The 46,071-nt window shown below is 70.7% G+C and carries 51 protein-coding genes, 2 tRNA genes and 5 pseudogenes; 27 read left to right on the forward strand and 31 right to left on the reverse strand.

The window, feature by feature from the left end; all coding sequences use genetic code 11:
• Positions 1-345: 345 nt before the first annotated feature.
• From BJF83_RS27930 to BJF83_RS14945, 4 genes and pseudogenes are all read right to left on the reverse strand, one after another.
• Complete coding sequence (locus tag BJF83_RS27930; protein ID WP_075926769.1) at positions 346-603, reverse strand: hypothetical protein; 258 nt, start codon at positions 601-603, stop codon at positions 346-348.
• A gap of 186 nt (positions 604-789) precedes the next feature.
• Positions 790-1,271: pseudogene (locus BJF83_RS31135) on the reverse strand (transposase); the annotation flags it as partial.
• 744 nt (positions 1,272-2,015) lie between these two features.
• Entirely contained in the window at positions 2,016-3,056 is a 1,041-nt protein-coding gene (locus tag BJF83_RS14940) for a hypothetical protein (protein WP_143831898.1), read from the reverse strand.
• Positions 3,057-3,297: 241 nt separating this feature from the next.
• Positions 3,298-4,020, reverse strand: coding sequence for a transposase family protein (locus tag BJF83_RS14945; RefSeq protein ID WP_262391568.1), 723 nt, complete (start codon positions 4,018-4,020; stop codon positions 3,298-3,300).
• Positions 4,021-4,246: 226 nt separating this feature from the next.
• Between BJF83_RS14945 and BJF83_RS29265 the strand changes: the two genes are divergently transcribed.
• The 3 genes from BJF83_RS29265 to BJF83_RS14955 all read left to right on the forward strand — a co-directional run bounded on the left by BJF83_RS29265 (position 4,247) and on the right by BJF83_RS14955 (position 6,323).
• Positions 4,247-4,573, forward strand: a complete 327-nt coding sequence (locus BJF83_RS29265; protein ID WP_262391560.1) for a hypothetical protein — start codon at positions 4,247-4,249, stop codon at positions 4,571-4,573.
• Complete coding sequence (locus BJF83_RS14950; protein WP_262391561.1) at positions 4,570-5,136, forward strand: transposase; 567 nt, start codon at positions 4,570-4,572, stop codon at positions 5,134-5,136. The genes BJF83_RS29265 and BJF83_RS14950 overlap by 4 nt, the downstream gene beginning before the upstream one ends.
• 509 nt (positions 5,137-5,645) lie before the next feature.
• Positions 5,646-6,323 (forward strand): transposase family protein, encoded by a 678-nt coding sequence (locus tag BJF83_RS14955; protein WP_262391562.1) that lies wholly within the window; start codon positions 5,646-5,648, stop codon positions 6,321-6,323.
• A gap of 260 nt (positions 6,324-6,583) precedes the next feature.
• On the opposite strand, the gene tsaD is transcribed toward BJF83_RS14955, so the two are convergent.
• From tsaD to alr, 5 genes are all read right to left on the reverse strand, one after another.
• Positions 6,584-7,618 carry a tRNA (adenosine(37)-N6)-threonylcarbamoyltransferase complex transferase subunit TsaD gene (tsaD, locus tag BJF83_RS14960; RefSeq protein ID WP_075926773.1) on the reverse strand — a complete coding sequence of 345 codons (1,035 nt, stop codon included), beginning with the start codon at positions 7,616-7,618 and terminating at the stop codon, positions 6,584-6,586.
• The gene (gene rimI / locus BJF83_RS14965) at positions 7,615-8,067 is read right to left on the reverse strand and encodes a ribosomal protein S18-alanine N-acetyltransferase (RefSeq protein ID WP_075926807.1); all 453 of its coding nucleotides are present in this window, start codon (positions 8,065-8,067) and stop codon (positions 7,615-7,617) included. Before rimI ends, tsaD begins: the two co-directional genes overlap by 4 nt.
• A 20-nt stretch (positions 8,068-8,087) precedes the next feature.
• Entirely contained in the window at positions 8,088-8,765 is a 678-nt protein-coding gene (tsaB, locus tag BJF83_RS14970) for a tRNA (adenosine(37)-N6)-threonylcarbamoyltransferase complex dimerization subunit type 1 TsaB (protein WP_075926774.1), read from the reverse strand.
• A 12-nt stretch (positions 8,766-8,777) separates the two neighbouring features.
• Positions 8,778-9,290, reverse strand: coding sequence for a tRNA (adenosine(37)-N6)-threonylcarbamoyltransferase complex ATPase subunit type 1 TsaE (gene tsaE / locus BJF83_RS14975; protein WP_075926775.1), 513 nt, complete (start codon positions 9,288-9,290; stop codon positions 8,778-8,780).
• A 129-nt stretch (positions 9,291-9,419) separates the two neighbouring features.
• Positions 9,420-10,547, reverse strand: a complete 1,128-nt coding sequence (gene alr, locus BJF83_RS14980; RefSeq protein WP_075926776.1) for an alanine racemase — start codon at positions 10,545-10,547, stop codon at positions 9,420-9,422.
• 90 nt (positions 10,548-10,637) lie between these two features.
• On the opposite strand from alr, the gene BJF83_RS14985 reads away from it, so the two are divergent.
• The gene (locus BJF83_RS14985; protein ID WP_075926808.1) at positions 10,638-11,162 is read left to right on the forward strand and encodes a DUF6069 family protein; all 525 of its coding nucleotides are present in this window, start codon (positions 10,638-10,640) and stop codon (positions 11,160-11,162) included.
• Between the two features lie 178 nt (positions 11,163-11,340).
• On the opposite strand, the gene BJF83_RS14990 is transcribed toward BJF83_RS14985, so the two are convergent.
• Positions 11,341-11,775, reverse strand: coding sequence for a nuclear transport factor 2 family protein (locus BJF83_RS14990; protein WP_075926777.1), 435 nt, complete (start codon positions 11,773-11,775; stop codon positions 11,341-11,343).
• Between the two features lie 180 nt (positions 11,776-11,955).
• Between BJF83_RS14990 and BJF83_RS29270 the strand changes: the two are divergent.
• Both BJF83_RS29270 and BJF83_RS15000 read left to right on the forward strand, forming a co-directional pair.
• Positions 11,956-12,123 (forward strand): annotated as a pseudogene (locus tag BJF83_RS29270) (MarR family transcriptional regulator); the annotation flags it as partial.
• 391 nt (positions 12,124-12,514) lie between these two features.
• A complete protein-coding gene (locus BJF83_RS15000) occupies positions 12,515-13,327 on the forward strand; it encodes a sporulation protein (RefSeq protein ID WP_075926778.1) in 813 nt (270 codons plus the stop codon).
• A gap of 70 nt (positions 13,328-13,397) precedes the next feature.
• On the opposite strand, the gene secD (BJF83_RS15005) is transcribed toward BJF83_RS15000, so the two are convergent.
• Both secD (BJF83_RS15005) and BJF83_RS15010 read right to left on the reverse strand, forming a co-directional pair.
• Positions 13,398-14,195 carry a preprotein translocase subunit SecD gene (gene secD / locus BJF83_RS15005; protein WP_075926779.1) on the reverse strand — a complete coding sequence of 266 codons (798 nt, stop codon included), beginning with the start codon at positions 14,193-14,195 and terminating at the stop codon, positions 13,398-13,400.
• A 69-nt stretch (positions 14,196-14,264) separates the two neighbouring features.
• On the reverse strand, positions 14,265-14,510 hold the full coding sequence (locus tag BJF83_RS15010; protein WP_075926780.1) for a hypothetical protein: 246 nt from the start codon (positions 14,508-14,510) through the stop codon (positions 14,265-14,267).
• Between the two features lie 415 nt (positions 14,511-14,925).
• Here BJF83_RS15010 and BJF83_RS15015 point away from each other — a divergent pair, with 415 nt between their 5' ends.
• The 3 genes and pseudogenes from BJF83_RS15015 to rsgA all read left to right on the forward strand — a co-directional run bounded on the left by BJF83_RS15015 (position 14,926) and on the right by rsgA (position 17,153).
• Positions 14,926-15,468: a TetR/AcrR family transcriptional regulator gene (locus tag BJF83_RS15015; RefSeq protein WP_075926809.1), complete on the forward strand. Its 543-nt coding sequence runs from the start codon at positions 14,926-14,928 to the stop codon at positions 15,466-15,468.
• A 79-nt stretch (positions 15,469-15,547) separates the two neighbouring features.
• Positions 15,548-15,754 (forward strand): hypothetical protein, encoded by a 207-nt coding sequence (locus tag BJF83_RS15020; RefSeq protein WP_075926781.1) that lies wholly within the window; start codon positions 15,548-15,550, stop codon positions 15,752-15,754.
• Between the two features lie 284 nt (positions 15,755-16,038).
• Positions 16,039-17,153: pseudogene (gene rsgA / locus BJF83_RS15025) on the forward strand (ribosome small subunit-dependent GTPase A).
• Between the two features lie 67 nt (positions 17,154-17,220).
• Here rsgA and BJF83_RS15030 read toward each other — a convergent pair.
• On the reverse strand, positions 17,221-18,144 hold the full coding sequence (locus BJF83_RS15030) for a TatD family hydrolase (protein ID WP_075926783.1): 924 nt from the start codon (positions 18,142-18,144) through the stop codon (positions 17,221-17,223).
• A pseudogene (gene metG, locus BJF83_RS15035) lies at positions 18,137-19,956 on the reverse strand (methionine--tRNA ligase). Before metG ends, BJF83_RS15030 begins: the two are co-directional and overlap by 8 nt.
• Before the next feature lie 798 nt (positions 19,957-20,754).
• On the opposite strand from metG, the gene secD (BJF83_RS15045) reads away from it, so the two are divergent.
• Positions 20,755-23,397 carry a protein translocase subunit SecD gene (secD, locus tag BJF83_RS15045; RefSeq protein ID WP_075926784.1) on the forward strand — a complete coding sequence of 881 codons (2,643 nt, stop codon included), beginning with the start codon at positions 20,755-20,757 and terminating at the stop codon, positions 23,395-23,397.
• 198 nt (positions 23,398-23,595) lie between these two features.
• Here secD (BJF83_RS15045) and rsmI read toward each other — a convergent pair whose 3' ends face one another.
• Positions 23,596-24,480 carry a 16S rRNA (cytidine(1402)-2'-O)-methyltransferase gene (gene rsmI / locus BJF83_RS15050; RefSeq protein ID WP_075926785.1) on the reverse strand — a complete coding sequence of 295 codons (885 nt, stop codon included), beginning with the start codon at positions 24,478-24,480 and terminating at the stop codon, positions 23,596-23,598.
• 102 nt (positions 24,481-24,582) lie between these two features.
• On the opposite strand from rsmI, the gene BJF83_RS15055 reads away from it, so the two are divergent.
• The 3 genes from BJF83_RS15055 (at position 24,583) to BJF83_RS15065 (ending at position 27,431) form a co-directional block, all read left to right on the forward strand.
• Positions 24,583-26,220 (forward strand): dolichyl-phosphate-mannose--protein mannosyltransferase, encoded by a 1,638-nt coding sequence (locus BJF83_RS15055; RefSeq protein WP_075926786.1) that lies wholly within the window; start codon positions 24,583-24,585, stop codon positions 26,218-26,220.
• A gap of 540 nt (positions 26,221-26,760) precedes the next feature.
• Positions 26,761-26,964 (forward strand): cold-shock protein, encoded by a 204-nt coding sequence (locus BJF83_RS15060; RefSeq protein WP_075926787.1) that lies wholly within the window; start codon positions 26,761-26,763, stop codon positions 26,962-26,964.
• A 155-nt stretch (positions 26,965-27,119) separates the two neighbouring features.
• Positions 27,120-27,431, forward strand: coding sequence for a sec-independent translocase (locus tag BJF83_RS15065; protein ID WP_075926788.1), 312 nt, complete (start codon positions 27,120-27,122; stop codon positions 27,429-27,431).
• A gap of 2 nt (positions 27,432-27,433) precedes the next feature.
• Here BJF83_RS15065 and BJF83_RS15070 read toward each other — a convergent pair whose 3' ends face one another.
• The 8 genes and pseudogenes from BJF83_RS15070 to BJF83_RS30575 form a co-directional block, all read right to left on the reverse strand.
• Positions 27,434-28,033, reverse strand: a complete 600-nt coding sequence (locus BJF83_RS15070; protein WP_262391563.1) for a hypothetical protein — start codon at positions 28,031-28,033, stop codon at positions 27,434-27,436.
• A 974-nt stretch (positions 28,034-29,007) separates the two neighbouring features.
• Positions 29,008-29,253 carry a hypothetical protein gene (locus BJF83_RS29275; protein ID WP_262391564.1) on the reverse strand — a complete coding sequence of 82 codons (246 nt, stop codon included), beginning with the start codon at positions 29,251-29,253 and terminating at the stop codon, positions 29,008-29,010.
• Positions 29,253-29,417: a hypothetical protein gene (locus BJF83_RS29280; protein ID WP_262391565.1), complete on the reverse strand. Its 165-nt coding sequence runs from the start codon at positions 29,415-29,417 to the stop codon at positions 29,253-29,255. The genes BJF83_RS29275 and BJF83_RS29280 overlap by 1 nt, the downstream gene beginning before the upstream one ends.
• A 2-nt stretch (positions 29,418-29,419) precedes the next feature.
• Positions 29,420-30,013 (reverse strand): TetR/AcrR family transcriptional regulator, encoded by a 594-nt coding sequence (locus tag BJF83_RS15080; RefSeq protein ID WP_075926790.1) that lies wholly within the window; start codon positions 30,011-30,013, stop codon positions 29,420-29,422.
• 439 nt (positions 30,014-30,452) lie between these two features.
• Positions 30,453-30,752 (reverse strand): hypothetical protein, encoded by a 300-nt coding sequence (locus BJF83_RS15085; RefSeq protein ID WP_075926791.1) that lies wholly within the window; start codon positions 30,750-30,752, stop codon positions 30,453-30,455.
• Positions 30,753-30,962: 210 nt separating this feature from the next.
• Entirely contained in the window at positions 30,963-31,160 is a 198-nt protein-coding gene (locus BJF83_RS15090) for a DUF397 domain-containing protein (protein WP_075926792.1), read from the reverse strand.
• A gap of 11 nt (positions 31,161-31,171) precedes the next feature.
• Positions 31,172-31,744 carry a DUF5753 domain-containing protein gene (locus BJF83_RS15095; protein ID WP_316042286.1) on the reverse strand — a complete coding sequence of 191 codons (573 nt, stop codon included), beginning with the start codon at positions 31,742-31,744 and terminating at the stop codon, positions 31,172-31,174.
• A gap of 119 nt (positions 31,745-31,863) precedes the next feature.
• A pseudogene (locus BJF83_RS30575) lies at positions 31,864-32,163 on the reverse strand (helix-turn-helix domain-containing protein); the annotation flags it as partial.
• Here BJF83_RS30575 and BJF83_RS15100 point away from each other — a divergent pair.
• The 5 genes from BJF83_RS15100 to BJF83_RS15120 all read left to right on the forward strand — a co-directional run bounded on the left by BJF83_RS15100 (position 32,152) and on the right by BJF83_RS15120 (position 34,690).
• Entirely contained in the window at positions 32,152-32,316 is a 165-nt protein-coding gene (locus tag BJF83_RS15100; RefSeq protein ID WP_262391566.1) for a hypothetical protein, read from the forward strand. The pseudogene BJF83_RS30575 and the gene BJF83_RS15100 overlap by 12 nt on opposite strands.
• A 70-nt stretch (positions 32,317-32,386) precedes the next feature.
• The gene (locus BJF83_RS15105; protein WP_075926793.1) at positions 32,387-32,638 is read left to right on the forward strand and encodes a hypothetical protein; all 252 of its coding nucleotides are present in this window, start codon (positions 32,387-32,389) and stop codon (positions 32,636-32,638) included.
• Entirely contained in the window at positions 32,635-32,883 is a 249-nt protein-coding gene (locus BJF83_RS15110; protein WP_075926794.1) for a hypothetical protein, read from the forward strand. Before BJF83_RS15105 ends, BJF83_RS15110 begins: the two co-directional genes overlap by 4 nt.
• Positions 32,884-33,089: 206 nt before the next feature.
• Entirely contained in the window at positions 33,090-33,287 is a 198-nt protein-coding gene (locus BJF83_RS26815) for a hypothetical protein (protein WP_143831899.1), read from the forward strand.
• Positions 33,284-34,690, forward strand: a complete 1,407-nt coding sequence (locus tag BJF83_RS15120) for a methyltransferase domain-containing protein (protein ID WP_262391567.1) — start codon at positions 33,284-33,286, stop codon at positions 34,688-34,690. The genes BJF83_RS26815 and BJF83_RS15120 overlap by 4 nt, the downstream gene beginning before the upstream one ends.
• 7 nt (positions 34,691-34,697) lie before the next feature.
• On the opposite strand, the gene BJF83_RS15125 is transcribed toward BJF83_RS15120, so the two are convergent.
• The 7 genes from BJF83_RS15125 to galU all read right to left on the reverse strand — a co-directional run bounded on the left by BJF83_RS15125 (position 34,698) and on the right by galU (position 40,291).
• Positions 34,698-34,771: transfer RNA gene (locus tag BJF83_RS15125), tRNA-Ala, on the reverse strand.
• 68 nt (positions 34,772-34,839) lie between these two features.
• A complete protein-coding gene (locus BJF83_RS15130; protein ID WP_075926796.1) occupies positions 34,840-35,514 on the reverse strand; it encodes a hypothetical protein in 675 nt (224 codons plus the stop codon).
• 388 nt (positions 35,515-35,902) lie between these two features.
• On the reverse strand, positions 35,903-36,622 hold the full coding sequence (locus BJF83_RS15135) for a GNAT family N-acetyltransferase (protein ID WP_075926810.1): 720 nt from the start codon (positions 36,620-36,622) through the stop codon (positions 35,903-35,905).
• A gap of 249 nt (positions 36,623-36,871) precedes the next feature.
• Complete coding sequence (locus tag BJF83_RS15140) at positions 36,872-37,390, reverse strand: molybdenum cofactor biosynthesis protein B (protein ID WP_075926797.1); 519 nt, start codon at positions 37,388-37,390, stop codon at positions 36,872-36,874.
• Positions 37,383-37,892 carry a cyclic pyranopterin monophosphate synthase MoaC gene (moaC, locus tag BJF83_RS15145; protein ID WP_075926798.1) on the reverse strand — a complete coding sequence of 170 codons (510 nt, stop codon included), beginning with the start codon at positions 37,890-37,892 and terminating at the stop codon, positions 37,383-37,385. The genes BJF83_RS15140 and moaC overlap by 8 nt, the downstream gene beginning before the upstream one ends.
• A 125-nt stretch (positions 37,893-38,017) precedes the next feature.
• Positions 38,018-39,247 carry a gephyrin-like molybdotransferase Glp gene (gene glp, locus BJF83_RS15150; RefSeq protein ID WP_075926799.1) on the reverse strand — a complete coding sequence of 410 codons (1,230 nt, stop codon included), beginning with the start codon at positions 39,245-39,247 and terminating at the stop codon, positions 38,018-38,020.
• 102 nt (positions 39,248-39,349) lie between these two features.
• Positions 39,350-40,291: a UTP--glucose-1-phosphate uridylyltransferase GalU gene (gene galU, locus BJF83_RS15155; RefSeq protein ID WP_075926800.1), complete on the reverse strand. Its 942-nt coding sequence runs from the start codon at positions 40,289-40,291 to the stop codon at positions 39,350-39,352.
• Positions 40,292-40,456: 165 nt separating this feature from the next.
• Here galU and BJF83_RS15160 point away from each other — a divergent pair, with 165 nt between their 5' ends.
• From BJF83_RS15160 to BJF83_RS15175, 4 genes are all read left to right on the forward strand, one after another.
• Positions 40,457-41,113 carry a 5-formyltetrahydrofolate cyclo-ligase gene (locus BJF83_RS15160; RefSeq protein ID WP_075926801.1) on the forward strand — a complete coding sequence of 219 codons (657 nt, stop codon included), beginning with the start codon at positions 40,457-40,459 and terminating at the stop codon, positions 41,111-41,113.
• Positions 41,114-41,285: 172 nt separating this feature from the next.
• Positions 41,286-41,645 carry an FmdB family zinc ribbon protein gene (locus BJF83_RS15165; protein ID WP_075926802.1) on the forward strand — a complete coding sequence of 120 codons (360 nt, stop codon included), beginning with the start codon at positions 41,286-41,288 and terminating at the stop codon, positions 41,643-41,645.
• Positions 41,646-41,763: 118 nt separating this feature from the next.
• Positions 41,764-42,417 carry a Flp pilus assembly protein CpaB gene (locus BJF83_RS15170; protein ID WP_075926803.1) on the forward strand — a complete coding sequence of 218 codons (654 nt, stop codon included), beginning with the start codon at positions 41,764-41,766 and terminating at the stop codon, positions 42,415-42,417.
• A gap of 98 nt (positions 42,418-42,515) precedes the next feature.
• Positions 42,516-42,920 (forward strand): MscL family protein, encoded by a 405-nt coding sequence (locus BJF83_RS15175; RefSeq protein WP_075926804.1) that lies wholly within the window; start codon positions 42,516-42,518, stop codon positions 42,918-42,920.
• 94 nt (positions 42,921-43,014) lie between these two features.
• Here the strand turns inward: BJF83_RS15175 and BJF83_RS15180 are convergent, their stop codons facing one another.
• Positions 43,015-44,136, reverse strand: coding sequence for a D-alanyl-D-alanine carboxypeptidase family protein (locus BJF83_RS15180; RefSeq protein WP_075926805.1), 1,122 nt, complete (start codon positions 44,134-44,136; stop codon positions 43,015-43,017).
• A gap of 419 nt (positions 44,137-44,555) precedes the next feature.
• Between BJF83_RS15180 and BJF83_RS15185 the strand changes: the two genes are divergently transcribed.
• The 5 genes from BJF83_RS15185 to BJF83_RS15195 all read left to right on the forward strand — a co-directional run bounded on the left by BJF83_RS15185 (position 44,556) and on the right by BJF83_RS15195 (position 46,055).
• Positions 44,556-44,631: transfer RNA gene (locus BJF83_RS15185), tRNA-Arg, on the forward strand.
• A 356-nt stretch (positions 44,632-44,987) separates the two neighbouring features.
• A complete protein-coding gene (locus BJF83_RS15190) occupies positions 44,988-45,212 on the forward strand; it encodes a hypothetical protein (RefSeq protein ID WP_075926806.1) in 225 nt (74 codons plus the stop codon).
• A gap of 139 nt (positions 45,213-45,351) precedes the next feature.
• Positions 45,352-45,498, forward strand: coding sequence for a hypothetical protein (locus BJF83_RS27490; RefSeq protein ID WP_158070374.1), 147 nt, complete (start codon positions 45,352-45,354; stop codon positions 45,496-45,498).
• Positions 45,499-45,507: 9 nt separating this feature from the next.
• A complete protein-coding gene (locus BJF83_RS27495; RefSeq protein ID WP_158070375.1) occupies positions 45,508-45,684 on the forward strand; it encodes a hypothetical protein in 177 nt (58 codons plus the stop codon).
• Between the two features lie 14 nt (positions 45,685-45,698).
• On the forward strand, positions 45,699-46,055 hold the full coding sequence (locus BJF83_RS15195; protein WP_187347160.1) for a hypothetical protein: 357 nt from the start codon (positions 45,699-45,701) through the stop codon (positions 46,053-46,055).
• The last annotated feature ends 16 nt before the right edge of the window (positions 46,056-46,071 follow it).

Raw genomic sequence — 46,071 nt, forward strand, 5'->3', positions numbered from 1 at the left:
GACCAGGGCGGCAGAGGGGCCCCAGCGAGATCGGTCCCGGGTCACATCCCGGGGGTTAGTGCGGTTGTGAAGTTACACCACTCCAAGGGACATGACCGGACCACCGGGCCGACCGGTCCGGAGATCTCCCCGGATCGCCGGCCGCCTCCGCGGTCCCGGAGCCGTGCGCCTCCTCGGCACGCGGGTCCACCACAGCCCACACGGTGAGCGGGCCGCCCGACCTCCCGAACCACCCCCAGGCCTGCGACAGCTCCTCCACCAGGCGCAGCCCGTATCCCCCGCCCAGGCACGGTACGGTCGGCGCCACTCCCCCACGGGCCCCGTCGTCGGTCACCGCGACCTGGATCAGGGCCCCGTGCCGCTCCATCCGCAACCGCACTCGACCGAACCGCCCCCGGACGCCGTGTGCCGCAGGGCGTTCGTGTGCAGCTCCGACGCCACCGTGAGCAACGGGTACGCGCGGTCGAAGCTCAGGCCCGAGCCGTGCCAGCACCACTGCCGCGAAGTCGTCACCTGACCCGGCAGTGATCCGAAACTCGCCATCCGCACGCCCGGAATCACGGACGGGATCCGCTTCGGCAGCGCTTCCCTCTGTTCGCCCATCGCCTACTCCCCTAACCTCGATCTTTCATGAGGGCTGGGCTGTCCGCTGACGAGACGCTCGATACTGGCCAAACAGCGAAAACCTGGATATGGGCATGCTGGTGTCCCGATGCGCTCGGGTGAGCGCCAGGATCCACAGACCCCCAAAGACGCTTCCTCATACTCGTCGGTGCAGGTAACAGCAGGTCATCCTGGGGCGGGCAGCACCCGCAACCGGGTGAGGGCTCCGACCAGCAGCCCGCCCCAAGGCCAGGAACGGTTGAACCGCAGCAGTTGTCTTCGCCCGGTCCTGACCAACCGGGCTGCGGTCGAGAACTAGCGCAGCCGCAGGCGTTTTGGCTCCCACCGGCGGGCGTCGTGTCCGGTCAGGGCAAGCATCTGCGCCCAGGCGATGAGGTCCAAGCCGAGCATGACCAGCTCGATCCAGATCTGGTTGGCGGCGAAGCCGTGCAGGGGCAGGTTGGCCAGCCCGGTGTCCTTGGCCGCGCGGATACGGTCCTCGGCTCTGGCCCGGCGGCGGTGACGCAGCTCCAGATCGGCGAGCTGGCCTCGGGGGGTGTTGGTCGCGAACGCGGTGAGGCGGTTTCCGTCTGAATCGGTGATGCGTAGCCGTGCTCCGGGGTGGGGGCGCTCGGCGCGCACGATCAGCGTATCCCGGTGGGCCAGCCTGGTGGGGGCGGCTTCGTCTTTCTGGAATGGGCGGTGAGGGTGCGGGCGACGGTGGGGTCGGAGGCCACGGGCCCGTGCAGGTCGGGCTGGTCACGCAGCAGTGCGGCATCGGCCAGGCAGTCGCCGCCCAAGGCCAGAGCCAGGGCCAGGTGGGCGCTGATCGTGTGGTCCAGGCCGGTGGCGCGGACGGTCTCGGTGAGGAGTGGGCCCGCGGCGTGGGAGAGGGCTCCGGTGCCGTCGGTCGCGGGCTGTGGTCGGGGGTAAGGGTGGATAGGCTCCACTTGGAAGGTGCTTCTGTTCGTTGTGGGCCAAAGGCTTCGACACCCTTGATTATCCCAGTTCAGATGCACCTTCCGTGTGTTCAGGGGCCTTGATGGTCACGCCCTCGTGAAAGCCCGAGGCTAACCTCTCTTCCGACAACCGCGCCCGAGCAGGGGCGCGCACCCGCGACGAGTCGGACTGGTCGGAGGGCCAGCGCGGCCCGCTGCTCGTCGAGAACTCGTCCACAGCCTGGGGATACTTCCCGCTCGGCCCCCGGGGCGACCTGGGCGCCAACGTGTGGGCCGAGTTCCGGGTGGACCCCGTGACCGTTCCGGCGGGCCTGCTCCCGTTCGTCTTCACCGCCGACTGACGCCAACGTCCGGCATGGATGGCGGACACCGCGGACTCAGGCCGATGACGAGGCCGCCCGCGCCCCCGCCGGGGAAGGACGGGGCGGCCCGTGTCGCGCGGCGCGCTACGCGCTACGCACACAGCTTGTCGTCGAGATTCCTCTGTCGCTTCGAGATGATCAGGTCCGGCGTGCTGTCGAACAGCAGGCGATCGGCCGTGCCGTCGATGTGGAACCCGGGAGCGAAGATGAAGGGGTTTCCCGGTCCGGCCAACCGCCAACCGTCCTCGGCCCTGCGCTCCTCCTCCGCCTCGTCCACCTCCTCGACGTCGAAGCCGTGGTCGAAGATCTCGAACACCGGTTGGACGCGGAACGTCCTCTCGATGGGCGTCGCGTCCAGCCAGACCTCGGTGCAGGGTTCGATGAGCATCGCTCGCAGCCTGGAGACCTCGAAGGCCCGGCCCCAGGCCCACGTGAAGTTGGTGTCCCTGCTCTTCGTGGTACTGAAGATCTCGTCGGTCACCGTCTTGGAGAAACTGAAACCCGTACTGGTCGTCGCGTCGAAGCCGGTGAACCAGGTGACGGTCAGTTCGTAGTAGTCGTCGCCGGTTCCCAGGTTCTGCTGCACGCCGGTGATGCGCCGGGCCGCGCCGGGCTCGTCCCAGCCGCCGAGCACCGGGAAGTGGCACTGCCCCCGGAGGACCTCCCAGGGCCCCTGCGGGGCGAAGTTCCCGTGCTCGCGCACGAAGGCGGGTCTGGTCAGGAAGTCACCGGTCTCGTTGTTGAACGCCCCCTGGATCGGCTTGCCCGGACCTCTCTGGCAGAGCTCCCCCATCAGAGCGGCCGAGTCGAACGGCTCCTCGGCCCCGAAGTCGATCGCCCCCGGAAACGGCACGTCCTCCTGCTTGGGCGGCGCCTCCCCGATATTCACCATCGCTGGATGCTCCGGCATCCCCGCGAGCGGCGGCATGTTGGTCTGGTGGGCGGGGTGCTGCGGCGTCGCGCCGCTCACCGGTCTCGGCGGCTGCCCGCCGTGTCCGGGGGTCCACTCGGGGTCCTGCGCGTGCGCCGCAGGGCCCATGAACACCTGGCCGCCCAGGGCCACGACCGCGGACAAGGTGAGCGCCGCCACTCTCGTGGCGAGCGCCCGCCGTCTCCGTTGTTCCCGTCTCATCGGTCCCTCCGCATCATCGACCCGGTTTCGCCTCCGATCCGCAGGGCGCGACGTGCGGGAAACGCCAGAAGGCGACATTTCACTAAAAGAACATCGCGCGGAACCCTGAGGTTTTCGAGGCGGTCAACGGCAGATTAACTCCCTACCGACCGGAAGGGCCCGCGACGCGCCCACCGGAAACGTACGCGGCACTTCTCCCGAAAGGCGTTGTTATCTGCGACGGGGAGACACTGAGCCTTTTTCATCCTGCTTCGCGGAGTTGAAGCACCAGCACCGCGCGGGTGATCTGGCCGACCCGGTGCGGGCAGCAGCGTAGGCGGCGTAGGACATCCCAGTTCTTGAGTTGGGCGATCGCGCGCTCGCCGGGTGCGCGGAGCTTGGCGTGGGCAGAGTTGGCGTCCTTCTTCCACTGGGGCTTGCCGCGGCCCTTGAACGGGCAGAACACCACCTCGGACAAGCCGACGTAGCCCTTGTCGCCCAGCCCGATGAGCCCTGCGGCCTGGAGCCGTTCGGTGATCTTCCATACCCGGGCGGCCTTGGTGTCGTGCACCGCGCCGGGCAGCGACCACGACGTCCAGAGGGGTTCGCCGTCGGGTGCGGACACGACCTGGATGTTCATGCCGTGCTGTTCGTGTTTGCCCGAATAGAAGGGCCGGTCGGCGGCGAGGCGGTCGCAGGCGATGAGGGTGCCGTCCACGATCACGTATCCGTGGCCGTCTCCACGAGCGCGGCGCAACCCCTGTTCGAGGGTGGGTGCTTGTTCGGCGAGCAGGCGGGTGGTCTCGCGCACGTACCTCCAGGCGGTGGTGGTGCCGACATCGAAACCGGCCGCGACCTGGATGAGCGGCTCCCCTTTGTGCAGGTGGACCAGTACGAGCAGGGCTTGCTGTGCGGGGTTCAGGCGTCGCCATCGGGAGCCGGTGGCGGCCCGGCGGGCGCGGATGGCGCGGGCGGCCAGGTTCAGAGTGCGGCGTCACAACGGCAAGGCGGCGCGGTAGAACAGCATCAGAGCCCTTGGGATTCAGGTCTTCGCGGTTGTTGACCCGTTTACCAAGGGCTTCTTGCTGTCAGCCCCGACTATTCAGCTGAATTGGGATCCCTGACGACCCGAAAACACGAAAGGCGCCCTGAACTGCAAGGAGGCGAGTGTCGAAGTCGTATCCGGTACACAAGTCAGGAGCACCTTTCTGGTGAGCGACCCTACACCGTGGGACCGGCGCCTGTACGTGACCTCCGACGGCAAGAACCTCATCGGACACGCAGGAGCCGTGCTCCTGCGTAAGCTCGCCGACCGCACCGGACTCACCCGAGCCCTGTCCGGCACGCTGCCCTCCAGCACCGCCAACACCTGGCGGGACCGGGCCACGGTACTCGTCCACCTGGCGGTGGCGATCGCATCGGCGCGCGCAGCCTGCTGGAAGCCGAACAACTGGGTCTGCACCAACAGCCGTTGTCGGGCACCCCCGCCTCGGACTCGACCACCCGTCGGCTCCTGGCCGCCATGGACGAAGCGATGACAGCCAAGATCGCGAAAGTGCGGCGGCGGATCCGCCGCCACGTGTGGACACTGCTGCACCTGCGACCAGGCGGATTTCCGTACCTGACCGTGGCCGGACGGCACCTGAAGGGGTGGATCGTCGTCGACCTGGACGCCACCGTCATCACGAGCGCCTCCAAGAAGGAGAAAGCCGCACCCACGTTCAAGGGCACGTTCGGGTTCCACCCGCTGGGAGCCTGGTGCGCCAACACCGGCGAGAGCCTGGCGATGCACCTGCGGCCCGGCAACGCTGGAGCCAACACCGTGGATGACCACGTGCGTGTCCTGGCCGACGCCCTCGACCAGGTCCCCGGCTCGGCCCGCGCCAAGCTCCTCATCCGCATCGACGGTGCGGGCGCCACGCACGAGTTGTTGAAGCACCTAGAAGCGTTGAACACCACCCGGCGCACCGTCCGCTACACGGTGGGCTGGAAGATCACATCCGCCGACGAGGCCGCGATCGCTCGCCTGCCCGAGAGCGCGTGGGAAACAGCGCTGACCCGGACGGAAGTCTCCAGGAGGGCTACCAGATCGCGGAGCTGACGAGGCTGAACGTGCTTCCGGCCGTCACCTGACGGCTGTGTCCCGTCCTGACAAGGACCAGGAAGGAAGGGCCTGTTCCCGGGCCTGTGGAACCCGGCGCACTCCGCGGCGTCGCGCGACGGCCCGTCCTCCCCGGCGGACGACATTACGGGCAAACCGCTGGGCAGGTCAGCGGCCGATCCCCGCTGACGAACCGAGGCCAGTGCCGTGGCTCAAGGTTCCACCGCCGACGTCGACGGTGGCTGCGGAGGCGACGCCAACAGCTCCACCAGCAATTCCTGCAGCCAATAGCATCGCAACTGTGACGCGTTTCATCATTTTCTTCATGAGGCATTCCTGACTCGACTCGTGGGGACTTCACAGGCGGATTTCCTGCGAAGCTCGAACCAGGAATGAAGCTATCAGGACCACGGAGGACCCGTCTACTCTGAGCCTTTTTTATCCTGAAGGCGCAGATCACAGCCGCGTACCGGCCTCACGGAACCACCTCTGAAAGCAGGAAGCCCCTGGTGGACGGGTTTTCGACCAAGAAGAACCAGCACCAGAGGCTTCACATGCTGTTCTACCGTGCCGCGCTGCCCCTGTCACGCCGGACCCTGAACCTGGCCGCCCGCACCATCGGGGCCCACCGCAGGAACACCGGTTCCCGATGGCAGCGCCTGGATCCCGCACAGCAGGCCCTGCTCGTACTGGTCCACCTCTACAAGGGAGAGACGTTCGCCCAGGTCGCAGCCGGTTTCGAGGTGGGCACCACGACCGCCTGGCGGTACGTGCGCGAGACCACCGGCCTGCTCGCGAAGCAGGCACCCACCCTCGAACAGAGACTACGCCGCGCACGCCGCAAAGGGTGGGGGTACGTGATCGTGGACGGCACCCTGATCGCCTGCGACCGCGTCGCGGCCGACCGCCCGTTCTATTCCGGCAAGCACAAGCAGCACGGCATGAACGTCCAGGTGGTGGCCGCACCGGACGGGGAGCCCCTGTGGACGTCGTGGTCGCTCCTGGGATCGGTGCACGACACCAGGGCCGCACGGGTGTGGAGGATCGCCGAGCGCATCGCCTCCTCGGGTCTGCTCGGCCTGGGCGACAAGGGGTACGTGGGCCTGCCGGAGGCGGTGTTCTGCCCGTTCAAGGGCCGGGGCAAGCCGCAGCGGAAGAAGGACGCCAACTTCCGAGAAGCAGGATGAAAAAGGCTCACTCACTCGATGCGTTTTCTACACCTTTATCCGTTTTCCACCCATGAGGAAGAAATCGGGTGAATGGCCCCTTATGAGTCCACCATGACGGTTCTTTCCTCCTGGGTGCACCGAACCACGCCCCCACGCACAGGAGTGCGTCACCCGGTACGCCCGTCGTCGCTCCTCTCGGACCGACCCAGGACGCGACGACACGACGCCCCCACCGGACGGTTCCGGAAGAGGCGTCGTCGGGGATGCCCGGCGGTCGCTCACACGGCCAGCGGGGACCCCACCGGCAGGGAGGTGTCCGTACCCAGCTCAAGCGTGGATGGGGGCAGCCCGGCCGCGACCACCTCGGCGCCGAGGGCGGCGATCATCGCGCCGTTGTCGGTGCACAGGCGCGGGCGCGGGATTCGCAGCTCGATCCCCGCCTCCCGGCAGCGCACCTCCGCCAGGGCGCGCAGGGCCGAGTTGGCCGCCACGCCCCCGCTGATGACGAGGGTGCTCACCCCGTGTTCCACGCACGCGTCCACGGCCTTGCGGGTCAGCACGTCCACCACCGACTCCTGGAAGGCCGCGGCGATGTCGGCGACGACCAGGGGCTGACCGGCGCGCTCGGCGTCCTCCACGTGCCGTGCCACGGCGGTCTTCAGTCCGGAGAACGAGAAGTCGTAGGTACCGTCGCCCCACTTGCCGCGGGGGAAGCGGATGCCCCGCGGGTTGCCGGTCCGTGCGGCCCCGTCGATCGGCGGCCCGCCCGGATAGGGCAGGTCCAGCAGCCGCGCCACCTTGTCGTAGGCCTCGCCGGCGGCGTCGTCCACGGTGTCGCCGAGAGAGACCACGTCGGTGGCGAGGTCGTTGACGAGCAGCAGCGACGTGTGGCCACCGGACACCAGCAGCGCGACGGCGGGCTTGGGCAGCGGGCCGTGTTCCAGCTGGTCGACCGCCACGTGCCCGACCAGGTGGTTCACCCCGTACAGCGGCTTGTCCAGGGCCATCGCGTACGCCTTGGCCGCGGAGACGCCCACGAGTAGGGCGCCCGCCAGACCGGGACCGGCGGTGACCGCGATCGCGTCGACGTCCGCCAGCTTCACGCCCGCGGAGTCCAGCGCGCGCCGGACGGTCGGGGTCATCGCCTCCAGGTGGGCGCGGCTGGCCACCTCGGGCACGACGCCGCCGAAGCGCACGTGCTGGTCGACGCTGGAGGCCACCTGGTCGCCCAGCAGTTCACAGCCGCGCACGAGACCGACGCCGGTCTCGTCGCACGACGTCTCGATCCCCAGGATCAACGGATGGTCGCTCATGGGTTCCCCTCCCCGCCGGACACCTGTCCGGGCTGGGCCGTACGCCGCATGACGATCGCGTCGGCCCCGTTGTAGTAGCCGCGCCGCACACCGATCCGCGTGAAGCCGAAGTCGGTGTACAGCTTCTGGGCGCGCGGGTTGTCGTCGCGCACGTCCAGGAAGACGTGGACGACACCCTCGCGCGCGGCCCGGTCGAGCAGTTCGGTCAGCAGGGCCCGGCCGATCCCGCGCCCCCAGGCCGCCCGAGCCACGGCCATGGTCTGGACGTCGCCCTCCGGTGGGGCGGAGCGCAGGCCCGCGTAGCCGATGACCCGGTCGTCGGACTCGGCGACCACGTAGTACCGCGTCGGCTGGGACAGTTCGTCGCGGAACATCCCCTCGGTCCACGCGTCCTCGGGGAACAGCGCACGCTCCAGGTCCATGACCGCGGGCAGGTCGTCGCCGGACATGGAGCGCAGGCGCGCCCCGGTCACTTCACCCACTGCCGGACCTTCTTCGGCGCGCGGGGCACCACGGCGTCGGGGCGGCGCAGGTAGAGCGGGTTGGGCTCGGGCAGCTCCTCGCCCGCGTGCAGGCGGAGCAACGCGAGCTCGACCACGGCGGCGGCGTCCGGGAACAGCGGGTCCGGATCGGCGGCGGCGTCGCCGAACACCTCGGCGTACACGCGGGCGCCGTGTCCGACGACCGGCAGGCCCCCGGTGTCGATCTCGGCGGGTCGGTCGACGCGCACCTCGCCCACGCGCGTGAGGCGGTCGTCGTAGCGGGCCCAGAACACCTCCTTGCGGCGGGCGTCCGTCATCGCGACGAAGGGCTCCGTGCGCCGGGTGGCGAACGCGAGCGCGTCCAGCGTGGTGACGCCGTGGCAGGGGATGTCCAGGGCGTCGGCCAGGGCGTGACCGGTCGCCAGACCGACGCGCAGGCCGGTGTAGGGCCCGGGTCCGACACCGACGGCGACCCCGTCGAGGTCGCCGAGGGCGACGCCCGTCTCCTCGGTGAGGCGGCGGATGGTCGGGCTGAGCAGTTCACCGTGGCGACGGGCGTCCACGGAGGACGCGCTCGCGCGCAGCGTGAAGTCGCCGTCGGCGGAGGTCTCACCGATCGCGGCGGTGACCGCCGGAGTGGCGGTGTCGAAGGCCAGGAGCAGCACGGGTGACCTTCCTCATCCGCGCCCGGCGACGATGCCGGGCAGATCGACGTCGGCCCAACGGTCCCCGACGGGGCGCAGGCGGACGGTCCGGGAGTCGTCCGGGTGGCGTTCGAACCGGATCTCCAGCCGGTCGTCGCTCAGGCCCTCCGCGACGCCCTCGCCCCACTCGACGACGGTGACGGACTCGGGGAGGGTCATGTCAAGGTCGATGTCGTCGATCTCGTCCGGCCCGCCCAGGCGGTAGGCGTCCACGTGCACGAGGGCCGGTCCGCCCGTCAGGGACGGGTGGATCCGGGAGATGATGAAGGTCGGTGACGTGACCGACCCGCGCACGCGCAGGCCCTCACCCAGGCCCTGGGTGAACGTGGTCTTGCCCGCGCCGAGGGGACCGGTCAGGATCAGGAGGTCTCCGGGGCGGGTGAGGGCGGCCACGTCGCGCCCCAGGGCGCGCATGGCGCCGTCGGTGGCGGCGGTGACCGCATGGACGGTGGGCGCGCCGGCGGCGGTGGCTGTTACGTCTGTCATCTGACTCGCAGCTTGTGTCGGTAGTGGGTCGGTTGGCGACCGGGCACACGGCTCCTGGCACGCCGGAGGTGACCTCCCCACCCAGGCTAGACGGGCTGGGAGAGCGGGTGGTACGCGTCGGCGTCCAGCTCAGGCGCCGCCGACGTACTCGCGAGGCACCCGCGCGCCCACCCGCGTGACGATCTCGTACGGGATGGTGTCCAGGACCTCGGCCCAGTCCCCGGCGGTCGGAGTCGCGGGGTGGTCGGTCGGATCGCCGAACAGTACCGCGTACTCCCCCGCGTCCACCGGCTCATCGCCTACATCCACAACGAACTGGTCCATGCAGACTGTTCCCGAGATGACGTGGGTACGCCCCCCGAGCAGCACGGGACCCTTGTTGGTGGCGTGACGCGGGACGCCGTCCGCGTACCCGAGGGGCACCAGTGCCAGGGTGGTGTCGCGATCGGTGACGTAGCGGTGTCCGTAGGAGACGCCGTTGCCGGGACCGACGCGCTTGGTCAGGGCGACACGCGACCGGAGGGTCATCGCGGGGCGCAATCCGGGCACGTCGTAATGCGGGATGGGGACCAGACCGTAAGTGGCGATGCCGCCACGCACGAGGTCGAAGCGCGCCTCGGGGAGGGTGAGCAGGGCCGCCGAGTTGGCGATGTGGCGGACCTGCGGGGTGAGGCCGATCTTGTCGGCCACCTCCAGTGCCTCGTGGAAGTTCGAGAGCTGGAGCGGGATCGACGCGTGTCCGGGCTCGTCCGCGCAGGCGAAGTGCGACCACACGCCGCTGACCCTGAGGTGCCCGGCGTCCTCGGCACGGGCGGCGGCCTCCACGAGGGAAGGCCACTCGGAGGCGCTGACGCCGCCGCGGTTGAGCCCGGTGTCGATCTTCAACTGGACGCGGGCGGGGCGTGCGAGTTCGCGCGCGGCGGCGATCACGGTGTCGAGGACCGCGCGGTCGCTGACGCCGAGGTCGATCCCGGCCGCGACGGCCTCGCCGACGGGCTCGCCCGGGGGGATGATCCAGGCGAGGACGGGCGCGGTGATCCCGGCCGCCCGGAGCGCGAGGGCCTCGCGGATGAAGGCCGTGCCGAGCCACGCGGCGCCGCCCGCGAGGACGGCGCGGGCCGCCGGAAGCAGGCCGTGGCCGTAGCCGTCGGCCTTCACCACCCCCATGAAGGGCGTGCCGCCCGCGCGCTCGCGAAGGAGCCGGACGTTGTCGGCGATCGCGTCCAGGTCGACGCGGGCGTGCGCGAAGTGAGCCATGTTCCCAGTCTTCCACGTGTGGGTTACCGCTCGGGAGCTGCGGGTATGTGGGTTCCGACCGAGTTCGAGGCCGTTTCTGGAGGGATCGGCATGAGCGAGTTCGGAAGTGAGCGTCCGGTCGACGCGGTACGGCTGTGGTCCGGGGGACTGGCCACCGCCGTGGTCGCGGCGCTGGTCGTCCTGGTCGGCACGCTGATCATTCGGGGGGTACTGGGAATTCCCGTGCTCGCGCCGGAGGAGGCGGGCTACCTGGGTGACACGGGGACCGTGGCCTACGCGTTGATGGCGGCCGCGGCGGCGTTGCTGGCCACGGGCCTGCTGCACGTGCTGCTGCTGACCGCGCCGCGACCGCGCGCGTTCTTCGGGTGGATGATGGGGCTGATGACGGCGGTCGCCGCGGTCACGCCGTTCACCCAGGGAGCCGAACTGGCCAGCCAGATCGCCACTGCGGTCGTCAACCTCGTCGCCGGGGTGGCGATCGCGACGCTGTTGGGCGGCGTCGCGGGGACGGCCGCCGTCAGGTCGGGGAACAGGCCGCCCCCGGTGTTACGGCAGGAGGGGATCCTGCCGGACGTGGACGGGTCCGACTACCGAAGGGATCGGCGGAGACCGTGACCGGAGCGGACCCAGGGCGCGTGCGACGCCCGCGGAACGCGGACGGGCAGCACGGACCGGAGCGGACGCGGACGGAACGCGTGCCCGAAGCGGACGGGCGGCACGGACAGCCATGAGGGGCGGGGCCGAAGGGCCCGCCCCTTCGCCGTGCGCGGGCGCGATCCCGCTCTCCGGCGACCTACGAGGCCCGGTCGAGGGCTTCGGTCAGTGCGACCGGAACGACGTCGAGGCGGTCGAAGCGCCAACCGTCCTCGGTGCGGCGCGCCTCGTAGCGGTGGATCGCGGCAGCGATGGCCTCGGTTCTGTCGCCCATGACGTAGACGGCGAGGTCGTGGGCCCGCACCGTGGCGGTGTCGCCGTCGGTCTCGATGACGAGGTTGGACTTGTTGTGCAGGGTGCGGACGAAGGTGTCGTGGCCCGAACGGGCGAGCGCGACGAGCTCCTCGATGCCCCGGGCCCGTCCGCGGAGGGACGTGACGACGACGTCCTCGGTGAAGAGTTCGTCGGTCTCGTCGTACCGGCCCTCGTCGATCCACAGGCTGTGGCGGGCGACCAGGTCGGCCAGTTCCGCGCGGTCGGCGAGTCCGCGGATCAGGGTCTCGGTGCTGGTCATGACAACCTCCGAAAATTAATTAGAAATACTAACGTTTAAATCGCCAACGAACATACATCGTTAGTTTCGCTAATGCAAGAGGGATAGGGTGTCCGCATGGAGACGAGCGACGAACTGCGATTCGACCACGGCGAGCAGACCCCTGAGCGGCTCAGGCGCCAGCTCTCGCGCCTGGCCGGAATGACAGCCGTCCAGACACGGCGCGTCGCGGGGGAGGCGCTCCGCGCGGTGGGAGCCCACAAGGACCACTTCGTGGTGCTCGCCGCCCTGGCCGAGTTCGGCCCCGCCAGCCAGGCGACGCTCTCCGGCCGCACCAGGATCTACAAGAGCGATCTCGTGGCGGTCCTCAACGACCTCGCCGACGGCGGCTGGGTCCGCCGCGCCCCCGACCCGTACGACAGGCGCCGCAACGTCATCACCATCACCCACGACGGCGAACGCCGCCTGTCCGAGCTCGACCGGATCCTCGACGAGGTCAACGAGCGCGTCATGGCCCCGCTCAGCACCGACGAGCGCGCACAGCTGTTCGCGCTGCTCGGCCGCGTCAACGCCCACCTCGCCGACGCGCCGGGCCGTGCCTGGCCACCGCGCCCCGCGTCGAACCGCCCCGGCCCAGGGGAAACCCCAGCGACGTCACCGCGTCCTAGTACGGACAGCGCCGGAACCCCCATCCACCCGTGGACCGGCCCCTGCCCCCACCCCCGGCGCCCCGGGCAGCGGGCCCAGGAAAGAGACGGCCGTGATCTTCAAGCGCATGCTCGCCAGTGTCGGCATCGGAGGTGCCACCGTCGAGACCACTCTCGACACCGAGTCCGTGACGCCGGGCGGCACCGTCACCGGCACCCTCAAGGTCACCGGCGGCGACGTCGCCCAGACCGTAGAGGGCATCAGCGTCGGTCTGCGCGCCACCGTGGAGAAGGAGTACGAGTACGAGGACGACGAGGGGGAGGTGCACTCGGGCGAGTACACCATCGACCAGGTCGTCGCTGAGCACGTCGTCAGCGACGCGGTGTTCGAGCTGGAGGCGGAGCAGGAGATCGAGTTCCCCTTCGAGTTGCCCATCCCCATGGAGGCGCCCGTCACCGCACTCTGGGGCGAGCACATCCTGGAGGGCGTGGGCGTCAACACCCGACTGCACGTGGACAACGCCCTGGACCGCACGGACGTGGACCCGCTGCTCATCGAGCCCCTTCCCGCCCAGGCCGCGGTCCTCCAGGCCCTGCACGCGCTGGGCTTCGAGCTGAAGGGCGTCGACCTGGAGAAGGGCGAAATCGCGGGATCCCGCCAGAAACTGCCCTTCTACCAGGAGTTCGAGTACACCGGAGCCGGACAGTACGAGGGACTGGAGTCCCTGGAGCTGACCTTCCTCACCGACGATGAGGGCGTGGACGTGGTGCTGGAGCTGGACAAGAGGCCCGGCATCCTGTTCGGGGAGGGCGGCGACACCCTGCTGCGCCTGAGCGTCGGTCACGACGCCACCGACGCCGAGGAGATCGCCGGAGCGCTCCACGAGTGGATCCACGCGATCGCCGGCGAGCGCGGCCTGTTCTGAGCGCCGAGGGGAACCCCCGCCCCGGGACCCACCGGATCGCGCGGACCGCGACGCGGCGCCGCACCCCCGGTCACTCCACGACGGTGACCTCCAGGGGCAGGGGTTCCCCTCGTAGAAGGCTCGCCAGGACGCGTGCCTCCTCCTCGGTGAAACCGCCCTCGATCACCGCGATCCCGCCGCCCAAGCCGACCTGGCAGGCGACGTCGGAGCCGACCTCCGGCGCGGAGACCGCCTCGTCGTCGACGACCACCGCGATGCGGCGCTCGGCCGCGCCCAGGGGATGACACGCCGCCTCACCGGTCGCCCGGGACCAGGCGTCGGCGCCCTGCGCGGTGAAGCCGACGTGCACGTTCCACCGGCCGCTCGACGGGTCGTGCCCGGCCTCGGCGGACTCGAAGCCGTCGTCGTCCATCAGTGCCGGACCGAGGAGGAGGTCGCCGTTCCCCTGCGGATCGGGCAGGGTCAGCACGGCCTCACCGGGGTGCACCGGGTCGGTCTCCCCGGTCGCTCCCACCACCGGATGGACCGACAGGAGCCCGCGTCGTTCCAGGAGGACCTCCGCCTGGTCGCGGTCCGCGCCGCGGGGCAGTTCCACGGAGACGGTCCCCTCCCCCGTGGTCACCCGCGGCTCACCCGCTCCCATGGCCACGACCCGTCGTTCCACGATCTCGGCGACGCCGTCCACGTCCTCGGGCGCGGCGGCGGCTCCGGGTCCGCCGACCCTGAGAACGACGGTCTCGCCCCTTCCCGGCCACAGGACCCACACCGTGACCCCGGCCAGGACGAGCACGGCCAGAGCGGCGGAGACGAAGACGGGGATCAACCACAGCCGGGCGTGGTACGAGGACGACGGGGGGTGGGGGGCCACGGGGTTCCTCTCGGGGCCGAGGGGAGGCCGGCTCCCGCGCGCCACGGCGGGGCCCGCCCCCTGTCGGGCTCACATCATGGGGGCGATGACCACGCGGTAGCGGCCACCGTCGGCGGTGGAGACGTCGCGGCGGAAGTCGTTGACCCGGTTCACCGACCGTTGCACGACGCCTCCGTCGATCTCGCTCGTGTCAACCGTGGGCAGGTACTTCTCCACCGCGCGGAGCGCTTCGTCGACGGTCATGGCGGTCTCCCGCCGTTCCGGGACGATGCGCCACCCGTCGTCGGCGAGGCGGCTGATGGCGATCCGGAACATACCCGGTCTCCCTGCGGTCTCGGGGGGCTCTGACCGCATTCTCCCCCATCCCGTCCGACGCTGTGAAGTGCCCGGAAACGGACGACCCGCGATCGGGCGGCACGCGCCCGCCGCGTGGTCCACGGGCGCCACGAAAGCTACGTTCCGCGACGATCCGGCCACCGCCGCGCTCGACGGTTCCCGAACGAACGGTCGTCTACGCTGAACAAGCCACCGACCGTTCGACCAGCGGCCCCGACCGCACCCGCCGACCCGGGCCCCGGGCAGGCGCCACCCCCAGCACGCGGGGATCCGGCAGGAGGTAGATTCGACAAACGTGTCCCGAACTTCCCCAGTCGAACCAGCTCCCGCGCGCGGTGAGTCCGCCCGGCGCCGCTCCGGCCGCCCCGGCCACGACGCCGACTCCGTCCTGCGCGTGGCCGCACGCGTGTTCAACGAACGCGGGTACGACGGCACGAGCATGGAGGACCTGGCCCGCGCGCTCGGCGTGACCAAGTCCGCCATCTACCACCACGTCAGCGGCAAGACCGAGCTGCTGCGCCGGTCCCTGGACCTGGCGTTGGACGCGCTCTTCGCCGTCACCCGCGAGGAGGCGTCCACGGCCGGCCCGGCGATCGACCGTCTGGAGCACGTCCTCCACGGCAGTGTCCGCGTCCTGGTGGAGCAGTTGCCGCACGTCACGCTGCTGCTGCGGGTCCGGGGCAACACCGAGGTGGAGAAGCACGCGCTGGTCCGCCGCCGCGAGTTCGACCACCTGGTCGCCGACCTCGTGCGCGAGGGCATCGCCGCCGGTGAGATCCGCGACGACGTCGACCCCGCGGTCGCCTCCCGCCTGCTGTTCGGCATGGTCAACTCGATCGTCGAGTGGTACAAGCCCGACCGCGGCCTGGACGCCGCGGAGCTGGCGGACTCCCTGTGCCGCATCGCCTTCCAGGGGATGCGGACCGTGGACCGGTAGACGCCGGCCGCGTGGCCCACGGCCGTCTCCCGGCTCCGCCAGTCCTCCCGGCGCCGTCCGGCACACCCTCGGCGAACACGTGACGCACGTCACACCGCACACACGGGTCCCGTCGGCGCCCCGTAACTTCCGGTGGCGGCGGACCGACGGAGCCGCCGAGGGCATCCGGGGCTGGAACCCGTCCGGCTCCCACGTGGTCCACGCGACCTTCGCCCTGCTGTTCATTCCGTTCACCGTCCGCTTCGCGCCGCAGACCGAGGGCCGGTCGGCGCAGGACGCGGAATGAGGCGGCCAACCCGTGCACCCACGTGAGGGGGTCGACCGCACCGGTCCCCCTCGCGCGCCGACGCCGAGGCGGCGGAGCAGCCGGGCCCGCCGGAAAACCGCTGGCGCCCGAGGCCAGGTCACGCCTAGAATCACGGGGCCCGCGCACGGTGCGGCGGGCCGTCCGGCGACGGAGAGGACCACACCATGGCTGATCGCACGTTCACCCCCCAGCCCACCTCCCCGATCGTCCGCGAGCCCTGAGGACGCAGACTCCTTCCGGCTCGCCGTCACAGAGAGCCCGACGTGAGCACTCACGATTCCGACGCCCCTGCGTCGCATCCCCTCACCCCGTACGCTGGTCCTCCCGTGTCGAGGCGGCCTTTGACGCCGTCGCCCTGACCAGCGAACACGTACTCCTGCCCGCCCGCGTGTCCGCGGCGCGCCGAGGCGGCGCCGAAGTGCTGCTGCCCGAAGCCGAGACCGCCGAGCACGCCCCCGCCGTGCGCCGTTCCGCCCGGACCGACCCCGCGAGCGCCCCGACCAGCGGCGACTGGGTGGCCGTCCGGCGCTCCGGCGACACCTGGCTGGTCGAGGCCGTCCTGGAGCGTTCCTCGGCCCTCGTCCGTCAGGGCGTGGCCACCGACTCCCACGACCAGGTCCTGGCCGCCAACGTCGACGCCGTCCTCATCTGCGAGGCGGCGGACCAGGGGCCCAACGTGGGCCGTCTGGAACGCTTCCTGACCCTGGCGTGGGCAAGCGGGGCGACCCCCGTCGTCGCCGTCACCAAGGCCGACCTCGCCGGAGACCGCCTCCCGGAGGTGGTCGAGCTGGTCGAGTCGGTCGCGGGCGGCGCGGACGTGCACACCGTCAGCGCCCACACCGGGGACGGCCTGGACGAACTGGCCCGGCTACTGCTGCCCGGCAGCACGTGGGTACTTCTCGGCACGTCCGGCGCCGGGAAGTCCAGCCTGGTCAACGCGGTCGCCGGACGCACGCTGATGGACACCGGCGAAATCCGCGGCGACAAGCGCGGACGACACACGACCACCCGCCGCCAGCTCCTCACGCTGCCCGGAGGCGCGATGGTCCTGGACATCCCCGGAGTCCGCCGGATCGACGTCCCCGGTGACGCGGACGGCGTCGACCGGACCTTCGACGACATCCAGGAGTTCGCCGAGCGGTGCCGGTTCGCGGACTGCTCGCACGGCCCCGAACCGGGCTGCGCGGTCGTCGCCGCCGTCGACGAGGGCGACCTGGACGCCCGGCGGCTGGAGCGGTGGAACCGGCTCCGGCGCGAAGCCGAGCGGAACCGGTCCCGGGCCGACCACCGCCTGCGCGAGGAGGAGAAACGGCGCTGGAAGGCCAACGACAAGGTGGCCAGGGACGCGCGGCGGCGCAAACGCGGTCACATGTCCTGACGGTCGCGACGCACACGAGGGACGCCCGGCCCCTCCCTTCGGGGGAGCCGGGCGTCACCTGGGGTGCTCAGATGCCGAAGGCGCGCCGGGCGTTGTCGGCGACGGCGGTGGCGAGTTCGTCCTCGTCCATGCCCTTGGTCTCGGCCAGCGACCGCAGCGTGTGCGGGATCAGGTAGGGGGCGTTGGGCCGCCCCCGGTAGGGTTTGGGCGTCAGGAACGGCGCGTCGGTCTCCACGAGCACCAACTCCGGCGGGGCGACGCGGGCGGCCTCGCGCAGCGCCTCGGCGCTGGCGAAGGTCACGTTGCCCGCGAAACTCATGTAGTAGCCCTGCTCGGCGCAGACCTTGGCCATGTCGGCATCGCCGGAGAAGCAGTGGAAGACCACCTGTTCGGGCGCGCCCTCCTCCGCCAGGATCCGCAGGACGTCGTCGTGCGCCTCGCGGTCGTGGATCATCACCGCCTTGCCGTGCCGCTTGGCGATGTCGATGTGACGCCGGAAGGACTCCTCCTGCGCACGAGCCCCCTCCGGGCCGGTCCGGAAGGTGTCCATCCCCGTCTCGCCGACCGCCACCACGTGCGGCAGGGCCGCCAGCTCGTCGATCCCGGCCAGCTGCTGCGCCAAGCTCTCGTAGCCGCCGCCCGGCCGGGCCTTGCCCGCCCAGTCGGTGTCGTCGACCTCCACGCCCTCGGCCCCGTCGCCGTGCACGACGCGCGGCGCCTCGTTGGGGTGCAGCGCCACGGCCGCCCACACCCCGCCCGGGTGCGCGGCGGCGGTCTCGGCGGCCCAGCGCGAGGACGACAGGTCCACGCCCACCTGGATCAGCGGGGTGACGCCGACGCTCGCGGCCGTCGCGATGATCTCCTCGACCCCGGGCGTCTGCATGTCCATGTGGGTGTGGCTGTCGGCCACCGGGACGCGCAGGGGCTCGGGCACGGGCGGCGGCGTCTGGCCGTTGCGCTCCCTGACCGCCTTCCCGCTGCGCCTAGCCATCGGATCCGCCCTCCAGGCGGGCCAGCTCCTCGTCCACCACGGACGGGTCGAGCTTGGCGAACAGCGGCTCCGGCCGGCTGAGCGGGGTGCCCGCCGCGATCGGCCGGGACTCCCAACGCGCCTCGTCGTCGGCGTAGTCCCCGGTGATGACCGGATAGTCCACGGACTCCTCGGAGCCGCCGATGGTGTCGTGGCCGGTCTCCAGGCGCGGCATGCCCGACCAGGCGCCGGTGCCGCCGAGCATCGCGTACACCTTGTTGGCGGACTCGGGCAGGAACGGTGTGAGCAGCGTGTTCGCGTCCTGGACCAGCTGGAGGGCCACGTGCAGGACGGTGGCCATCCGCTCCGGGTCGGTCTTCTTCAGCGCCCACGGGGCCTGGTCGGAGATGTACTTGTTCGCCTCGGCGACGGTGCGCATCGCCTCCTGGAGCGCCGCCTTGAACTGGGACCGCTCCAGCCTGGCCCCGACCGCGGCGAACGCCGCCCGCGAGTCGGCCAGCACGCGCCGGTCCTCGTCGGTGAGCTCGCCCGCCTCGGGGATGCGGCCGATGTTCTTGGCGGCCATGGAGATCGACCGGTTGACCAGGTTGCCCCAGGCCGCGACCAGCTCGTCGTTGTTGCGCCGTACGAACTCGGCCCAGGTGAAGTCGGTGTCCTGGGTCTCGGGGCCGGCCGCCATGATGTAGTACCGCAGGGCGTCGGCGGAGTAGCGCTCCAGGAAGTCGCGCACGTAGATCACGACGCGGCGCGAGGAGGAGAACTTGCGTCCCTCCATGGTGAGGAACTCGCTGGAGACGACCTCGGTGGGCAGGTTGAACCCGCCCAGCTCGCCCGCGTCGCCGCCGCGGTCGCCCTCGCCGCTGGCGCCGAGCAGGATCGCGGGCCAGATCACCGAGTGGAAGACGATGTTGTCCTTGCCCATGAAGTAGTAGGACCGGGCGTCGTCACTCTGCCACCAGCGGCGCCACGCGTCCGGCTCGCCGATCCGGCGAGCCCACTCGATCGAGGCGGACAGGTAGCCGATGACCGCGTCGAACCACACGTACAGGCGCTTGTTGGCGTTGTCGGACCACCCCTCCAACGGGATGGGCACACCCCAGTTGAGGTCGCGGGTGACCGCGCGCGGCTGGAGGTCCTCGACGAGGTTCAGGGAGAACTTGAGGACGTTGGGACGCCAGTCGCCCTCCTTGCCCTTGAGCCACGTGGTGAGGATGTCGGCGAAGGCGGGCAGGTCGAGCATGAAGTGCTCGGTGTCCACGAACTCGGGCGTCTCGCCGTTGATCCGCGAGCGCGGTCCGATGAGGTCCACCGGGTCGAGCTGGTTGCCGCAGTGGTCGCACTGGTCGCCGCGGGCGCGTCGTAGCCGCAGATCGGGCAGGTGCCCTCGATGTAGCGGTCGGGCAGCGTGCGGCCCGTGGACGGTGAGATCGCGCCCTTGGTGGTGTGCGTGAAGACGTAGCCGTTCTCGTACAGTGTGGTGAACAGCCGCTGGGCGACGGAGTAGTGGTTGCCGGTGGAGGTACGGGTGAACAGGTCGTAGGACAGACCGAGGGCGACCAAATCCTCGGCGATGATCCGGTTGTAGCGGTCGGCCAGCTCCCGGGCGCTGACGCCCTCCTGGTCGGCCAGCACCTGGATCGGGGTGCCGTGTTCGTCGGTGCCGCTGACCATCAGCACGTGGTTGCCCGACATTCGCTGGAAGCGGGAGAAGACGTCGGAGGGGACCCCGAAGCCGGACACGTGACCGATGTGGCGCGGTCCGTTGGCGTAGGGCCAGGCGACCGCGGTCAGGATGTGGCGATTGGACGACATGCCTCAAGACTAAAGCCGCCGGGGTACGGCCGCGCCCTCCGGCACAGGGTCCACGTGAACCGGACCGCTCCGGATCCCGGGCCCCGCCTGAAGTGCGCGGGTGGTCGTCCACAGGTCTCCATGGGACGATTCCCCCGGGTACGACCGTGCCCGTATGCTCTGCACAACGCCGCCGATCGCGACCGGGGCGCCCGGCGGCTCCACAGGCAACCCGGTCCTTCTCGTTCGAGGCGGTGGTCACCACGGTTACCCGTGCGCTACCCCGCCCTGCCCACACCACCATCCTGATCACCGGAATGGTGCTGATGGTGGTGCTGTCGCTCCCCCTGACCTCCAGCGCCGCCGCTCCCGGCGAGCCCGAACTCGCCAGGCACGGCCTGGTCGCGCCGAGCAGACGCTCGACCCCGGCAAGGACGCCGGCGCCCGGCGCACGACCGGCGCGGAGCGCGCCGACGCGCCGACCGACGAGAGCCCCCGGGAACACGCCAGACCCGGCGAGCGCCCCGTGCTCGCCGCCGTGGCCGCCCCGGTCACCTGCGAGCAGCGCACCACGCCGCGCGACCTGCCCGACGCGGTGCCCAGCTGCGCGCTCCGGTTGGCGGCGTGGGAACAGCCGTGGTGGCCGCTGCCCCGCCCGCACCCCGATTCGCTGCCCGAGCCGGTCACCAGCGGGGAGCTGCCACGACGCGGGCGCCCCCTCTCACCGCGCCCACCTCCGTCTGACCCCCGTCGGACCGCGCCCGGGGCACACCGGTCGCGCCCGGCGATCCACCCACCCGCAGTGAGAGGTTCCACCCCTTGTCCAGTCAATCGGGAGCCGGAGGGCGCTGGATTCGCGCGCTCATCTCCCTCCTCGTCATCCTCGTCGCGTTCGGTGCGGCGTGGTTCATCCCGCCGCGCCTGGGGCTCGACCTCAGCGGCGGCACGCAGATCGTCCTGGAGACCCAGGACGGCCCGGACGGCACCCCCGCCAGCTCCGAGAACACGGACCTGGTCATCGAGGTGCTGCGCCAGCGCATCGACAGCCTCGGCGTGGCCGAGGCGAACATGTCGCGTTCCGGTGAGAACCGCATCATCGTCGAACTGCCCGGCGTCCAGGACCCGGCCGAGGCCGCCGAGATCATCGGCCAGACCGCGCAGCTGACCATCCACCCCGTCCTCGGCACCGGCCAGGGCGGTCAGGGCATCCAGCCCCCGGGCGACTCCGCCAACGCCCCGCCGGACACCGCGGACGAGGCGCGCGCCCCGGCCGACGCCGAGGACGGCACGGGTGAGGAGTCCACCGAGGACGAGTCCACCGAGGGCGAATCCGGGATGACCCAGGAGGAGGTGGAGGAGCTCCTCGGCGGCATGGGCGGCGACCCCGCCGCCGGTCAGGGCCTGCCCGCGGAGGACCCCAACGACGTCGTCATGACGCTCCCGGACTCCACCGGCACCTACCTCCAGCTCGGCGAGGCCGCCATCCAGGGCGACCACATCGCCGGCGCCACCGCCCGCCTCGACAGCGCCACCGGCGCCTCGTGGGTCGTGGACGTCAACTTCCGCGGCGAGGGCCGCGACGAGTGGGAGCAACTCACCGCCGAGGCCGCCTGCAACGACATGGGCGACCCGCGCCGCCGCGTCGCGATCGTCCTCGACAACGAGATCATCTCCGCCCCGGAGCTCAACAACAGCTACATCTGCGACGCGGGGAGCCGCGAGGGCGTCACCACCATCACCAACACCGAGTTCACCAGCGAGACCGCGAACGAGCTCGCCGTGCTGATCGAGGGCGGTTCGCTGCCGCTCCCCGTCACCGAGGTCCAGCGCCAGACGGTCGGCCCGACCCTCGGCGCCGCGGCGATCGAGGCGAGCGCCATCGCCGCCCTCCTCGGCATCGCGTTCACCGCGCTGTACATCACGCTGGTCTACCGCCTCGTCGGTCTGCTGGCCTCCGTGGCCCTGGCTTTCTACACGCTGATCGCCTACGGGGCCCTGGTCGCGATCGGGGCGACGCTCACACTGCCCGGTCTGGCTGGTTTCGTCCTGGCGATCGGTATGGCCATCGACGCCAACGTGCTCATCTTCGAACGCGCGCGCGAGGAGTTCCAGCGCCAGCAGCAGGTCTACGACGCCAACCGGGCCTCCGGCATGCGGGAGGACGACGAGGAGGACACCAAGGGCGCGGCGGCCCGCCGCCGTCGCCGCCGGGCCATCCCGCCGAGCCTGGAGAAGGCCTTCGTCGAGGGCGGACGCAAGGCGTGGAGCGCGGTGCTCGACACCAACATCACCACGTTGATCGCCGCGGCCCTGCTGTTCTTCTTCGCCTCCGGCACCGTCCAGGGGTTCGGTGTGACCCTGAGCATCGGCACCATCGCCTCGATGGTCTCCGCGCTGGTCATCGCGCGTGTGCTGGTCGAGTGGGCGGTCCGCCGCGCGGTCGTCCGCAAGCACCCCGCGATCTCCGGTCTCAACCGGATCGGCTCGGTGCGCACCTGGCTGACCACCAAGAACCCCGACGTGATGAGGTACCGCCGGATCGCCCTGGTGGTGGCCGGGCTCATCGTCGCGACCTCGGTCGCCGCGCCGTTCGTGCGGGAGGCCAACCTGGGCGTGGAGTTCACCGGCGGCCGGGTCCTGGAGTACGAGATCACCGGCGACCAGGAGCTGAGCGTGGACGCCGCCCGCGAGGTCGTCGCCGGGCTCGGCTTCCCGGGCTCGGACACCGCGGTCGTGCAGGAGTCCGGTGACGGTGACCTCTCCGTGCGCACCGGCGAGATCTCCGACTCCGACGCGGCGTCCGTGCAGGACGCCCTGGACGACGCCACAGGCGGGGTGGAACTGGTCAGTGACGAGCTGATCGGCCCCAGCATGGGCGACGAGCTGCGCAACCGGGCGCTCATCGCCCTGGGCGCGGCGCTCGCCCTGCAGCTGATCTACCTCGCATGGCGGTTCCGCTGGTCGTTCGGCCTGTCGACGATGCTGTCGCTGGCGTTCAACATCACGCTGGTGATCGGACTGTTCATCTGGCTGGGCAAGCCGATCGACGGCGTCTTCCTCGCCGCGATCCTGAGCGTCATCGGCTTCACCGTCAACGACACGGTCGTGGTGTTCGACCGCGTCCGCGACGAGTGGGCGCGGGACGAGAAGTCGCCCTTCCCGGAGATCGCCAACCGCGCGGTGCTCAACACGGTGCCGAGGACGGTCAACACCTCCGTCGGGGCACTCATCATCCTGGGCTTCCTCACCTTCCTCGGCGGGTCGTCGCTCCAGGACTTCTCGATCGCGATGCTGGTCGGTCTGATCACCGGCGTGTTCTCCACGGTGTTCGTGGCGGTGCCGCTGGCGATCTTCTTCCAGAAGTGGGACAGCACGCCCGCCCCGCACGTGCTCAAGGAGCGCAAGGCCAAGCAGCGCAACGCCGCCAGCGCCCGCGAGATGGACGACGGCGCGGTCGTGTAGGCCACGCGACGGGGATCGTCTCCCGAACGCGAGGGGCCTCGGGAACCGTGTCGCGGCACGCGCCCGGGGCCCCGCCGTGTTCGGGGGGAGGGGAGCGCGTTCGGGGCTTCGGGAGGCCGTTCGGGCGACCCCGCGCGCGGCCCGATCCGGGGACCGTTCCGGCCTCGGTGTCCACGAAGGTCGGCTGGGGCGAGTTCGCTACGCATGCCCCTGACCCTGCCCCACACCGTGGACCAGGTCGTACACCTCGCGCTTGGGCACCCCTGCCTCCTTCGCCACCCGGGTGATCGCCTCCTTGCGGCGCACGCCCTCCTCCTCCAGGGCAGCGACCGCGGCGACCAGGTCGCCCGGGTCCGTCGAACCACCGTCCGGGCGCGCGCCCGCCACGACCACGGAGATCTCCCCGCGCACGCCCTCGGCGGCCCAGTCGGCCAGCTCCCCGAGTCCGCCGCGGCGCACCTGCTCGTAGGTCTTGGTCAGCTCACGGCACACGGCGGCGCGGCGGTCGGCGCCGAAGGTCCGGGCCATCGCCTCCAACGTCGCGGCGATCCGGTGCGGGCTCTCGAAGAAGACCATGGTGCGCCGTTCGTCCGCGAGGTCGGCGAGATACCCCGTCAACCCCTTGCGCGGCGGAAATCCCTCGAAGCAGAATCGGTCGGTGGGCAGGCCGGAGACCACGAGCGCGGTCGTGACGGCAGAGGGACCAGGGATGGAGGTGACCGGAATATCCTCCTCAGCGCAGGCCGCGGTCAGGCGGTAGCCCGGGTCCGACACACCGGGCATCCCCGCGTCGGTGACCACCAGAACGTCGGTGCCGGACCGCAGGTCGGCGAGCAGTTCGTCGGTTCTGCGGCTCTCGTTGGCGTCGTAGTAGGACACGACCCGGGCGCCCTCGGCGCCGCCCAACCGCACGCCCGCGCGCGCCGCGAACTGACGCAGCCTGCGCGTGTCCTCGGCCGCGATCACCCGCGCTCCCTCCAGCGCGCGGATGAGCCGGGGAGGCGCGTCCTCCAGGTTCCCGATGGGCAACCCGGCGAGCGTCAGCGTCCCGACGCGCCGTGTTCCAGCCAGACCCTCAAGCACTGTGATCCCCGTCCTGTCACGCTACGGTTGGCCTGTCACGCCGACCGAAAAGGTTTCGCGGTCCGCACGGACCCATCTCCGAACCCCAACCTACGAGCCGAGATGACCACCACCGCACCTTCCTCCGAGGCACCGCCTCCCGCATCAGCGCACCCACCCCACCAGTACCTCGATCTGCCCCGTCCCCCGAACGGCCGCCCCGAACCCCGGTGGCTCGCCTGGGCGGGCGCCGTCCTCGTCGCCCTGTTCGCCGGCGCCCTGAGGTTCTTCAACCTCGGTGAGCCCGCGCGGATCTACTTCGACGAGACCTACTACGCCAAGGACGCCTACGGGCTCTGGAACTTCGGCTACGAGCACGAGACGGTCGAGCGCGCCGACGACCTGCTGGCCCAGGGGCAGCGGGACATCTTCACCGGCGCCGGTGACTTCATCGTGCACCCTCCGGTCGGCAAGTGGATGATCGCGCTCGGCGACTGGTCGTGGTCGCTGCTGCCGTTCGGGACGTCGATGACGCCGGAGGGCTGGCGGGTGGCCTCCGCGGTGGCCGGTGTGCTCTCCGTCCTCATCCTGGCGCGCGTGGCGACGCGGATGACCAGGTCGGCGCTGCTGGGCTGCGCGGCGGGCCTCATCCTGGCCCTGGACGGGCTGCACTTCACGTTGAGCCGCATCGCCATGGTGGACATCTTCCTCACCCTCTGGCTGCTGGCGGGGTTCGCGTGCCTGGTGATCGACCGCGACGCCACCCGGGAGCGGCTGGCCCGCCTGGCGGAGTCCGGAGCCGATCTGGCCCGGGTGGGGTGGCTGGGCGCGCGCTGGTGGCGACTGGCCGCCGGCCTGTGTTTCGGTCTCGCGGTCGGGACGAAGTGGTCCGCCCTGTTCTTCGTGGCGGCGTTCGGACTGCTCACCGTCGCCTGGGACTACGGGGCCCGGCGCGGCGTGGGCCAGCAGCGGCCGTTCTGGCGCTGGTTGGGTATCGACGCCGTTCCGGCGTTCGTCCAGACGGTCGTCGTGGCCGCGGTGGTGTACCTCGCCTCGTGGTCCGGGTGGCTGTTCACCAGCGGCGGCTACAACCGCGACCGCGCCGTCGGCGTGCTGCCCGAGTGGCTGCCCGCTCCACTGAGCACGCCGGTGGAGGCACTGTGGAGCCTGGCGGACTACCACGTCCGCATGATGAACTTCCACAGCAACCTCACCAGCGACCACTCCTACATCTCGGCGCCGTGGGAGTGGCTGATCATGCGCACGCCGGTGATGTTCCACTACAACGGCGAGGCGGTCGACTGCGGCACCGGCGACTGCGTCACCTCGATCGTGTCCATCGGCACGCCGGTGATCTGGTGGACCAGCATCATCGCGCTCGTGGTGATGATCGGCTGGTGGGCGACCTTCCGCGACTGGCGGGCCGGTGCGGTGCTACTGGCGGTCGCGGCGGGCTGGCTGCCGTGGTTCGCCTACCCGGACCGCCCGATGTTCCTCTTCTACGCCCTGCCGATCCTGCCGTTCCTGGTGCTGGGCATCGTGCTGATGCTCGGCCTGGCCATGGGCGCCGGCGAGGGCAGTCCGCGATTCGCCCCCTACGGCCGGGCCCTGGGCGGAATCGTCTTCGGCGTGGTGATGCTGCTGATCATCGCGCACTTCGCGTATCTGTACCCGGTGCTGTCGGCCCACCCGTTCGACGAGGCGACCTGGCGTGAACGGCTGTGGTTCGACGTGTGGATCTACGGCGACGGGGGCTCCTGAACAGGAGCGGGAGGCGATTCGCCCCGGCGGGGTCCGTGTCCTTGAGGGCGTGTGTGGTGGATGCCGCCCGTCACGGGGTGAGGATACGCGCCGGCGGCGACGGCCGGGCGCACCCGGTGCGGCTGCCGCAGGGCCGAGGAAGGAGTGTCCCCGCTGTGCCTGCTCCGCAAGGTGGCGCGGCGGGGGCCCGCCCGGGGCGGTCGTCGACTGGAGAGGACGCGGTGAGAGTCGTGCTGGGGCGTCGCGCAGCGGGGCAGGTGTCCGCCATGCCCGCCTTAGTACCGGCGGCGGTGGAAATCAATAGTCTGGAGTAGCCGAAAGAGGACACAACGGAATCGTGGATTCCTTGCGGAAAACTCTCGGCAGCGAGCACTCGCCCTGGTACTGTCAGCAACTGGTTGCTGTTGTTGTTTCCATGGATGCCCGAGGCGCCTCGCGGAACTGCACGTGGGCGCTCGTCGGGGATGACTCGTCGGTGCGGCGCCCGGCGACCCGGGGCCAGCAGGGTGCGGCCCCGAAGTAGTCCCCAAGGGAGAGCACATGGCTCAGGGCACCGTGAAGTGGTTCAACTCTGAGAAGGGTTTCGGGTTCATCGCCGTGGGCAACGGCGAGCCCGACGTGTTCGTCCACTACTCGGCGATCGCGGGCAGCGGCTTCCGGAACCTGGAAGAAGACCAGAAGGTCGAGTTCGAGATCATCCAGGGCCCCAAGGGCCCGCAGGCGTCTGACGTTCGCGCGATCTGATCGCCACCCGTCTTCACCGGCCCCCCGCTCCCGCGTGAGCGGGGGGCCGGTCGGTCTTCGGACACCTCGGCGTCATCCGGGCACGGTTACCCATGGGCATGGATACCGGTTAACCTGCTTGAAGCCGGTCGGATCACGAAGGGCGAGGATCGCGCATGTTCAACATCAGCGGAGGAGAGTTCGTCGTCCTCCTCCTGCTCGCGGTGCTGATCTTCGGTCCCGACCAGCTGCCCAAGATGGCGCAGCAGCTGGGTCGCCTGCTCCGCCAGCTCCGAACCATGGCCAACTCCGCCACGGCCGACATCAAGGACGGGCTGGGGCCCGAGTTCAAGGACTTCGACGTCCAGGACCTCAACCCGAAGCGTTTCGTCCAGAAGCACTTCTGGGAGGACGACGACGAGCCCGAGCGCAGGCCCGCGGCGCGGCTCAACGGCAAGCGCCCACCCTTCGACGACGAGGCGACCTGAGGTCAGCCGACGAGCATCAGGACGAACAGGGCCAGCCCCAGCACGACCAGCGATCCGACGATGATGGCGGGCGATCCGACCGCCAGGACCAGGACCTCGACGGCGATCGCCCCACCGAGCGCCCCGGCCAACCAGGGCCAGCGCGGCGCGGGATCCCAGCCGTGGCGGCGTTCACGGCTGAGGCTCACGAACATGGCCAGCGCGATGAGCGCCCAGAAGGCCAGGTGCCCCAGCGCGCGCGTCTGCGGATCGACATAGTCGGCCATTCCGCCGACCACCATGACGTACCCGACCGTTCCGGACAGCAGCCGCCAGTGTCCGCCACTGCGTTGTGCGGGGATCATCATGCGCCGGGCCGGGGAGGTGCGGCGGAAGCGCTCGGCCGCGATCGGGCCCTCGGCGGCCTCCTCGACCTCCTCCAGGGGTTCCACCGTGGTGCGAGGCGGCTCGTCGGGGGGTTCCGGGGCCGGTGGTCCGTACCCTCCGGCGGGTTCGGGGTCCTCCGGGTACTGGTAGCCGCCGGTGTGGTGCGAGGAGTCGGACACGGGGATCGCGGCCCTTCGGCGTCGGCTCGGTCCGGCCCCGCCCGGGGCCGGGGTCATCTCCACTCACCTACCCGGAGACAGCGGGGGTCAAAGCCGCCACGCCGACTCTCCACGCGCCCGGACCCCGGCTCCGGCGGTGAAGGGGCCCGGTCCGGGCCCCTCCACCGGGGTTCCGAGGAACCCGCGCACCGGGCTGGTTACTGCCAGCTCCACCCACTGCTGTGAGAGGTCCGCGCATGCGTGGTCATGGCAACTACCTTTCCTGTGGTCTCCAGCCCATCCCACCGACCAAGATGGCGTATCTCACCGAGCACGCACAAGTCCCGTGAAGGTTCATTGCCATTCCTGTGGCGAAGAGGACACCAAAGGTTGCGGCACCTGCAGGGAAATTGTCGATACTCTCCGTGTCTTTGCAGCTCAGAGCGGTTTGCTTTGTGAACAGAGAGACACCGGATACCCATTGACCAGCGAAGACTGGGCCTCGATTCATTAAAATTGAAACGAGCGGCCCGAGAGTTGGAGGAGTTCTCCGGCAAACGGATTCTCCGGTTGCCGCCCACGACTCCCTGGAAGGGTGGCGCGGGCACCTGCGGCGGCGCGTCCGACAAGGGCCGGGGAAGCTCCCTACGACCTCCCCCGACCCGCGCGCCCACTTCCGCCACGGCAGCCCCCGGAAACACGTTCCGTCACGACCACCGCCGGTATCGGGTTCCATCGGGAACCCACGAAGACCGCCATGGACCTCCGTTTCGGACAGGCGCAAAATCGAAAAATCCACCCAGAATTCTCGGTCCGTAACACCACCATGGTGCCGGACCGCCACTGCGCGACAGAGTTCTTGGACCCGTTTTCCGGCGACGTGACCTGGGTACCGCCACGTCCGCTCACTCTGCGCGGTCGTTGACCCCCGAGCGCCCGAAACGCCTCCGTGCGGCTCGCGCACGCCGGGGGGCGAGCCGAGGGCGGCCCCCAGGGCGTGTGCCGTGGACACCTGCCCTCCTGCGCGACGGGCGGCGGCCGCGGCACACGCTTCAGGACGCGAGACCGCCCACGATGAGGCCGACCGCCGCGCCGACCAGTCCCAAGGCCAGGCTCCCCGCGCCCAGCCAGAGGAACACGCGCATCCGGTTGGGCGCGCTCGGGTCGCGGCCCAGGACCGACAGGAAGAAGCCGATCGGCATGAGGATCGCGGCCACGAGCACCAGGTCGCCCATCAGGCGGCTCCAGTCGGGCACGGCGGGCTCGTTGAGCAGCAGCCGCACCACGAGCCCGAGCATCACCAGACGCCCGCGTGGGCGTGGCCCGCGCGGAAGTAGGAGCGCTGGAGCTCGTTGGCCGGAACACCGCCGTTGACCACCCGCAGCAGGAAGGTACCCCCGTAGACGATGCCGACGACGGTGAGGAGGATGACCCCGGAGGAGACGAGGCTGAACGCGGACATGGCTACTCCCGGGGGGAAGGGGAGGCGAAGAGCAGGCCCGCGCTTCGCCGGGTGATGTCGATCAGGTCGGCGTCACCGAACAGGGACCGCACCCCGGAGGAGTCGAGGTTGCCCGTCAGAGCGAGCGTCGCGATACCGTGCACGATCGACCAGCCGCCGACCACGGCGGCGGGCTCGTCGCCAGCGGCCTCGGCGACGGTGTCCGCGCCGGTGACGAGTTCGTCGAACGCCGCCGTTCGCGCCGCCGCCAACTCAGGGTCCCGCGCGTTGAGCAGCGTGGGCGTGAACATCACCTGGAAGTGCGCGGGGTGGTCGACGGCGAAACGCACGTACTCCACCCCCGTCTCCAGGAAGTCGCCGCCCGCCTCGCGGTTGTCGCGCAGCCGTTCGGCGAGGATCAGGAACCCCTCCGTCGCGATCGCGTTGAGCACCCCTTCCCGGGAACCGAAGTGGTGCCGGGGCGCGGTGTGGCTGACGCCGAGGTCGGCCGCGAGGGACCGCAGGCTGAAGGAGTGGGGGCCCTCCTCCTCGATGACTTCCGCCGCACGCTTCAGGACGGCGGCGCGTAGGTTTCCGTGATGGTATCCGTCTGTCACGCGCTTAACTATACGGTGGAAAGTTGCCAGTGTAAAGATTATGGTGCGGCACCCCTGCAAGCACGGCCCGCAGCCGATCCGCGGCCCCTGGGCACTACCCTGGAACCGTGCCCGGCCGCCCCGCCGCAGGGGATAGCCACTTCGCCGGTGACACTCGGGGCTCCGGTCCGGAGACCGCCCGCCGCAGGGAATGACGTCCTGGACCCGAGCACGCGACGGGCCTCGTCCCAGCCTGGGACGGGGCCCTCCCGTCCGCCGGGGGCACGGGGGCAGCCACCGAAGGAACGAAAGCCCACGGGACGCCTACGGAGCGACCGACCCCGTTGCTGTATTTCGCTGCTGTACGGCACGACGAAGGCCCTGCTTCCACTGGGAAGCAGGGCCTTTGATCCGCGGTGGAGCTGTGGGGCGAGCACGAGCACACGGGCCGCGATTCACCTCAGGTCTGCGGGTCTTCTTGCCAGCGGACGCACCGATCGATGATGCGGTCCCGGTGCTCCGGCTTCACTTCGACGATGTTCGGGTGCGCGGTCGTGTCCATCGCCTGCTTGACCATCACCGCACCGAGCTCTTCTGTCAGTTCCTCGTAGGCCCGGTAGAGCCTGACGGCAGCGTCGTCGAAGTCGAGGGTGAAACCGACCCGGCGCTGCACCTCTTGGCACATGGGGTAGTCGAAGGTCCTGTAGTCATCCGCGTCGCTGAGCAGGAGCTCGTTCGGGTTGAGGTCTCGTATGTCCATCGGCCACCTCTGCGGTCGGGCGCCGTTCGCGCCGTGGAGCCCATATTCGCGCGTTCCGCGGGGCGAGATGTCGTAGTTCTGGAATCGAGATCAGGTCCCTGTGGCTGAGGATGTGCTCTCTTCCCGCTGTCGCTGCCCCGGGGTAGAGTGGGGCTCGGATGAATGCAAGGGAGGCCCCGACCGTCGCGGTCGGGGCCTCCTTGCTGTGCGCTACGCCTCGTCTCGACGTGCAGCGGCCAGGAACGCCTGCCACTCGGAGGAGCTGGCGAACGCAATGTGCCCCCGCTCCCTGTGCTGGGTGTCGCGCACAGCGGCACCCTCGGGCAGGTCGGCGACCTCGACGCACTCCTGCGCGGTGCTGCTGTAGCTGGACTTGCGGAACCGGAGACCGGTGGTGGATGAATGCATAGCAGGTCTTCCTAGAGGTCGGCGATCATCTTCTTCATCATGCGGATGGACTCAAGCTGCGATCTGGCCGTCACCTGGAGGTGGTCGAACACGTGGCGGTACTCCGCCACCTCAGCCTCCTCCTCCAGAAACAGGCCTTCGGTACGGGCCTCCAGATAGACCAGCGGAGCGTCCATCTCGTCTGGGAAGTCGAGCAGCACGAACGGCCCGGACAGGCCCGGGTGCAGACCGGCGGAGAACGGGAGCACCTGGATAGTGATGTCGTTGTCGGAGTCCTCGGCCTGGGCGATCAGGTGGCGGAGCTGCCCCTTGGCAACACCACCCGCCACGGGGAGCCGGTGAAGCGTGGACTCGTCGATCACAGCCCAGACCGTCGGCGGCTGCTCACCGTGCAGCACCTCCTGACGAGCCATGCGCGCTTCGACGATGCGGTCGACCTCCTCAGCCGGACGCGCGAGGGCGGCGCGAGCGGAAGCGGCGGCGTAGGCCTCCGTCTGGAGCAGGCCAGGGATGACGATGGGCTGGTAGGTCGAGATGACGGAGGCCTCAGACTCGAAGCCCACGAACGGGGAACCGCCGAACACGTCCTTGAACTTCGCCCACCAGCCTTCGTGCGGGACTGCCGAGCCAGTTCCAGGATCGCTTCGCGGGTGGCGTCGTCCTTGATCTCGAAGTAGTCGAGGAGCTGGCGGATGTTGCCCAGGTCCGGGCGCGTCCACTTGTTTCCCTCCATGTGGGCGAGGCGACCGCGTGACCACTCCAGGGCGGCGGTGACCTCCTCCAGGGTCTTCCCCCGTTCGTGTCGGAGGTGACGGAGCACGGCGGACAGACGGCGTCGGCGGACGGTAGGGCTGTATTTCCTGGTCATCGTGTCTCTCCCGTGGGGGTGGTCGTGCTGATCGTATGGCGAACTTCTCAATAGGGCATCTTTCGGAATCCTGGGATCGGAATCTCGCGATAAACTTGCAAAGTTTAGATTCCTAAGTTCATCATGGAGAGGCATTCATCCAAGCCGCCCTCATCCAGCGGCACTCTGACCAGGAGGTGCGCTTTGCGCTACCTGCGCCCCGACGACCTGGACCGTGTGCGCCACCGCGCCGCGACGATGATCCGAACCCGCGCCCGCGCCGCGCGTCCCGCCCCCGCCCCTACGTGACCTGGCCCGGCGGGGACCTCGCCCCGCTCACCCTGGCCGTGCGCGACCTGCTCGCCCTGCGGGGTGCGGCATGATCGACACCCAGACAGCAGACCTGCTCGCCGTGATCCACGACGCGCTCACCCTCCCGGCCGCGACCGACACCGGCCGCGCCGACCGGGAACGGCTGGAGCGCGTCCGCGCCGACGCCGTCCGCCAGGCAGTGCACCACGCGCTCGCCACCGGCGACCTGGCCAGCGCCGTCGACCTGCTCGACACCGCCATCGCGGCCTCGCCCATCGACCGGGTGTGCGTGCCCCACCAGAGGACGGTGGCGCGATGAAACACCGACGCAGGGTGTGCGACCTGCGCGAGCTGCCCGACGTTCCCGCGCTCAAGCGGTGGGCGGCCGAGCACGGGGCCGACGTCCACTGCCTGGGCCCGGACCTGGAGTCCCGTGCGGTCTACGGCGCGGCCGTCGGCCCGGTGATCCGGGTCGCCCGGTCGCGGCACCGGGAACCGCACCCGCACGCGCCCGTGTGGCACTCCCCGCTCGAACACCTGCCCAACACCGCCTCGGCGGTCTGAGCCGGTGCGGCCCCCGCCCCCGGCCGGGGCCGCACCCTCCCCCAAGGAGGAACGGTGGACGGAGCCACCCGGTGCACCGGTACCGCGAGCGGGCAGCACGACTACGTGGCCGACCCACCCACCCGACACGACCGCATCCGAACCGCCAGGTGTCGCCACTGCGGCGATGTCCTGACCGTCACCCGATAAACCCCGAGGGAGTCTCAATGGCAGCCACATTCGCCCCCCACCGCGCACCCCGACCGGCCGAGCCGCGGCCGAGCACGCCCAGCGCCGAGAAGGACTGCGGCATGTGCAACGGGCAGGGCGGCAGCTGGGAGACCAACGACGGAGGCAACCCCGGCAGGAACATCGGCCGCTGGGTGCCCTGCCCCGGATGCAAGGGAACGGGGAAGGCCTCGTGAGCGGGCACAGCACCGGCAGGGACCACGCACCCCTCGCCGCGTCCCTGGCCGGACGCCTGCGCGATAGCGGCACCCCCGAGCACATCGCGAGGTTGTTCGCGCGGGTGCCCCGGCACCGGTTCCTGCCGGACGTGTACTGGACCGAGGACCGCACCCGCGTCGACTGGACCGAGGATCCGGGGAACTGGCTGCGCACGGCCTACACCGACCAGGCGCTCACGACCCAGCGCGATGACGGCCGCGACGACGGGATGGGCGTGCCCACCTCCTCCTCGTCGGCCCCCGGCGTCATGGCGCGCATGCTGACGGCCGCGCGGATCGAGCCGGACCAGCGGGTGCTGGAAATCGGCACCGGAACCGGATTCAACGCGGCGCTGTTGTCCGAACTGCTCGGCGCCCGCAACGTCGCCACGATCGAAGTCGACGAGGCGCTCACCGAGACCGCCCGCACGTCCCTGTACACAGCCGGGTACACCCCGGACATCATCGTCGGCGACGGCGAGCAGACGCCGCGCCCCGCCAGCGTCCACCGGATCATCGCCACGTGCACCGTGTCACGGGTGCCGTGGTCGTGGCTGGACCAGGTGCGCGGCCGAGGCCGGATCGTCACCCCGTGGTCACCGACGCCGGGCGCCCCGGGCGGGGTGCTCGCCGTGTTGGACACCGACGGGAGCGGGCTCGCCGAGGGCGCGTTCGAGGGCAGCCTGGCCTTCATGTGGTCCCGGAATCAGCGCCGACCCGAGGGTGCCTCACCTGCCACGGACACGCACCCCGGGCATGTCGAGAACGGTACCGGTGACCCGCGTGAACCCTGGCTCGACGGTGAGGAGGCCCTTCTTCTGTCCTTGCTGATGCCGGACTGGGCGTTCGGGATGCGTAGGAAGCCTGGTGCCGACGAGCCGCATGTGTGGCTGGCCTCCACCCGGTGCGGGTCGTGGGCGCGGTTGCACGCGGACGGTCGTGTTGAGCAGGACGGAGACCGGCTCCTCGTGCAGGAGGCGCGGACCGCCCGGCAGTGGTGGCGCTCGCGTGGCGAGCCCGGAGTCGACCGGTTCGGGCTGACCGTCGACCGGGCTGCCGGACGCAGGCGGTGTGGCTCGACGACCCCCGGCACGTCCTGTGGACCACCCACCGGTAGTTCACCTGAGACCCCGCGCGCGCTCACCGCCGCGGTGAGCGGGGCGCGATGCTGGAGGGCCTCACCGCACGCTGGGAAGGCGCACTACGGGAGCGTTGCGCGATGTCCCCACGGCCGTCCGTCCCGATCGTGGACGACCTCCCGAAACCGCTCCGGTCCCAGAAAACAGAGGGGGAGACGACTGGGGTTCCCTCACAGGAAATCTCCCATTCGTCTCCCGAATCGGGGGTTCCCCCTGCGTCGGCGGTCCCGCAAGACCGCCTGACCTTCGGTGGAGCTATGGGGATTTGAACCCCAGACCCCCTCGATGCGAACGAGGTGCGCTACCGGACTGCGCCATAGCCCCGAAGACGAGACAAAGCCTAGCAGGGATTCCGGGATGGTCCGAACACGGCCGGACCACCCCGGTCCTGATCAGTCTCCGGCTGCCCGGAGCCGGGCGTCCGCGTACTGGTCGTACACCTGGTTGCGGCGCTCGCGGAGCGCGATGACCTGCGCCTCCCGCTCCGCCTCGCGACGTTCCTCCTCCCGGGCCGCACGACGTGCCCGGAGCGTGGCGCGGCGGCGCGCCCGGATCCGCGTCTCCAGACGCTCAGCGTCGGCCTTGGCGGCCTCCCTGAGCAGGACCAGGTGCCCGGCCAGCAGGAGGACCGGCGGGGTGATGACCCACCACGGGCCGAGGCCGACCACGACCGCCACGATGGTGGCCACGTTCACCAGCACCAACACCGTGGTGCGGCGCCGACGACGGGCGATGACCCGTGCCCGCGACCCCCCGGACCCGCGATGGCGACCCGGGTGGGCGCGCGGACGCTCCCGCCGGACCGTCGCCCCGGCGTCCTGGGCGGGACCGAACACGGGCCGTCGGAGCACCTGGGTCTCCTCGGAGTCGGGGTCCTCACCCTCCTCCGGAACCGCTGCCGCGACCTCGTCGGACTCCTCGACCCGCTCGGCTTCCTCGGGCTCCCACTCGTCCTCCCGACGCTGGTCCTCGTGGACGGTGTCCACTGAGTCCTTGCGCAACAGCATCGGCACGAGGACGATGAGCCAGACCACCACGATGGCCAGGTACAGAGGAGAGCTGCTCATCACCCCTCCTCACGATGACGGCCACTGAACGTTGTTCGACACCTCGCCGACACCGCTCCGCGTGGCGTCCCCGGTTCCTCGGACGTCCCCCGACGGGGGCTCGTCCCCGCCCCCGATGGGGACGAATCCCGTGAGCCAAATCCTCGCGTTGGCCGCATCGTCAATGCGTCTACGTTCCGCACGGTACGACCCCGTGTCCATAAATGCGCCACATTCTGACCGGAGTGTCGCAAGATTGTGGACCTTCAGTTTCGGTCGGCGTGCCCTCGGACGGAGAAGTACAGGTCAGCAGCCGACTGCGGAGCGGAGTGCCCATTCGACGCAAAGTAATAACTAAGTCTGGGTAAAGTGGGGTTTGACTCCGAACGCCTCCGTGCGGCTGACGCGATCAGTGGGGTCCCGGGTGCGGACTCGCCGGATCGCGTGGATTCCCGCTCCCGTTCGGGTCTTCCGGCCCCAAAGCGGAAGCAGGGTCGGAACCGGACTCGGGGAGCGGTCCGGACGGCGCGCGGTCGCGCCAGCGGCGCAGCAGACCGTGGGGCACCTCCTCGGCCGTGAGCGCGTAGCAGATGTGGTCGCGCCAGGCGCCGTCTATGTGCAGCTGGCGTCGTCGCACCCCCTCGTCGCGGAAGCCGAGCTTGGCGACCACCCGTCTGCTGGCCCTGTTCTCCGGCCTGATGTTGGCCTCGATCCGGTGCAGTCCGACCTGGAAGAAGGAGTGGTCGACCGCGAGCGCGACCGCCGTGGGCGTGATCCCGCGTCCCGCGTGGGCGTTGTCGATCCAGTACCCCACCTGTGCTGACCTGGCAGAACCCCAGACGATCGCGCCGACGGTCAGCTGTCCGACGAACTCGCCGCCCCAGGTGATCGCCCAGGGCATCGACAGCCCTTGCCGGGCCTCGCGGCGGATGGCCTGGAGCATCGAGACGTAGGGGGTCAGGCCGGTGGTGCGCAGCGGCATCTCGGGGTAGGTCGGTTCCCAGGGGCGCAGCCACTCGGCGTTGCGCGAGCGCGTGTCCCGCAGTGCCGGGGCGTCGCGGAGTCGCAGCGGTCGGAGCGCGATCGGCCCGTCTTGCAGGGTGACGGGCCACCCTTGTCTGCGATACACGACCGTCCCTCCGAGCGTCACGGCATCACCGACCACGGACACGACCCTTCCCAGGGCGTGCGGTGCGCCCACCACCGATGACGCCTCCCAGTATTCCACTCCGGGAGTGTCGGGTGGCGGGCGTCACCCACACGCCCCAAGTTCCGGTTTCGATCTAACCCCGATTGCCGCGCACCGAAAACCGGTGGTAGGTCAAGGAATTCCCCATGGACGGAATGCCCGTGATGTGATTCCGGTCATTCTTCCGTCTCATTCGGGGCGTGCGTGATCGCCGCCACACAACTGGTCCAACGCGTGCAGCAGCACCGGCTCCAGCACGTCCATGCCGTCCTTCACCCCGCCCCTGGATCCGGGCAGGTTGACCACGAGCATGCGGTGGCCGTCCCGTTCGGCCACCCCCGCCAGACCCCGCGACAGGATCGCCGTGGGCACGCCCTTGGCCCGGCCCTGCGCGCGCAGCGCCTCGGCGATCCCGGGGATCTCCAAGGACAGCAGCGGGCGGGTCACCTCGGGGGTCAGGTCCTGCGGCGTGAGCCCGGTGCCTCCGGTCGTGAGCACGGCGCCCGCCCTCATGTCCAGCGCGCGGTCGAGGGCCTCCGCCACGGGCAGGCCGTCCGGAACCACCCAGGGGCCGACGACCGCGCATCCCAGGGCGCGCAGCCGCTCCGCGACCACCGGTCCCGACCGGTCCGGGTACACCCCCGCCGCCGCCCGGTTGGAGGCCGTGACGACCACGACCCTGGGATATCCGGGCGGGCGCTCACTCACCGCGCCTCCAGTGCCCCTTCTTGCCGCCGGTCTTCTCCTCGACGCGCACCCGCGTCACCTCGGCCTCGGGGTCGAGCGCCTTGACCATGTCCACCAGCCCGAGCGCGGCGGTCATGACGCAGGTCAGCGCCTCCATCTCGACACCCGTGCGGTCGGCCGTGCGGACCGTGGCGCTGATGTCCACGCCGTCGTCGACGACGGTCAGGTCGACGTCGACACCGTGCACGGCGATGGGGTGGCACAGGGGGACGAGGTCGGGCGTGCGCTTGGCCCCCTGGATCCCGGCGATGCGCGCGACCGCCAGCGCGTCGCCCTTGGGCACCCCGCCCCCGCGCAGCGCGGCGACGGTCTGCGGGGTGAGCAGGACACAACCGGTCGCGGTGGCGGTACGCGCGCTCACGGCCTTCGCGGAGACGTCGACCATCCGCGCCGCGCCGGACTCGTCCAGGTGGGTGAAACCGGAGGGGTGCGCGACCCGCTCCGTCCGTGGGGTGTCGCTCATCGGTCGCCTCGTCAACACTCGAAGGTCGAGCGCGGCCCTGGCCAGGCCGCGGGGGCCCGCGGGGGCGTGCCCACCACGACCGTACGGCACGCCACCGCCCCCGGAGCACCCGGAGGTGCGGCGTCTCACCCCTCGGGCAGTCGCATGACCTCCACGGCCGCACCGGCGCGCAGTTCGGTCACGTCCTCGGGGACCACCACGAGCGCGTCCGCGTCCGCCAGCGCCGACAGCTGGTGGGAGCCCTGCCGCACGGCCGGCGCCACGGTCGGGCGCACGTCTGCGCCGTGTGCGGGCTCGGTCAGGACGCCGCGCAGGAAGGAGCGGCGCCCGGGCGGCGACGTCACCGGGGAGGTCAGGGTCGCGCGCGTGGTCGGCAGCGGTCGCGGGTCCAGGCCCCGCAGCCTACGCAGAACGGGCTGGACGAAGACCTGGAAGGAGACGAACGCGCTCACGGGGTTGCCGGGCAGGGTGAGGATCGGCGTCCCGTCGGGACCGAACGTCCCGAACCCCTGGGGCTTGCCCGGCTGCATCGCGACCTGTGTGAAGTCGACCGTGCCCTGCTGGGTGAGCACCTCCTTGACGACGTCGTAGGCGCCCATGCTCACACCGCCGCTGGTGATGAGGAGGTCGGCCCGCATCAGCAGGCCCTCCAGGGTGTCGAGCACGGTGGCGGCGTCGTCGCCGACGAAACCGTGCCGGTGCACCTCGCACCCAGCGTCGAGCGCGGCGGCCGCGAGCATGAAGCTGTTCGACTCCCAGATCTGGCCGGGGCCCAACGGACGGCCGGGCTCGACCAGCTCCTCCCCGGTGGAGAGCACCACGACCCGCGGCCGGGGGAAGACGGAGACGGAGCGGCGGCCGACCGACGCCAGGACGCCCATCTCCCCCGCGCCGACACGGACGCCCGGGCGCAGCACCTCGGCGCCCTCGCGGACGTCGTCGCCCGCGCACCGGACGGCGTTGCCGCCCTTGACCGGACGGTCGAAGCGCGCGGTGGTCGTCCCGCCGTCGGTCCACTCGACCGGCACGACGGCGTCCGCCCCGGTCGGCACGGGGGCGCCGGTCATGATGCGGGCGCACATGCCCGGAGGGACCGCGACCGGTGAGCCGTCACCGGCGGCGATGTCGGCGATGACGGGCAGGCGCACCGGATCGTCGGCGGTGGCGGCGGACAGATCGGCGGCGTGCACGGCGTACCCGTCCATCGACGCGTTGTCGAACCCCGGCAGGGACACCGGTGAGACGACGGCCTCGGCCAGCACGGTCCCGTGCGCCTGGAGCAGGTCGACCTCGGTCGGTTCGGGTGGCGCGATCAGTCCGAGGACGTCTCTGACATGCTGTTCGACGGTCTTCACGGGGGTCCCTCGGGTTGTGGTCGTTCAGGACGAAATGTTCTGGATGCCCAGGACGGTGGGGAAGCCACGTCCCATGGTCACCACGGCGGCGTGGGGGACCGCTCAGGCCGTGCCGCCCTCGTGGCGGTCGACGAACTCACGCAACCAGGGCAGCAGTTCGGCGGCCAGGTCGGGGCGGCGACAGGCGAAGTCGACCACCGTGCGAATGTAGTCGGCCTTGTTGCCGGTGTCGTACCGACGGCCCCGGAACAGGACGCCGCGCACGGTTCCGCCGTCCTCGGGCTTGCGGCGCGCGAGCTCGCGCAGGGCGTCGGTCAGCTGGATCTCGCCGCCGCGGCCGGGCGGGGTCTCGTGCAGGACGGGAAAGACCGCCGGGTCGCAGACGTAGCGGCCGATGATCGCCCAACGGCTCGGCGCCTGGTCCGCTGCGGGCTTCTCGACGAGGTCGGTGACGGTGACGACGTCCTCCTCGTCGGTGGGCTCGATGCCCGCGCAGCCGTAGAGGGACACCTGCTCGGGCTCGACCTCCATGAGCGCGACCACACTGCCGCCGTGGCGCTCACGCACCTCGATCATCCGGCTGAGCAGGCCGGAGTTGTCGATCAGGTCGTCACCGAGCAGCACGGCGAACGGGTTGTCGCCCACATGCGCCCGCGCGCACAGCACAGCGTGGCCCAGCCCCCGCGGCTCCCCCTGGCGGACGTAGTGCACCTGCGCCAGGTCACTGGACTCGCGCACCGACCGGAGACGCTCCTGGTCGCCCTTGGCGGCCAGCGCCTCCTCCAGTTCGTAGGCGCGGTCGAAGTGGTCCTCGATCGAGCGCTTGCTGCGACCGGTGATCATCAGGACGTCACGGAGCTCTGCGGCCACCGCCTCTTCCAGGACGTACTGGATCGCGGGCTTGTCCACGATCGGCAGCATCTCCTTGGGGGTGGCCTTGGTCGCGGGCAGGAACCGGGTGCCCAGACCCGCCGCGGGCACGACCGCCTTCGTGACGGAGGTGGCGGCGGATCGGGTCCGCGTCTGGTCGGTGTCGGCGCTCATGTCGGCACTCTAGGACAGTCCGCAGGTCACCCGGGGCGTCCACACCCGAGGCGGCTACCAGATGTCCCGACGCTTTCGGACCAATGACGCGAAACCGCCACCCTGAGTTCATCGTGCGCGGCACCGCATCGCGCGCCGGGGGCCGGGCGGTGCCAGACTGGGGCCATGGACGGTGAGGGCTGGCCGACGGACCGGTCGGACAAGCGGGCGCTGCGGCGGCGGATCCTGGCGGCGCGCCGCGAGCGTGGAACGGACGAGCGCGCCCGCGTGGGCTCCGCGGTACGCGACACCCTGATGGAGCTGCCGTGGCTGTCCATGGGCGGGACGGTCGCCTGCTACTACTCCGTCGGCGGCGAGCCCGACACCCGCAAGCTGGTGACGGCGCTGTGGAAGCGGGGAGCGTACGTGCTGCTGCCGGTCTTCCTGCCGGGCGGCGGCCTGGACTGGGCGGCGTTCGACGGCCCGGAGAGCCTGGCCCCGGCCGGGCGCGGGCTGGTCGAGCCCACCGGCCACCGGTACGGGGTCGGCGCGTTGGCCAGGGCGGACGCGGTGATCTGCCCGGCACTGGCCGTGGACCGCGAGGGCATGCGGTTGGGCCGCGGCGCCGGGTGCTACGACCGGGCGCTGGTCCACAAGGGACCGCACACGCCGTCGATCGCCGTGGTGCACGACGAGGAGTTGCTGGCGTCGGTGCCCGGCGAGCCGCACGACCGACCGGTGGACGCCGTGGTCACACCCGGCGGGGGGCTGCGGGTGTTCGATCCTGACTCCGGGGTCTGGCCGACCCCCGAGGGGCGGACGAACCGGTCCGCCCGGGATTAACCGACCCCGTCGGAGCGTTGTCGCTGGCGGTCGCGCCCGTGGACGCGACGTCCCGCTCCGGCCCTCCCCGACGCGTGTGTTCGGCCCGAGGCGCTGTCGCGGCCCAGGTCGGCGAGCGATTACTATTCAGCAGTCAACGGGCGAGAGTGCCAGCCATAGGAGGACGGGAACAGTGCCTACGTACCAGTACGCGTGCACCGAGTGCGGCGCCCAGATGGAGGTCGTGCAGAGCTTCAGCGACGACTCCCTGACCGTGTGCCCCGAGTGCGAGGGACGTCTGCGCAAGGTCTACTCCGCCGTGGGCATCGTGTTCAAGGGTTCGGGCTTCTACCGCACCGACAGCGGCACGCCCTCCAACGGTTCCACGCTGACGGGCGCCAACTCCGGTGAGAGCAAGGGCGGCACGTCGAGCGACTCCGCGTCTCCTGCGAAGAGCGCCTCCAGCGACTCCGGGTCGGCCAGCCCGTCCAGCTCCTCGGCCACGAGCACGGCGAGCAGCGGTTCCAGCACCACCGCCGCTGCGGCCGGCTGATCCGCCGCGCCCCCTGACGGCCGAGCGCCGCCGACCTCCGGCGGCGCACCGTCGACCCGAGGCGAATCCACCCTGTGGACAACCGCCACGGTGTCCTTCCGACGCCTAGCGTGGGGACATGGCCTCCGCTCCCAGCCGCCCCCACCGGCACCGCCATCCGCTCACCCGACTGATCGACCGGCGTCGGCGCGTCCTCGCCGCCCTGCTCGCCGCCGTCGCGCTGCTCACCGCGACCCTCCTCGTGCGTCCGCCGCCGGTCACCACCGCGGCGGTGCTCGTCGCCGCCCGCGACCTCGACCCCGCGCGTGCCCTGGCCGAGCGGGACCTGGTCCGCCGAGACCTGCCCGGCCACGCCGTCCCGAGCGGAGCCCTCGCTCCCGAGACCGATTGGGACGGAGCCCTGATCAACGCCCCCGTCCGTCGCGGCGAGGTGATCACCGACGCCCGTCTGGCCGATCCGCCCGCCCGCGCCTACGGCCCCGGCCTGGTGGCGGCCCCGGTCCGTGTCGCCGACCCCGGGGCGGTGGACCTGCTGTCCCCGGGCAGCCGCGTGGACGTGCTGGCCGCCACCGGACCCGGCGACCCCCACCGCCCGCGCGCCAGACCGGCGCAGGAGGTGGCCACCGACCGTCCGGTCCTCGCCGTGCCGGACGAGGACGCCCGGAGCGGGGAGGGCGGGGCGCTGCTGCTCATCGCCGCCACCCCCGACGAGGCCAGGGTCCTGGCGGGACACGCCGCCGCCTCACGGCTGTCCATCACCATCCGCGGTTGACCGACAACCAGTCGTGGTGAATGCTGACCGGGCGCGACACCAGGCATCCCACCTGGGAGCGCGCGTACCTGACGGCACGAGTCACGTAGGGCGGTTCCATGGACGGCTTCAAGAAGTTCCTGCTTCAGGGGAACCTGGTACAGCTCGCGGTCGCGGTGGTGATCGGCGCGGTCTTCGCCAACCTCGTCACGGCGTTCACCGAAGGGTTCATCACCCCGCTGATCGGGATCTTCGGCGGGATCCCCACCTTCAACGAGCTCTACTTCGAGATCAACGGCAGCCGATTCACGTACGGCGCGTTCGTCGACGCGTTGGTCTCGTTCCTGATCACGGCCGCCGTCCTGTACTTCTTCGTGGTGATGCCGGTCGGCAAGCTCCTGGAGCGGTTCGACAAGGCCGAGGAGGCCACCACCCGGGCGTGCCCGCACTGCCTCGGCGACGTGCCCAGGAAGGCCACCCGCTGCGGCCAGTGCACCAGCGAACTCACCCCGGAGGCGGTCTGACCGCTCCGCTGGGAGGCCGGGCGCGGCGGGTCGGCGGGCCGACTCCGAACGTCCGTGCCGAGCCGCCGCCCGGCTGACGGGCGGCGGCCTACGGTCAACCGGTGTACTCCCAGTGCCAGGGCTCGAACGGGCTCGACTTGGCCCACGCGGGGTGGATCCAACCGAAGTCGGGTCCGTTCGCGTTCATCCAGTTCCAGCGCTCGGATCGGTAGTTCTGGATGCCGCAGCCGAGGTCGAGGGCCTGCCCCAGACCGTGGTTGCTGGTTCCCGGCACGGCGGCGTAGCCCGGTGGCACCTCCCGGTACACGCGGTACTGGTTCGGCAGGTCCCGGTAGGCGCTGGTGAGGCAGATGTTCTCGCCGTACTCCTCCACGTACCGCATGTTGAGCTCGAAGAACTCGGCGGCGGCGTCGGCGCGCAGGAACTTGTCGTCGTAGAGCGCGCAGAGGGAGGACTGGGGCAACTGCCCGTTGGGGTAGCCGTCCGCGTCAGACCCCTGGCCCGCATCGCACTCGGCCTGGTTCATGTACGTACCGGGGTCCAGCCCCAGGCTCTCCAGTTCCTCCATGAGCCGGTCGGTGCTCTCCTCGGCCTGGTCGCGCAGTTCGTCGACCTCGGCGGCGAGTTCCACCTGCTCCAGCTGCGTGGAGGTCTGCAACTCCTGCGCCTGGCCCGCCAGTTGGACCTGCTCCTCGCGCAGGTCGGTCGCGTCCTGGATGAGCGCCTGGTTGTCCTCCGCGATCTTGGCCGCGTAGGACTGCGTCTGAAGGTCCTCCTCCAGTGAACCCGTGGCCAGCATCGCGAGGACGCCGCCACCCGGCTGCTGGTACAACGTGCTGGCCAGCTGCGCGAGCGGTTCGCGCATCTCCCGAAGCTCCGCCTCGGACTGTTGCAGCTCGTGGAGGACGTCGACCAGTTCACCCTGGGCCGCCTCCACGGCCTCCTGACGTTCGACGTACTCGTCGGTGGCCGCCTCCAGAGCCTCCGTCGCCGCCTCGTTCTGCTCCCGCAACTGCGCCAGGTCGGCTTCCTGGGCGGACACCGGGTCGGCCGCGCCGACGGCTCCGGACACGGCCAGAACCGAAACGGCCACGATGAGCGTTAGCGGCCTCAGGAGCCCGTGTCGCCAACCACGGACGGGCTCCGTGAGAGCGACTGGTGGCCCGTTCCCCGATACGCGCAACCCCCGCCGCGCCGAATCAGCAGTGAACGGCACGAATGATCCTCCGCCTGCATGTCGTCGAACACCTAACGTGGCCGCATCGCAACGTACTACATGTCCACATGCGGTCACACGAGACCGAACGGCAGGGCCGCGGCTGTCCGGACCGTTTTCCCCGGTCCCCCCTGGCCGCCCACTCCGACATTCGGCGTCATCCCAGCTCATCGCGGTGAACGGCCACACCTACCACTCCGCCGTCGCGGAAGGGAGGCATACGCGGTCAGATCATGACAGACGACGTGAACAACATCACACCGCTACCAGGACAACCAATCGTAGAGCAGCGTACTGTGCCCAGCGTCCAGAGTCCCCGAGTCAGGCCACCAGCGGGCCGACCGACACCCCACGCACTCCCATCCTGGGTTAGGCTTGGCCCAGCGACGAGGGAACCGATACCTCCCCACCGCGCCCATGGCTCCATAGCTCAGGGGATAGAGCACCGCTCTCCTAAAGCGGGTGTCGCAGGTTCGAATCCTGCTGGGGCCGCCACACGTGACCTGGGGTTTGTGCACTGAGAAGGACCCCAGGTCACATCTGGGGTCTCCATACAGGTCTCAGTTCCTAGCGGTCTACACGTCATCCAGAAGTGCGGACTGCATCCGGTCGATGGTTCCCCGAGTGAGCGCACTGCTCGCCTTCCCAGGCCCGCCCGGCGAGGTCCCGCTCGTGCTGCCGCATCTGCCAGCGCGTCCGCAGCTCCCCCGCGAGCTGCTTCGGGATCGGGAGCACCAAGCGCTCGCGCCCCTGCCCCTTGCCCGCGCTCTTGCGTCTGCCGAAGTACTCGGCTAAACGTCCCAGATCTGGCCGCGGCCCCGCTAGTGTGGTCCACCTCGGATGGGTCGGCGGTGCCGGTCGGCCAGTGGCTCCGCGTCGAGTTCGTCTACGACGGCACCGATTTCGAGTCGCGGGTGTTCGCCGGGCACGCCACCACCGCCGAACGGATCAACATCTGGGCCGGACTCGCCGACCCGGGGCGCAGCCTCGACATCACCGGGTTTCGGTGGCGTCGCCGGAGCACGCTCCGTCCGGGCGACCAGGCGCCGGGGTCTCCGAGCTCCAGAACGGCCTGATCGACCTCGGCGAGGACCTGTCCCCGTGGGGCGCGGACGGCGACTACGGCAGTCTCACGAAGACGGCCGTCGAGAACCAGCAACCGATCTCGGCCTCACCCCTGTCGACGGTGAGGCGGGGCCCGAAACCCGGGCGGCGATGGACCTCGCGCTGGGACGGATTCCCGACCCGCTGTGGGTGTCCCACCTGGCGGTCGCCGACGGCCAGTGGATCGGCCCGGCTGAACCCGTCGTGACCGAGTTGACCGACCCCGGGGGGCTCCGAGTGGGCCTCCTCCCCATCTGAGGTGCACCCGTGAGCACACCACCGACACCGAACTACGCGCACCTGGGAGAACTGTTGACCCTGATACGCGACGAGATGCGCAGAGGCTTCGCCGGCCGGCGGATGATCTGGGCCGCTGTGATCGCAGGGGCCCTGTCCCTGGTGGTCGGGGCCGCCCTCCTGGCCTTGCAGCTCCTCGCTACCTGACCAACCACCCCAGCATGCCCCGGTGCCAGCGCTGGGGCCTTCGCAACGCCCACCTGGAGGCAACCGTGATCGACTACCCGCGGACCTACTTCGGCTGGTCCGCGTCCTCCCCCGCTGACTACGCCGACCCCGAGTCGGGTCTGGTCGTCCACTACAACGGGCCCGCGACCAACCTCGGCGGCCACTCCGCGTGCGTCTCCTACTGGAAGAACGCCCGCAACGACCACGTCAACAACCGCGGATGGGCCGACATCGGGTACAGCTTCGGCGTCTCGACCGAGGGCGCCATCTTCGAGGGCCGGGGGCTGCACCGCTACCAGGCCGCCCAGGGCACCAGCTCGGGCAACGCGAACTACTACAGCGTGTCCTGATGATCGGCGACGGCGA

Origin of the sequence: Nocardiopsis sp. CNR-923 (genome assembly GCF_001942255.1) — a bacterium.
GTDB lineage: Bacteria > Actinomycetota > Actinomycetes > Streptosporangiales > Streptosporangiaceae > Nocardiopsis.

What these genes read in the sequence shown, in the direction of transcription:
- BJF83_RS27930 (WP_075926769.1), bottom strand. Translation starts at nt 603, where the DNA reads ATGGGCGAACAGAGGGAAGCGCTGCCGAAGCGGATCCCGTCCGTGATT.
- BJF83_RS14940 (WP_143831898.1), bottom strand. Translation starts at nt 3,056, where the DNA reads ATGAGACGGGAACAACGGAGACGGCGGGCGCTCGCCACGAGAGTGGCG.
- BJF83_RS14950 (WP_262391561.1), top strand. Translation starts at nt 4,570, where the DNA reads ATGACAGCCAAGATCGCGAAAGTGCGGCGGCGGATCCGCCGCCACGTG.
- tsaD (WP_075926773.1), bottom strand. Translation starts at nt 7,618, where the DNA reads ATGAGCGACCATCCGTTGATCCTGGGGATCGAGACGTCGTGCGACGAG.
- rimI (WP_075926807.1), bottom strand. Translation starts at nt 8,067, where the DNA reads ATGTCCGGCGACGACCTGCCCGCGGTCATGGACCTGGAGCGTGCGCTG.
- tsaE (WP_075926775.1), bottom strand. Translation starts at nt 9,290, where the DNA reads ATGACAGACGTAACAGCCACCGCCGCCGGCGCGCCCACCGTCCATGCG.
- alr (WP_075926776.1), bottom strand. Translation starts at nt 10,547, where the DNA reads ATGGCTCACTTCGCGCACGCCCGCGTCGACCTGGACGCGATCGCCGAC.
- BJF83_RS14985 (WP_075926808.1), top strand. Translation starts at nt 10,638, where the DNA reads ATGAGCGAGTTCGGAAGTGAGCGTCCGGTCGACGCGGTACGGCTGTGG.
- BJF83_RS14990 (WP_075926777.1), bottom strand. Translation starts at nt 11,775, where the DNA reads ATGACCAGCACCGAGACCCTGATCCGCGGACTCGCCGACCGCGCGGAA.
- BJF83_RS15010 (WP_075926780.1), bottom strand. Translation starts at nt 14,510, where the DNA reads ATGTTCCGGATCGCCATCAGCCGCCTCGCCGACGACGGGTGGCGCATC.
- BJF83_RS15030 (WP_075926783.1), bottom strand. Translation starts at nt 18,144, where the DNA reads ATGGCTAGGCGCAGCGGGAAGGCGGTCAGGGAGCGCAACGGCCAGACG.
- BJF83_RS15055 (WP_075926786.1), top strand. Translation starts at nt 24,583, where the DNA reads ATGACCACCACCGCACCTTCCTCCGAGGCACCGCCTCCCGCATCAGCG.
- BJF83_RS15060 (WP_075926787.1), top strand. Translation starts at nt 26,761, where the DNA reads ATGGCTCAGGGCACCGTGAAGTGGTTCAACTCTGAGAAGGGTTTCGGG.
- BJF83_RS15065 (WP_075926788.1), top strand. Translation starts at nt 27,120, where the DNA reads ATGTTCAACATCAGCGGAGGAGAGTTCGTCGTCCTCCTCCTGCTCGCG.
- BJF83_RS15070 (WP_262391563.1), bottom strand. Translation starts at nt 28,033, where the DNA reads ATGACCCCGGCCCCGGGCGGGGCCGGACCGAGCCGACGCCGAAGGGCC.
- BJF83_RS29275 (WP_262391564.1), bottom strand. Translation starts at nt 29,253, where the DNA reads ATGCTCGGGCTCGTGGTGCGGCTGCTGCTCAACGAGCCCGCCGTGCCC.
- BJF83_RS29280 (WP_262391565.1), bottom strand. Translation starts at nt 29,417, where the DNA reads ATGTCCGCGTTCAGCCTCGTCTCCTCCGGGGTCATCCTCCTCACCGTC.
- BJF83_RS15085 (WP_075926791.1), bottom strand. Translation starts at nt 30,752, where the DNA reads ATGGACATACGAGACCTCAACCCGAACGAGCTCCTGCTCAGCGACGCG.
- BJF83_RS15090 (WP_075926792.1), bottom strand. Translation starts at nt 31,160, where the DNA reads ATGCATTCATCCACCACCGGTCTCCGGTTCCGCAAGTCCAGCTACAGC.
- BJF83_RS15100 (WP_262391566.1), top strand. Translation starts at nt 32,152, where the DNA reads ATGGAGAGGCATTCATCCAAGCCGCCCTCATCCAGCGGCACTCTGACC.
- BJF83_RS15105 (WP_075926793.1), top strand. Translation starts at nt 32,387, where the DNA reads ATGATCGACACCCAGACAGCAGACCTGCTCGCCGTGATCCACGACGCG.
- BJF83_RS15110 (WP_075926794.1), top strand. Translation starts at nt 32,635, where the DNA reads ATGAAACACCGACGCAGGGTGTGCGACCTGCGCGAGCTGCCCGACGTT.
- BJF83_RS26815 (WP_143831899.1), top strand. Translation starts at nt 33,090, where the DNA reads ATGGCAGCCACATTCGCCCCCCACCGCGCACCCCGACCGGCCGAGCCG.
- BJF83_RS15130 (WP_075926796.1), bottom strand. Translation starts at nt 35,514, where the DNA reads ATGAGCAGCTCTCCTCTGTACCTGGCCATCGTGGTGGTCTGGCTCATC.
- moaC (WP_075926798.1), bottom strand. Translation starts at nt 37,892, where the DNA reads ATGAGCGACACCCCACGGACGGAGCGGGTCGCGCACCCCTCCGGTTTC.
- galU (WP_075926800.1), bottom strand. Translation starts at nt 40,291, where the DNA reads ATGAGCGCCGACACCGACCAGACGCGGACCCGATCCGCCGCCACCTCC.
- BJF83_RS15160 (WP_075926801.1), top strand. Translation starts at nt 40,457, where the DNA reads ATGGACGGTGAGGGCTGGCCGACGGACCGGTCGGACAAGCGGGCGCTG.
- BJF83_RS15170 (WP_075926803.1), top strand. Translation starts at nt 41,764, where the DNA reads ATGGCCTCCGCTCCCAGCCGCCCCCACCGGCACCGCCATCCGCTCACC.
- BJF83_RS15175 (WP_075926804.1), top strand. Translation starts at nt 42,516, where the DNA reads ATGGACGGCTTCAAGAAGTTCCTGCTTCAGGGGAACCTGGTACAGCTC.
- BJF83_RS27490 (WP_158070374.1), top strand. Translation starts at nt 45,352, where the DNA reads ATGGACCTCGCGCTGGGACGGATTCCCGACCCGCTGTGGGTGTCCCAC.
- BJF83_RS15195 (WP_187347160.1), top strand. Translation starts at nt 45,699, where the DNA reads ATGCCCCGGTGCCAGCGCTGGGGCCTTCGCAACGCCCACCTGGAGGCA.